This is a genomic window from Streptomyces sp. NPDC001351, from assembly GCF_042896045.1.
Taxonomy (GTDB): Bacteria; Actinomycetota; Actinomycetes; order Streptomycetales; family Streptomycetaceae; genus Streptomyces.
Window position 1 is genome coordinate 112,587 of record NZ_JBIAWS010000014.1, and the last position, 54,831, is coordinate 167,417.

Here is a 54,831-nt window from a genome sequence, read left to right on the forward strand (position 1 = left end):
CAGTCCACCCCGCTGATCGACCCGGCGGGCCGGATCATCGGCATGATCTCCACCCACGCGTCACAGCCCGGCCGGCCGTCCGTTCGGGACCTGAAATTCATGGAACTCTACGGCCGGCTCGCGGGCGAGGTCATCGCAGGGCATCTCGACGAGTCACCCACGTCATCCACGAGCGGCGACGGCCTGGCCATCCGCCTGCCCGACGCCACCACCCTTCCCCGGCCCGACGATGCGTCGATCGAACTCCTCATGCGGCAAGTGCTGTCCGACACCATCAACCGGATCTTCTCGGCAGGACTGAACCTCGCGGGCACCCTGCAACTCGTGACCGACGACCTCGCAGCGCGGCGCGTGCAGGCCGGTCTGGACGAACTCGACGAAGCGATCCGCCAGATCAAGCGGGCCGCGCTGGAAATCAGCACCCGTCATTCCGGCCGGACCGGAACGGAAGACACCGATCGCCGTCCTTCCGGGGCGCCACGCGTACGGGGCAGCTGACCGGGCGTGTGAAAAGGATCGGGAGCGAACAACCTGCGCCATGCCAGCTCCCCAGGGCCCGCTGACGCCAGTCGTCCCAGGAAGGCGGGAGGAGGTCGCGCAGCGCGCGGCCTCAGGCCCCGAGCGCCGTCCCGTCGTCGACGGGAACGCCCAGTCGGCCTGCCACCGTGGTGAGGGCCGCTCCGAGCGGTAGGTCGACCCGGGCGACCGCGTGCCGGTCGCCCCGGGTCACGTCCCGGTTGATGATGAGCACCGGTTTCCCTGCCTGCGCCGCCTGGCGGACGAACCGCAGTCCGGACATCACCGTCAGCGAGGATCCGAGGACGAGTAGTGAGTCCGCCGCCTGGACGAGGTCGCGGCACTGTTCGACCCGGTGGCGCGACACCGGCTCGCCGAAGAACACCACGTCCGGCTTGAGGATCCCGCCACAGAGCGTGCAGGGCACGACCTGGAAGTCTCCGACCTGGTCGTCGGTGAGGTCGGCGTCACCATCGGGGTTCATACCGGCGGCGACCGGCGCGAAAGCGGGATTGGCCTCCCCAAGCCGTCGGGCGAGTTCCCTGCGCGTGATGAGGACGCCGCACCCGAGGCAGACGACCCGGTCGAGGCCGCCGTGGAGTTCGACGACGCCCTCACTGCCGGCGGCCTGGTGCAGCCCGTCCACGTTCTGGGTGATCACGCCGGAGAGCAGCCCCTGCCGCCCGAACGCGGCCACCGCCCGGTGCCCGGCGTTCGGGCGCGCCCGGCCGAAGGCCCGCCAGCCGAGGTGACTGCGCGCCCAGTAACGCCGCCGCGCGTGCGCGCTGTGGGTGAAGTCCTGGTAGAGCATCGGAGTGTGCCGGCTCAGGCTGCCGCCCTCACCTCGGTAGTCGGGGATGCCCGACTCGGTGGAGATGCCCGCACCGCTGAGCACCAGTACCCGGCCGGCCGCCAGCGCGTCGACGACCGACCGCAGGTCCGTCGTGCTCGGCGGCAGGTCCTCGGTGGGGGTCCAGCTCAGAGTGGGGCGCATGCGCATAGCGCCAGGGTACGAAACCCGTGAACGGGCTACGTCTGGATCGGCCGTGATGTCACGCGGTCACCGCCATGGGCAACAGGCGATGACGCGGCCCGGGGGCTTCTGGTCGGGAGCGGGAGAGCGGGCGGCAATCACCACTTGCTCTGCTTGATCTGCTTGATCTGCTTGATCTGCGCCGAGAAGGACGCTCCGTTCAAGGTCGGAAGTCCGGCACACCGCATCCCGCGAAGCCGGTGCGGCCCTTCGGGCACGCGCATGCGGCGGTCCTTGGCGCCGTCACTCGCAAGGTGGTCGCCGACGGCGTGCCGGCCTCTCGACGGGGCCTCGAACCGGCATTGCCACGTTTTTTCACTTGCGCGAAGCGCAGTTGACCGAAGTGGGGCTGACCTGCACGCTCAGTGCGTCCGGTGCCAGAACAGCCGGTCCGGAAAACGAACGGGACCGCTGACTACCGGCCAGCCGGGCGGGCGCGTCGAGTGGGTGGATGCCGGGCGAGATGGTCATCGCCCGGTGTCGCGTCCCTGGTCATGGGGCCTGATCCGCCCTGATTCCCCGGGAGTTGCACTACCCGCGCCCCTCAACCGCGCGGCCGGAAAGGCTCCTTGTGGGGCGGTCGGTGCATGGCCATACTCATCGACGCTTCAGCTGGCATGGTCACGCCAGCAAATCAAGCCGGCTCCATGCCCTCCCCGATCCCTCCGGTCCTGCCTGCCCAGCGGGCGGGACGCCCCCCTCAGGAGGCTCACTCGTGACGAACCGTCCGACATCCACCGCCCGCCTCACCCTGGCGGGCACCGCCGCGGCGGCCCTCGCCGCCACCGCCGTACTGCTGCCGGGCGCCGGCGCGGCCACCGCCGCACCCGCCGCTCCGGCCCACCAGGCGAGGGCCGCAGCCGCCCTCGCCGCCCGGCTCGGCGACCGCGCCGCCGGCTCCTACTACGACGCCGCGTCCCGGCGGATCGTCGTCGACATCACCGACCGGTCGGCCATCCGGCAGGTCCTGGCCGCCGGAGCCGTCCCCAGAGTCGTGCCCTACTCCACGGCCCAACTGCACTCCGCCCTCGCCACATTGGCCAAGCAGGCCCGGATCGCCGGCACCGCCTGGTCGATCGACCCCCGGCAGGACAAGGTCGTGGTCACCGCCGACCCCACCGTCACCGGAGCGAAGCGCACCCGGCTGAACGCGGCGCTCAACGCGCTCGGCGGCAAGGCCGTCCTGCGTCACGCGGCCACCCCCTTCAGGCCGCTCGTGGCCGGCGGGGACGCCATCTGGGGCAGCTCGGTGCGCTGCTCCCTCGGCTTCAACGTCAGCGTGAACGGCGCCCCCTACTTCCTCACCGCCGGACACTGCGGCAACGCCTCCTCGAGCTGGTCCGACTCCCAGGGCGGCAGCGAGATCGGCCAGACCGTCGACTCCCAGTTCCCCGGCACCGACTACGCCCTCGTGCAGTACGACGACGCCGGCTCATCGCCCGCCAGCGAGGTCGACCTGTACGACGGGAGCACCCAGCAGATCACCGGCGCCGCCGACGCCTACGTCGGTGAGTCGGTCGAGCGCAGCGGCAGCACCAGCGGCCTGCACAGCGGCTCGGTCACCGGCCTCGACGCCACCGTGAACTACTCGGAGGGCTCCGTCTCCGGCCTGATCGACACGGACGTCTGCGCCGAGCCCGGCGACAGCGGCGGCGCCCTCTTCGACGGCTCCTTGGCGATCGGCCTCACCTCGGGCGGCAGCGGCGACTGCAGCTCGGGCGGCGAGACGTTCTTCCAGCCGGTGACGGCGGCGCTCAGCGCGGAGGGGGCCTCGATTCCGTAGTCGCCTCGACTTCCCCGGGTGGCCGCTCACTTCGGCGAGCGGCCACCTCGCCGGCCGTCCTGGCCGATCGCATGGGACCTTGCCGCCGCCCGGGCGGACGCGGCAGGAACGACCGGTGGTGCCGGCATGCCCACCGCCCAACTGCCGTTTCCTCACAGGGATTCAGGCTAGCGACGGCAATTTGTTACCGAGGCGTAGCGGATGTCCATCCCGTACCTCTAGGCTCCGCCCGTCCCCCGAGCACCACGAAAGGGCCTGGCATGCTCATGATTCGCCGAAGATTCCGCGCCGCGCTCCTGACGGCCGTGACTCTGCTGCTGGGTGCCGTGGCGTCACCCACCGCGCACGGTGCCGACCTGGGCGGGCAGACGCTGGCCGGTGTGTCCGGGACCGGCATCCACAACACGTACGACGACAAGTCCACGTACACCTACCTGGCGAACGCGCTGGACACCGGCACCTCGCTGGTCGAACTCGACACCTGGCACAACGTGTTCACCGGCAAATGGAACGTCAGCCACAGCAACCCGCTGGGCAGCAACAACAACTGCGTCCAGGCGTCCACGGCCGCCGACCTCTACACCGGCGACCGCAACCAGAACCTCGACAGCTGCCTCGACGACATCCGGATCTGGCTGCAGGCCCACCCCACGAGCCACCCGCTCATGGTCAAGATCGAGATGAAGAACGGGTTCTACGACACCCTCGGCATGAACCCGACCGAGTTCGACGGCTACGTCAAGGCGCACCTCGGCAGCGTGCTCTACACCCCCGCCGACCTGCTCGCCAAGAGCGACGGCACGAAGTACGCGGACCTCGACACCGCCGCCCGCGCCGACAACTGGGCCACCTACGGCTCACTCGCGGGCCGCGCGATCGTGGAGATCATCCCCGGCACCTTCGAGCAGGCCGTCAGCCCCGCCTCCTCGTGGTCGGACGCGGTCTACGCCCGGCACCTCAAGGACCTCGCCGCCGCGGGGAACATCAGCCAGGCCGCGGTCTTCCCGAGCGTCCTCGGCGCCCAGGCCGTCGACCCGCGCACCCGCTACAGCGACACCACGCTGCGCCCCTGGTTCGTGGTGTTCGACGCGGACGCCGCCGCCTGGGTCGGCGACGGCAACACCGAGTGGTACAACACCAACCACTACCTGACGGTCGTCACCGACGCCTACGACGTCTCGCCCGCCCTCAGTTCCTCCGATCCGTCGCTGGCCGACGCCCAGGCCCGGGTCGCCGAACTCGCCGCCGACGGGGCCTCGTACATCTCCACCGACTGGATCACCGCCCCGGCCGACGGCGTCCTCGGCGACGTGCTGGCCCGTGGCTGAGGCCCGGCGCCCCCGCACGCTCCTGCGGACCCTGACCACGGGCGCCGCGGCCCTCGCCCTCGCCGTGTCCGGCCAACTGGCCGGCGCGGCAGGGGCGGTGGCAGCCACGGCCGACCCCGCGTCGCTCGTCAACCCGTACATCGGCACCGGCGGCAACGGCGACTTCAGCGCCGGCAACACCTTCCCCGGCGCCGATGTGCCGCACGGCATGCTCCAGTGGTCCCCCGACACGACGTCACGCCCCAAGGGCGGCGGCTACGACTACGCCGACTCGGCGGTCTCCGGCTTCAGCCTCACCCATGTCTCCGGCGTCGGCTGCGACGCGGCCGGGGACCTGCCGATCCTGCCCGTGGTCGGCTCGATCGGCTCGGACCCCGCCTCCACGACGGAGTCCTTCTCACACTCCGACGAGCGGGTCTCGCCGGGCAGTTACGCCGTCGGCCTGGGCAACGGCACGAGCGCGGCGCTGACGACCACCACGCACGCCGGGATCGGCCAGTTCACCTTCCCGTCCTCCAGCCAGGCGAACCTGCTCCTCAAGGTGCAGGACACACAGACGCCGTACGCCTCCTCGACGCTCGCCCTGAGTGGCGGTGACACGGTCACCGGGTCGATCACCAGCACCGGCTTCTGCGAGGACAACACCCCGATCACCCTCTACTACGCGATCACCTTCGACCACCCCTTCACCGCCACCGGCACCTTCAGCGGCGGCGAGTACCTGACCTTCGACACCACGAACAGCAGGACGGTCGAGGCCCGCGTCGGCATCTCGTACACCTCGGTCACCGAGGCCGCGGCCAACCGGGACGCCGAGGTGAGCGGGAAGACCTTCGCGGCCGTCAAGTCCGCCGCGTCGTCCGCGTGGAGCACCGAGCTGTCGAGGATCGCCGTCACCGGCGGCACCCCGGACCAGCAGCACGACTTCTACACCGCGCTCTACCACGCCTCGCTGTTCCCGTCCGTCATCAGTGACGCCGACGGCTCCTACCGGGGCTTCGACAACGCCGTGCACACGGTCGGAAGCGGTCACTCGGCGAAGTACGCCGACTTCTCCACCTGGGACACCTACCGCTCCCAGGCCCAGCTCACCGCGCTGCTCGACCCGTCGGCCGCCTCCGACATGGCGCAGTCCGTCATCGACGACTACCAGCAGGGCGGCACCCTCACCAAGTGGGGCATGGCCACGGCCGAGACGCACATCATGGTCGGCGACTCCGCCGTACCGCTGCTCGCCGCCTACTACGCCTTCGGCGCCCGGAACTTCGACACGGCGACCGCCCTGTCCGCGATGGTCAAGGAACAGACCACGAACACCGACGTCACCCCCGGTGTGACGTACCTCGACTCCTTCGGCTACCTGCCCACCAACTCGCCCTACGGCTGCTGCCACGAATACGCCACCACCTCCACCCAACTGGAGTACGACACCGACGACTTCGCACTGTCGGCGTTCGCGGGTGCGCTCGGCGACAGCGCCACGCAGAAGAGGTTCCAGGACCGGGCGCAGGACTGGGAGAACATCTACAACTCGTCCTCCGGCTACCTCCAGCCCCGGCACTCCAACGGCCGCTGGATGGACGGCTTCAACGCCAAGCTGATCACCGGCACCTCCTCGAACGACTTCGCCGAGGGCGACGCCTTCACCTACACCCCGATGATCCCCTTCAACCTCGCCAAGCTGACCTCCCTCGAGGGCGGGAACGCGTCCATGGCCTCGTATCTCGACAGCGTGCTCGGCGGGTTCCAGGGCCTGGGCAGTGTCATCGGCACCCAGTCCAACATGGGCAACGAACCGAGTATCGGCCTGCCCTGGGAGTACGACTGGGTGGGGAAGCCGTACAAGACGCAGTCCACCGTGCGCGCGGTCCAGGACCAACTGTGGACCAACACCGCCGGCGGGCTGCCCGGCAACGACGACCTCGGCGAGATGAGCGCCTGGTACGTGTGGTCCGCCCTCGGCCTCTACCCGGAGATCCCGGGCACCGCCGACCTGGCCATCGGCAGCCCGATGTTCACCTCGGCCATCGTCACCGCGGGCGGCGGACACACGCTCACCGTCAACGCCCCCGCGGCGGCGGACGGTTCACCCTACGTCCAGTCACTCACCCTCAACGGCGGCTCCTGGAACAAGGCGTACGTCCCGGCGACGTACCTCACGGCCTCCACGGAACTGGACTTCGCCCTCTCCTCCTCCGCGAACACCTCCTGGGCCGCGAGCAACCCGCCTCCGTCCTACGACGGCACGCCGGGCACCGGGGCCGCCCAGCCCAGCGGCCCGATCACCGAGACCGCCACCGGCAAGTGCGTGGACGACGCCGGCGCGGGCACCTCGAACGGCACCGCCGTCCAGATCTACACCTGCAACGGCACCGACGCACAGACCTGGAAGGTCGTCCCCGACGGCACCCTCCAGGTGCTGAACGACTGCATGGACGTGACGAACGGCGCGACCACCTCCGGCACGAAGGTCCAGCTGCACACCTGCAACGGCACCCAGGCCGAGCAGTGGCAGAAGGACGCCTCGGGCGAGATCGTCAACCCGGCCTCCGGCCTCTGCCTCACCGATTCCAGTAACGGCGCCACCAACAGGACACAGTTGACGATCGCGACCTGCGCGGGCAGCGCCGGCCAACGATGGACGGTTCCGTCGGCCGCGTGACCCTGCCCCTCCGGGCCGGCAGGTCCCTCATCGCCTCCGCCCAGCCCGTTCCGACGAGCGTCACGCGTCGGAACGGGCACCCGCCGGGGCCGACCGGGACCCATGAGGGACCGGGTCGGGCCTGTCATCCGCTCATCTTCTTCCGCCACTGGGGGCCGACACGCTCCCACTCGGCCTCCCAGGCGCGTATCCGCCACCGGTCCAGCCTGAGCCGTGTCACCCGGCCGCAGCCCAGGGCCAAGCCGCCGGCACCCATCGCGACCAGCAGACCCGTCAGCGCCGACTGCACACGTGCCTCCCCCTCGGTGGGAGGCCGGCCGGCCAATTCGCCCCGGCTGTCGATCCACACGGTGACCGAAGTTCCCGCGGTGCTGCTCGGGGCGACCCGGGTCAGGCCCGTGTGGGTGGATCCGTCGGCGGTCGTCCAGCGCACCTTGCCCCACACCGTGTCCCCGCCGCCACCGTCCGTCGACACGGTCTCGGTCCTGTCCGCGTTCTCGGTGAGCTCGGCCGGTACGGAGTGCACGGTAGCGCGTCGTGCGGCAAAGCTGTCCTGCATGGCGCCATCCGCCGCCTGGCCCGCGAACAGGCCGCCCACCAGAGCGACGATCCAGGTGGCAAGGACGATCCAGGCCTCCACGGAGTCGCTGTGCCGATGCAGTGGATTGTGCCTCCACCGCCAGAACCGCACCTTCTTCACCCGCGTAGGACGCGTCCGTGCCATGGCTGGACACCCCTTTGTCTGCCGATGCGAAGATCTCGCGTGCGGTGGAGCATCTGCAGGGGCCGCGCGGGTGTGACTACGGGCCGAACGGCCGCCCGGCAGGCCCGCTCGGCCCCCGCCGCGTCATCCCCGGGCTCCGCTGCCGTAGGGCGCGTACAGGTCGAGCAGCCGGGTGCGCGCCGCGTTCAGCCTGCGGACCACGGTTTCGCCGACCCACAGCGCGATCGACCGCCCCATCTCGGGATCGGTCTCGCACATGCTCCGCACGGCGTCCGCGTCGAACTCGTAGGCGCGCATCGAGCCCACCGTCCGGGCGCCGAACCGCCACATGTGGGGTTCGTACAGCCAGGACCAGCCGAGGAGTTCCCCCGCCCCCAGGGTCTCGATCACAGCCGCACGGCGTCCGGGCACCCGCATGTCGAGGGCGACGGTGCCCGACGCGATGATCCAGAAGTGGTCGGCCCGTCCGCCCTCGTTGAACAGCCGAGTGCCCGACGGGTAGCGCACGTCGTGCGCCATGCTCATGAGTCTGCCCCGGTATTCCACGGGGAGCTTCCTGGTCGAGCGGGGGGTGGTCACGGTGGTCATGGCTGCGCCTCCTCGTACGCCGGGCCGACGCGGCGGACGTCACGAAGGGCGTCGCCTGCCTTCAGGCTCGGTCATGGAAGCCGCGCACGCATGGGCCGATCGGTCCCTGTCAGGGAGCCCACCCGGCACGTCCGACGGGCCGGCGTTCACCTCGTGCCCTCGGTCGCGGTCCCGGGCCACCACGGCCCCGCCACAGCACCGAGCACGCGGTCGCCCCATCGTCCGGCACTGCTCAGCCGCTCCAGGTCCAGCCCGCGACCTCCGGCAGGTCGGTGCCGTGGATGCGGATCCAGTCGTGGTGGCGCAGACGAGCGTCCTCCATGCGCTGGCGTACGGCCGCGGCGCGCACCGCCAGCCCGGGGACACGGTCGATGACGTCCATGACCAGCCGGTAGCGGTCCAGGTCGTTGCGGACGACCATGTCGAACGGTGTGGTCGTGGTGCCGGACTCCTTGTAGCCGCGCACGTGCAGGTTCTTGTGGCCGGTGCGCCGGTAGGCGAGCCGGTGGATCAGCCACGGATAGCCGTGGTAGGCGAAGATCACCGGCTTGTCCTGCGTGAACAGGCCGTCGTACTCGAAGTCGCTCAGGCCGTGCGGGTGCTCCTCGCGAGGCATCAGACGGGCCATGTCGACGACGTTGACCACGCGGACCGCGAGATCGGGCAGGTGCCGGCGCAGCAGCTGAGCGGCGGCGAGCACCTCCTGGGTGGGGACGTCCCCCGCGCAGGCGAGGACGACGTCCGGCTCGCCTCCGTTCTCGGTGCCCGCCCACTCCCAGATGCCGGCTCCGCGGGCGCAGTGGGCCCGGGCCTGGTCCATGGACAGCCAGTCGAAGCAGGGCTGCTTGCCGGCCACGATGACATTGACGTAGTCGCGGCTGTGCAGTGCGTGGTCGGCGACGGACAGCAGCGTGTTGGCGTCCGGCGGCAGGTACACGCGTACGACCTCGGGGCTCTTGTTGAGGACGTGGTCCACGAAGCCGGGATCCTGGTGGGAGAAGCCGTTGTGGTCCTGGCGCCACACGTGCGAGGTCAGCAGGTAGTTGAGGGAGGCGATCGGTGCGCGCCACGGCAGCTGCCTGGAGGTCTTCAGCCACTTGATGTGCTGGTTGACCATCGAGTCGACGATGTGCACGAAGGCCTCGTAGCAGGAGAACAGACCGTGCCTGCCGGTGAGCAGATAGCCCTCCAGCCAGCCCTGGCAGGTGTGCTCGGAGAGGATCTCCATCACGCGGCCGTGCCGGTCGAGGTGTTCGTCGACCGGGAGCTGCTGGGCCTGCCAGGCCTTTCCGCTGGCGTCGAAGACGGCCTGGAGCCGGTTGGAGGCGGTCTCGTCGGGACCCACGATCCGGAAGTCGCGGCGGGCCGAGGTGCCCTCCATGACCTTTTCCAGGAGGTCGCCGAGGACGCGGGTGGGCTCGTGGAGGGTCGTGCCCGGCTTGTCGACGGGCACCGCGAACCGGTCGAGGGACGGGACGGGCAGGTCGCGCAGGAGCAGGCCGCCGTTGGCATACGGGGTGGCGCCCAGACGCCCGGCGCCCTCGGGGACGCAGGCGAGGGCGTCGGCGACCGGCCGGCCGTCGGCGTCGAACAGCTCCTCCGGGCGGTACGAGCGCAGCCACGCCTCCAGCTGCCGCAGGTGCTCCGGGTTCTCGCGCACGCCGGCCAGCGGGACCTGGTGGGCACGCCAGGTGCCCTCGACCGGCACTCCGTCGACCTCGGCGGGGCCGGTCCAGCCCTTGGGGGTACGCAGCACGATGACCGGCCAGTGCGAGCGCTCCGCCACGCCGTTCTCGCGGGCCGACTGCTGCAGCGCCGCGATGCGGTCCAGCGCGTCGTCCATCGCCTGCGCCATCGCGCGGTGCACGGTGGCCGGGTCGTCCCCACTGACGTGGATCGGCGCATGGCCGTAGCCGCGCAGCAGCTCGTCGAGCTCGTGCTCGGGCAGCCGGGACAGCACCGTCGGGTTGGCGATCTTGTAGCCGTTGAGGTGGAGGATCGGCAGCACGGCCCCGTCGTGGACCGGGTCGAGGAACTTGTTGGAGTGCCAGGAGGCGGCCAGCGGCCCGGTCTCCGCCTCGCCGTCGCCGATCACACAGGCGACCAGCAGGTCCGGGTTGTCCAGGGCCGCGCCGTAGGCGTGCGAGAGCGAGTAGCCCAGTTCACCGCCCTCGTGGATCGAGCCGGGGGTCTCCGGCGCCACATGGCTCGGCACGCCGCCGGGGAAGGAGAACTGGCGGAACAGACGCTCCATGCCGGCCCCGTCCCTGCCGACGTCCGGATACGTCTCGCTGTAGCTGCCCTCCAGCCAGGAGTTGGCCAGCACGGAGGGTCCGCCGTGGCCCGGGCCCCAGATGCACAGGGCGTCGATGCCGCGGGCCTTGATGACACGGTTGAGGTGGGTGTAGACGAGATTCAGACCGGGCGAGGTGCCCCAGTGGCCGAGTAGCCGCGGCTTGATGTGCTCCGGCAGCAGCGGTTCACGCAGCAGCGGGTTGGCCATGAGGTAGATCTGTCCGGCGGACAGATAGTTGGCGGCACGCCAGTGCGCGTCCAGGGTGCGCAGTTCGTCGTCGGTCAGTACGGTGCTGCTGTTCTGGTGTTCGACCTTGGTCATCGGGCACTCCGGAAGTCATCGACGTGGTCAGCGGGACGGTGGAGGCGGCATGGCCGGCAAGAAGGCGGCGAAGGTGCCGCGCAAGACGTACGAGAAGGAACTGCTGCGCCTGCAGACGGAGTTGGCGAAGCTGCAGGAGTGGGTACGTGCGGAGGGCGCCCGCCTCGTCATCGTCTTCGAGGGACGGGACGCGGCCGGCAAGGGCGGCACCATCAAGCGGGTCACCGAGCACCTCAACCCCCGTTTCGCCCGGATCGCGGCCCTCCCGAAGCCGACGGAGCGCGAACGCACCCAGTGGTACTTCCAGCGGTACGTCGAGCATCTGCCGGCCGCCGGGGAGATCGTGCTGTTCGACCGGTCCTGGTACAACCGGGCCGGGGTCGAGCATGTGATGGGCTTCTGCAGCAAGGAGGAGTACCAGCTCTTCCTGCGGCAATGCCCGATCTTCGAGCGGATGCTGGTGGAGGCCGGGGTCGTGCTGCGCAAGTACTGGTTCTCGGTGAGCGACACCGAGCAGCAGGCGCGCTTCCGCAGCCGTATGGAGGACCCGCTGCGGCGCTGGAAGCTTTCGCCGATGGACCTGGAGTCGATCACCCGCTGGGAGGCGTACTCCCGGGCCAAGGACGAGATGATGGTGCACACCGACATCACCGAGGCACCGTGGTTCGTCGTGGAGAGCGACGACAAGCGCCGGGCACGGCTGAACATGATCGCCCATCTGCTGGATTCCCTGCCGTATCACGACGTGCTGCCGCCGGTGCTGGAGCTGCCGGACCGGCCGGAGCCGACCGGCTACCAGCGTTCGCCGCGTGACCTGCAGACGTACGTCCCCGATCACGCGGCGAACCTGTAAACCGGACACGGCGCTCACCCGCGCTGCGGTACGACGGCGACCGGGCAGGCGGAATGGTGCAGTACCGCGTGGGCGACGCGGCCGAGCTGGAGCCCGAAGCGTCCCTCGCGTCGCTTGGCACCCACGACCAGCAGGTCGGCGTCGCGCGAGAGGTCCGCCAGGACCCGGCGGGCATGGCCCTCGACGGTGCGGCGGTGCACGTCGGCGTCCGCCGGCACGTCCCGCAGTGCCCCTTCCAGCGCCGCCACGGCCCGCTCCTCGTGCAGCCGGGCGGGTTCCCCGGCCATGAGCGGGTGGTCGGTGCTCTCGTGCGCGGGGCACCGCCAGGCTCGTACGGCCTCCAGACGCGCCCCGCGACGGCGCGCCTCGTCGATCGCGAAGCGCACGGCCGACGACTCGGCGCCGTCCTCGCCGACGCCCAGGACGACACGTCCGTGAGCGCCCGGCACCGCCTGCTTGTCGTGGTTCCCGCGCAGCACGATCACCGGGCAGTCGGCGTGCGCGGCCACGGACAGACTGACCGAACCGAGCAGGAACTCCGCGATGCCACTGCGGCCACGGCTGCCCACCGCCAGCGCGGAGGCCTGACGCCCCTCGTGCACCAGGGCGTACTCGGGTTCCTCGGCCAGCGCCACCGGCGTCACCTTCAGGTCCGGATGGCGCTCGTGCGCCCGCCGGGCCGCGAGGTCGACCACGTCCTGGGCGAGCACCGCCTCGGAGGGCTTGCCGAGGTCCGTGGCGAGGGAGGTGCCCTCGTAGCGCTCCCACAGGGAGGCGTACACGACCCGCAGCTCCACCCCGCGCAGCACAGCCTCGTCGGCGGCCCAGTCGACGGCACGCAGGCTCGGCTCGGAGCCGTCCACGCCCACGACCAGAGGGAGTTCCATCGTTTTCACCTTTCCGTGCCGAGGTCGAACACGATGCGGGCCTTGACCTGGCCGCGCAGCACCTCGTCGATGGCTTCGTTGACCGCGGCGAGCGGTCGGGTCTCGTGGATGACCCTGGTGCGGCCCGCCGCATGCAGCCGGAAGACCTCGGCGAGGTCCTGACGGGTGCCCACGATCGAGCCGATCACCGAGGTGCCGTTCAGGACGGTGTCGAAAATCGGGACCTGGATGGTGCCGTGCGCCGGCAGTGCCACCATCACCAGCTTCCCGCCGCGCCGCAACCCGGAGTTCACGGCGGTGAACGCGGCCTCGTTCACGGCCAGGGCGATCGCCGCGTGGGCGCCGCCGTGCTGCCTCAGCACCTCGCCGACGTCCTGCTCGCGGGCGTCGATGACGAGGTCGGCGCCGAGTTCCGCGGCCAGTTCGAGCTTCTCGTCGGTGACGTCCACGGCCGCGACGGTGGCTCCGGCGATCTTCGCGTACTGGACGGCGAGGTGGCCGAGGCCACCGATGCCGGAGATCGCGACGAGCTGGGCCGGCTGAACGCCTGCGACCTTGAGCGCCTTGTACGTGGTGACGCCGGCGCAGGTCAGCGGGGCGGCCTCGAAGGCGCTGACGCCCTCCGTCACCGGCTGCGCGAAGTCGGCCCAGGCCAGCATCTTCTCGGCGTGTCCGCCGTCGCAGCCGTACCCGGTGTTGATCTGCTGCTCGCACAGCGTCTCCCAGCCGGACAGGCAGTGCTCGCACCGTCCGCAGGCCTTGCCGAGCCACGGCACGGCGACCCGCTCCCCCACCCTCAGATGGGTGACGCCGTCGCCGAGCTTCTCGACGAGGCCGACGCCTTCGTGGCCGGGCACGAACGGCGGTTCGGGCCTCACGGGCCAGTCGCCGTGAGCGGCGTGGATGTCGGTGTGGCACAGCCCGGAGGCCTCGACGCGGACGCGGACCTGGCCGGGGCCCGGCTCGGGATCGGGCCGGTCCTCGATGACCAGAGGGGCGCCGAGGGCTTGTACGACGGCTGCCTTCATGGTTGTTGAGCTCCTGTCGGAGGGGGTGCGTCAGTCGTGGGCCACGACGACCACGGGGGCGGTGGCGTGATGCAGGACCGCGTGCGTGACGGGGCCGATGTGGGGACGCAGGGGGCCGTGCCGGTGGCGCCGGCCGACGACGACCAGGGAGGCACTGCCGGAGGCGTCGACCAGGAAGCTCGCGGGGCTGCCGTAGCGGGACTCCTCGGTGATGGAGAGGTCCGGGAACTTCTGCCGCCAGGGGCGCATGACGTCCGTCAGGGCGTCGGCGTGCTGCCGGGCCAGCGACCGGTGGAGTTCGTAGTCCGCGGGGACGCCGTAGGAGATGTACGGGGACGGGTTCCAGCCGTGGACGACCCGCAGGGAGGTGGACCTGCGGACGGCCTCGTCGACAGCGAACCCGATCAGTGCCTCGTCGGCGGAATCGGCGTCCAGGCCGAGCAGCACGGGCAGATAGGGGCCCGCGGCGGACGGGACGCCCACCGGGTCCGGCTCGTGCTCGTCCGCGGCCTGCTCTCCCGCACGGACCAGGACAACCGGGCGGTCGGCGTGCGCGACGACCTCGTAGCCGACCGAACCGACCAGGAAGCCGCCGATCCCGCTCAGGCCCCGGGAACCCATGACGAGCAGTTCGGCCTCCTTCGCCTGGGCGGCCAGGACCTCGGCGGGCCGTCCGGTGAAGTGCTCGGTGATCACCTCGACGCCGGGGTGACGCAGCCGCAGCCCTTCGGCGGCCTCACGAGGAACGCGCTCGGTCCAGTGCTGGAGCGTCTCGGCTCCGAGCAGCGGTGCCTGCGCGAGCGGGTCGGGTGCGGCCTCCCAGACGTGCACCAGCTTCAGTGGCAGGCCGCGCAGATCCGCCTCGCGGGCGGCCCATTCGGCGGCGGCGTGACTCTCGGGTGACCCGTCCAGGCCCACGGTGACGGTACGGGGCATCATGATCTCCACCTCCCGGTTTCATCCGCTCCCAGCGTCGGCTCCGGCAGGGGGCCCGGTGCAGGGGCCGCTGGTCCTGAGCAGGGGCCGACCGGCCCCATCGCGGGGAGGGAGCTGCGGCGGGCGCGCGGCCGTTGGATGCTGAGGCCGGACGGCGAAAGGCGGGCCATGGTGCGAAGATCCGCAGGGCGGCGGGCGGTGCCTGTCGTCGGGACCCTCGTCGATCGTCGAGGGGCCTGGCGAACAGTGCTGCCGGGGCTCGCCATGCTCCTCGGTTACCGGCGAAGGTGGCTGCGCGGCGACCTGCTGGCCGGGGTGACGGTGGCCGCCTATCTCGTGCCGCAGGTGATGGCGTACGCGAGCGTGGCCGGACTGCCGCCGGTCACGGGACTGTGGGCGATCCTGCCCTCGCTCGCGCTCTACGCCCTGCTGGGCACCTCGCGGCTGCTGTCGGTGGGCCCCGAGACGACGGCCGCGCTGATGACGGCCACCGTGGTGGCTCCCCTGGCCGGTGCCGACCCGGGCCGCTACGCCACGCTGGCCGTCGCGCTGGCGGCCACGGTCGGTCTGCTGTGCCTGGCCGCGCGGGTGCTGCGCCTGGGCTTCGTCGCGGACCTGCTCTCCCGCCCGGTCCTGATCGGCTATCTGGCGGGCGTGGCCCTGATCATGGTCGTGGACCAGCTGACCAGGCTGACCAAGGTGCCGACGACGGGTTCGAGGTTCTTCCCGCAGCTGTGGTCCTTCATCCGGCACCTCGGCCAAGCCCACCCGGCCACGGTGTTGTTCTCCACCGTCACGATCGTGCTCCTGTTCGCGGTCCGGCGATGGCTCCCCCTGGCGCCCGGACCGCTGCTGGTCCTGGTGCTGGGCACCACGTCCGTGGCCGTCTTCGACCTGGACGGCCGGCACGGCATCAAGGTGATCGGCGCGGTCCCGGCGGGCCTGCCCGACTTCGCCCTTCCGGACCTGACGGAAGTTCCACACCTGGTGCTGCCCGCCCTCGGCGTCCTCCTGGTCGCCTACACCGACTTCATTCTCACCGCCCGCGGCTTCACCATCGCCGACGACGACGGCTCGGAGCTGGATGCCAACCAGGAGTTCCTCGCCCTCGGCGCGGCCAACCTCGGGGCCGCCTGTCTGCACGGCTTTCCGGTGAGCAGCAGCGCCAGCCGCACCGCGCTAGCCTCCTCGACGGGGGCACGGAGCCAGGCGTACTCGCTGGTGGCCGGTCTGGTGGTGATCGCCGTGCTGCTGTTCCTCAGCCCGCTGCTGACCCACACGCCCTCGGCCGTGCTGGGCGCGATCGTGGTGTACGCCGCCGTCCGCATGATCGACGTCACCGGCTTTCGCCGACTGGCCTCCTTCCGGCGGCGCGAACTGCTGCTGGCGCTCGGCTGCCTGGCCGGGGTGCTGACTCTGGACATCCTCTACGGCGTGATCGTCGCCGTCGGGCTGTCCGTGGCGGAGCTGCTGAGCCGGGTGGCGCGCCCGCACGACGCCGTCGAGGGGCTGGTGCCGGGCGTGGCCGGCATGCACGACGTGGACGACTACCCGCAGGCCCGCACCATCCCGGGCCTGCTCGTCTACCGCTACGACTCCCCGCTCTTCTTCGCGAACGCGCAGGACTTCCGCCGCCGGGCACTGGCCTCGGTGGACGAACAGACCACCGCGGTCCGCTGGTTCGTCCTCAACACCGAGGCGAACGTGGAGGTGGACATCACCGCCCTGGACGCGGTCGACGAGGTGCGCCGCGAACTCACCCGTCGCGGCATCGTGTTCGCACTCGCCCGGGTCAAGCAGGACCTCCTCGACGACCTGGAGGCGTACGGGCTTGCCGAAACAGTGGGCAGGGACCTGATCTTTCCCACCCTGCCGACCGCCGTGGCGGCGTACCGGACGTGGTGCCGCGAGGCTTAGACCGGTCAGTTCTTCACTGGCGTGCGCACGACGGGCCGGCGCGTCGTCGTCCCGGTCGTCCGGGTTGTTGCGGACGTCCCTGGGTCCGACGGCCGCCGTGCGGCACGGCGCTGCTGCGCCCGCAGGACCAGCGCGTCGAGTGCCGTGCTGAGCACGAAGGTGACTGCCATGGCGATCACCAGGAGAACGGCGAACTGCCGCCAGAATTCCGGAGTCAGGCTCGTACCCATGGTGTTCCCCCTTTCCGCTCCGTCGTTCCGCAATTTGGTTCTCTCACCACCATCGAACTGCGGCCGGACAGGCGGCACAGCGTGCCACAGGGGTGGGGCGCACCGCCGGTCGGCCCGATCGTGGGGCCGGGTGGCCCCTGGTCCGGTCCGGGCCCCGCGCCCACGCTGGGAGTGGTAGTCCGTACGCCTGAGTGGAGGCACGCCATGAACGCTCCCGCAACCACGAGCATGCCGCGGGCGCTGCCTGCCGAGCACCGGCAGCGGCTGATGCGGATCGCCCGGGAGGTGTCGTTCCCCGAGGGCACCCGGCTCTTCGAGGAAGGCGGTCGCGCCGACCGGTTCTGGATCATCCGCACCGGCACGGTCGATCTCGACATGCGTGTGCCCGGCCGGCGGTCGGCCGTCATCGAGTCCGTGGGGCACAACGAACTGCTCGGCTGGTCCTGGCTGTTCGCCCCCTACACCTGGCACCTCGGAGCCGAGGCCGCTTCACCGCTGCGGGTGTACGAGTTCGACGCCACGACCGTGCGGACGATCTGCCAGGAGGATCCCGCGTTCGGACGGAGCATCGCCCGCTGGGTGGGTGAGGTCGTGGCCCACCGGCTGCAGGCGGCCCGGGTGCGGCTGCTGGACCTCTATGCCCCGTACGGCAGCGGGACGCTGCGCTGAACCCGAGCGATCAAGGAGGCGTCGTGCACGCATTCCCGCACATCGTGAGTGACGTGATGACCCGTACCGTCGCCGCAGTCGGCCGCGAGGCCGCCTTCAAGGACATCGTGCGGGCCATGCAGGACCGGAAGGTCAGTGCGGTACCCGTGGTGGACGGCGGAAACCGGGTCGTGGGGGTCGTCTCCGAGGCCGATCTGCTGCCCAAGGAGGAGTTCCGCGACAGCGATCCCGACCGGTACACGCAGCTGCGACGGCTGTCGGACCTCGCGAAGGCGGGCTCGGTCACCGCCGGCGAGCTGATGACCTCACCCGCCCTCACCATCCGGGCGGACGCCACGCTCGCGCAGGCCGCGCGGGAGATGGCCCCGGCCCGGGTCAAGCGTCTGCCGGTGGTCGACGACGGCGGGCGCCTCGAGGGCATCGTCAGCCGGGCGGACCTGCTCAAGGTGTTCCTGCGGGACGACGAGGAGATCGCCGAGGAGGTGCGGCGGGAGATCGTCTCGTATCTGTTCACCACACCGCTCTCGGAGGTACGGGTCGAGGTCCGCGACGGGGTCGTGACGCTCGGCGGCCGGGTGCGCGACACGTCCCTGGTGCCGGTGGCCGCGCGCCTGGTCCGGGCGGTCGAGGGGGTCGTGGACGTGGAGTTCGCGCTCGACGGACAGGACCTGCCGGCCATCTGATCGACGCCACCGTCCCGGTGTCCCGGTGGTCGGCCGGTCGTCTCGGTCTCAGCCCGTCCTGTGCCCCCACTCCCGTCCGACCCGCTCCCATTCGGCTCCCCACCGCTCGGTGGCCCGCCGCTGCACGCGCAGCCGCACCAGCCGGCCGCCGCCGAGAACCGTCAGCCCCGTCGCCAGCCCGACTCCGGTGCCGGCCAGCACGACACGTGTCGCCGCCTCCTCGGCACTCACGGGTGCCGACACCAGGTGGCCGCGCCCGTCCGTCCAGGCCTGGACCCCGCTGCCCGCCTTCGCCCCGGACTTCACGTCCACCATGCCCGTACGGACCGTTCCCTTCCCGTCGCTCCAGCGCACCGTCGCCAGCACCCGGTCGTACCGCACACCGGTGACGACGTCCCGCCCGCTTCCGGCCACGGTCTTCAGGACCACCGCCGACACCGGCCGACGGCCCGCCCGGTCCTCGTTCACCACACGCTGCGCGGCCTGCGCCCCGACCGTCCCTGCGGCCACCGCTCCGGCCGTAGCGGCCGTCCAGGCGGCCAGCACGATCCACGCCTCCACCACATCGCTGCGCCTGCGCAGCGGGTTGCTCCGCCAGCGCCACCCCAGGACCTTCGCGCGTCTGACCTTTCGCATCGGTCACACCCCCTTACGGGTGCAATGAGGACGCACACACCTAAAAGGTCTCACCAGATCGCCTTCCATGGGAGAGGCAGCCGCTTCTCGTCGGGCAGCGGGGCCGGTCGGCGTACGGTGGCGGCGAGTGGGGCCGGTCGGCCCTAGTGCGTCCGGTCCCCACGCGTGATGATCGTCGTGCCGTGCGGCCTGCCGCCCGCACGGCATACATCCGGGGAACGAGGGGTCGACATGAGCGAGGCACGCACCTTCACGGCGCAGGACCCGATCCGCGTCTTCCTGCTCGACGACCACGAGGTCGTCCGGCGCGGGCTGGCCGACCTGCTGGACGCCGAACCCGACATCAGCGTCGTCGGCGACGCCGAGAACGTCGAGCACGCCCTCGTCCGCGCACCCGCCGTGCGCCCCCACGTCGCCGTCCTGGACGTCCGCCTGCCCGACGGCGACGGCATCTCCGTCTGCCGGGACCTGCGCAGCCGTATGCCCGAACTCGCCGTGCTGATGCTCACCTCGTTCGACGACGAGGACGCCCTCCTCGACGCCATCATGGCCGGCGCATCCGGCTATGTACTCAAGCAGATCAAGGGCTCCGACCTGATCTCGGCGGTCCGCACCGTCGCCTCCGGCCAGTCCATGCTGGACCCGGCCACCACCGCCCGGCTCATGCGCTCCCTGCGCACCGAACCCGCCGAGACGCCCTCGGTGGCACCCGAGTTGGCGGGTCTGTCGCCGCGCGAGCGGGAGATCCTCGCGCTGATCGGGGACGGACTCACCAACCGTGAGATCGGCAAGCAGCTCTATCTCTCGGAGAAGACCGTCAAGAACCACATCTCCCGGCTGCTGGCCAAGCTCGGTGTGCAACGCCGTGTGCAGGCCGCCGTCCTCGCCACACACCTGGACCAGCCGGAGACGGGCGACCGACCCACGCACTGATCACACCTTTCCGGACGGGACCAGGGCGACGGGGCAGTGTGCGTGCCGCAGGATCGCCCGGCCGCCGGGACCGGACAGCGCGGCCGCACTGCCGTTGCGCCGCCGTACGCCGACCACGACGAGCTGCGCGCCGACGCTCGCCTCGACCAGGGAGCGGTGCCAACGGCTCCGGACCGGGCGGGTACGCACGGCGACGTCCGGATACTGCTCGCGCAGCCCGGACAGGGCTCGTACGGCCGCTGTCCGGTGCAGGACCACCAGGTCCGCACCGCGCTCCGAGGCCTCCGCGAAGGCGAACTCGGCGACTTCCCGGGCCCCTGGTGACTCGTCCTGCGCCAGGACGACGGGACCGGTCCGGCTCTGCCTGCCGCACACCACCAGCACCGGGCAGCCCGCACGGGCCGTCAGACGACCGGCGACCGAGCCGTGCAGGCGGCCCCGCACACCGTGCGCGGGGCGGCTCCCCACCACGGTGAGCGAGGCGGCGCGCGACGCGGACCCGAGCACCGTCACCGGCTCGCCGACAAGGACTTCACGCCTGATCGCCAAGTCGGGCGCCACCCGGCGGGCCCGCCACTCGGCGTCGGCCAGTGCCTCGTTCACCCGGTCCCGCAGCCCGCCGACATCCGGATCCCAGGGCGCCACACCGGCAGGCACCAGCTCCTCGGACCAGGTCAGGGCGTGCGCCAGCTCAAGACCCACTCCGCGCCGGTCGGCCTCCCGCGCCGCGACCTCCACAGCCACCAGACCCGCCGGCGAACCGTCCACTCCCACCACGACCGGACCGTTCATGGTGCCCCTCCCTCGTCTGCGGTTTTCGCGGTTTTCAGCCTTCGCCTGCCTTGCCTTGGCCGCACTGGGCCGACGGGCCCCGGGGGCGCACCGACCGGCCCTGCCGGGGCCCCGACCGGGCCCTCAGCCGATCTCCAGTACCTCGTGCACGGGGCGTCGCGGTGTCCCCGTCCCCGCCGGCCCGTAACCGAGGCGCAGCACCATGTGTACGAAGCCCATGGCCGAGCGTGGATCGCGGGCCAGCTCCCGCAGGTCCGCCTGCTCCAGTGCGTGGGAGGTGAGGGAGGTGGCCAGGCCGTCGAGCGTGGCCAGCAGGAGGACTCGTTCAAGCGCCTGTCCCGCGCGCAGCCAGTCGTCGGGGTGGTCATGGTGCGTGCCCAGCAGCGCGAGGTGCGGCGTGGTCTCGAAGACGGCCGCCGGACGGCCGGGCACGGCGCGACGGCCGGCGAAGTCACGGACCGGAGCGCGGCCGCCCCGCTTGCGCGGCCCGAAGGCCCCCTCGGGAATGCCGTCCACGGCCGTGCCGGCACTCTCCGCCCCGATACGGGTCCACCGCTGCACGTCCTCGAGACGCTCGGGGTGCAGGCTGTCGCGTCCCTCGACGTCACGGACTTGTTCCAGCAGTGACTCCACGTGCCAGGCGTCGGGGAAGGCCAGCTGGGCGCCCTCCCTGAGGGCGGCGTCGCGCAGGGCGTCCCGGACGGCGGCCGGGATCGGCTCGTCCTGGAACGGATCGCGGCTGGTGTGCCGGCGGGCGATCGCCGGGAACAGCGTCGCCAGGTCACGGTCGGGCCGCTCGCTGTCGTTGAGATGCACGACGGCGAGCAGCTCCCGGTCGGCGGGATCGGGCAGCAGATGCACATCGACGTGCAGGCCGCTGTCGGCCGCCGCGACACGAAGGTTGAACAGAGCCGCGCCACAGCCGATGTGCAAGCCGCGGTTTCCGGGATCGGTGTCCGGCATGGCGCGTTCGAAGTCGGCACGCAGTTCGACCGTGCCGACCCTGGTGTGATGGCGGAATCGCCACGGCTGCGCGTTGTGCAGAGACGGCGCGGCCGTGGCCGCGGCCACCAGGCTCGTGATGTTCGTCGTGTCGAGTGGTTGCGCCGGCATGGCGCGCCTCCCCTCGGACGGGCGGGGCGGTTCTGTCAGTGTTTGGCGAGGGTGGGGCCGTCCCCGCGCAGCACGGCCAGGCTGCGGCGGTACTGCTCCTCGTCGATCTCACCCCGGGCGAAGCTCCCCCACTGCCTTAAGGGCGTGGGAGGTGCCCCCACGGCGAGCAGCTGCTCGGGCGAGGCGGTGGGAGGGGTGCGCGGGGGCTCCGGCGCCCGGTTCAGGGTGCGGAAGAGCAGCACGGCCACGGTGATGAGCAGGGCCCACAGCAGGACCGTGCTGATCGACATCGTGAACCAGCCCCACCCGTTCATGTCGTGACCGTCCCAGTACATCGCGGACCGCTTCCTCTGTCTCGGACTGCTTCTCACGGCCACCCTCACACCCCGCGCGACCAGCGGGTATGGGCCGCCCGGTGTCGACCCGGGACCATCCGGCCCAAGCCCGGGCCCCGTTCGCCCTCAGTCCCCGAGCAGCAGCCGGCCCGTCTCCCCCGGCTGCAGGCAGACCGCCCGGTCCGGCAGCCGTACGTCGATGGGCGAGCCGTCGGACGACGGCACCGCGATCTCCAGCAGCCCGCGCTCCAGCCTCAGCCGTACGCCCCAGTGCTCGTGGTAGCGCAACGCGAACCCGTACGAGGACAGCTCGGGCAGCGGCACCGGATCGAGCCACAGCGCGCCTCCCCGCGTCTCCAGGCCGGTCAGTCCGCGCTGGACCAGGTCGAGGGTGCCGGCCATGGCGCCCAGGTGGATCCCCTCACCGGTGGTGCCGCCCTGGACGTCCGCGACGTCGCCCCGGAGGGCTTCCAGGCAGAACTTCCACGCCTCCGCCCGCCGGGCCCGGGCCAGGACCCAGCCGTGGACCAGCCCGCTGAGCGTGGAGCCGTGGCTGGTGCGCTGCAGGTAGTGGTCGACGGTGCGCCGCCACATGTCCTCGTCGAGCCGCAGGCCCAGCCGGCGGAACAGGCCCTGCAGTTCGGCCGGTGCGAAGAGATAGCCGAGCATCAGGACGTCGGCCTGCTTGGAGGCCCGGTAGCGGTTGACGGTGTCGCCCTCCGCCTCCAGGATCCGGTCGAGGCGCCGGATGTCGCCGTATCGCTCGCGGTAGCCGTCCCAGTCGAGTTCCGCGAGGTCGCCGTAACCCTCGAACTGGCTGATGACAGCGTCGTGGAAGGGCACGTGGAGGGTGCGGGAGACGTCCTCCCACTGTTCGAGTTCGCCGCCGTCGAGGCCGGTGCGTTCGACGAGTTCACGCCGCCGCGGCTCGGGCAGCGACTGCATCAGTTCGAGCGTGCGCGAGAGCACCCAGGCGGCCGTGACGTTCGTGTAGGCGTTGTCGTCGAGGCCGGGCTCCGCGGCGCCGGGGTAGGCGTCGTGGTACTCGTCGGGGCCGACCACCCCCTTGATGCGGTGGCGTCCGAGCCTTTCGTCGTAGATGGCCGAGTCGGCCCAGAAGCGGGCGATCTGCAGCAGCATCTCGGCGCCTTTGGTGTTGCGGAACTCGGCGTCCCCGCTGGCCTCGCAGTACTGCCACACGTTGTACGCGATGGCCGAGCCGACGTGGTGCTGGAGCCGGGAGTGGTCGGGCAGCCAGCGTCCCGAGCGGGGGTTGAGGTGCAGCTGCTGGGTCTCCTCGCGTCCGTCGCTCCCGCTCTGCCAGGGGTACAGCGCACCCCGGCGGCCCGCCGACCGGGCGGCGGTGCAGGCCTGTTCGAGGCGGCGGTGGCGGTAGCGGAGCAGGGCACGGGAGACCTCGGGGAAGTGCAGGTTGAGGTAGGGCAGGACGAACAGTTCGTCCCAGAAGACGTGTCCGCGGTAGGCCTCGCCGTGCAGTCCGCGGGCGGGTACACCGACGTCGAGGTCGGCGGTGTGCGGGGAGAGCGTCTGCAGGACGTGGAACAGGTGCAGCCGCAGGATCCGGCCCGCCTCCCCGTCGACCTCGAGGTCGGCGCGGCGCCAGAGCTGGTCCCAGGCCGTGAGATGGGATTCGAGGAGTTCGTCGAAGCCGGGCGCCCGGGTCACCCGGTCGACGGCGGCGAACAGCGGGTCGCTGATCGCCGGGTCGCGCGAGGTGTGCAGGGCGACCGTCTTGTCGACGACGGCCGTGTCCCCGGCGGCCAGGTCCAGGCTCAACCGCTGGACGGCACGCGGCACTTCGTGGCTGATCGTGACGGGTGTGCCGGCGGTCAGACGGGCCGCCATGCCGATACGGATGTCCGACGTGCGGGTACGGCAGCGCAGCCACACGGTGTCCGGGGCCGCGGTTCCGGTGTGCACATGGGTGAGGTGGCGGCCGTCGAGGTCCCGGTAGCGGGGCACGCCGCTGTTGGTGACACCGCCGTCGAGGGCAGCCTCGACGTCGAGCCGGCCGGCATGACCTTCGGCGGTGAACTCGGTGCGCAGCGCGGCCAGATGAGGGTCGGCCATGTGCACCAGCCGCTGCTGACGTACCGTCAGCGCTCGCTCCCCGCCGAGGTCGTATGTCGTACGGCGCTCCAGTAGCCCCGAGGACAGGTGCAGGGTCTCGCGGTGACCGAGCACGGTCGCGGTGTCGGGGGTGAGCCACCGCTCGCCGGGCAGGCGAAAGCGCATGGGCAGCCAGTTCGGCAGGTTGACCATGTCCTCGTTCTCGACCTGGCGGCCCGCCACGTCGGAGGTGAGCCGGTTGTAGCAGCCCGCCACATAGGTGCCCGGGTAGTGCACTTCGTCCGCGGCGCACTCGGGCAGCGCTCCCCGGGTGGCGAAGTAGCCGTTGCCCAGCGTGCACAGCGCCTCCCTCAGCCGCTCGTCGGCCGGTTCGTAGCCCTCGTACTCCCAGGTCCAGCCCGTCACTTCGGCCCTCCTCGTACGACCAGTTCGGCGAGGTCGGACACCACGATGTCGGCGCCGTGCTCCAACAGCCGCCGCCCGGTGTCCGGGAGGCCCGTACGGTCGACGCCGATCACCAGGGCGAATCCGCCCCGGCGGCCCGCCTCCACGCCCGCCAGGGCGTCCTCCACGACGGCGGTGCGTACCGCGGGGACGCCGAGCCGGCGGGCCGCTTCGAGGAAGAGGTCCGGCCGTGGTTTGCCCCGCAGCCCCAGCCGGGCCGCCTCGCCGCCGTCCACGAGCACGTCGAAGAGGTCGAGCACCCCGGCCCGGTCGAGCAGCTCACCGGCGTGGCGGGACGCGGAGGCCGCGGCCCGGGGTATCCCGGCGTCGCGGAGGACATGCACCAGCCGTACCGTTCCCGGGTACGCGTCGACGCCGTGGGCGCGCAGCCGCTCGGTGAACAGGCGCTCCTTGTCCGCTGCGACGGCGCGCACGGTCTCCTCCGAGGGGTCGAGGCCGCGTGCTCGGAGGAAGGCCGCGGCGCCGTCGAGCCGGGACTTGCCGTCCACGTGGCGCAGGTAGTCCTCGCGCACGTCGAAGGGGCGGCGCAGCCCCGGATCCCGGGGCGGGTGGGCGCGCAGGTAGGCGTCGAAGGCCGTCTTCCAGGCGGCGGCGTGCACCCGGGCCGAGTCGGTGATGACGCCGTCGGTGTCGAAGACGACGGCTCGCACGTCCCGCAGCACCGGTGCGGGGCGCTCCGCGGGGTGTGCCGATGTGCGGCTCCGCCGCGGGGCGCTGTGCCGTCGATCGTCCGCGGCGTCGTCGTGGCTGGTCGCGCCGTTCCCCGCGCCCCTGTGGGGCGCTGTCGAGCCGGTGCGGACTTCGTCGAGGCCGCTGAGGGACCGGTGCACGGTCATACCTGCTGGGGCACGACTGCCACTGGGCAGTCGGCGTGGTGCAGCAAGGTGTGGGCCACCCGGCCGAGTTGGAGGCCGCCGTGGCCGGTGCGGCGCTGCGCCCCGACGATCACGAGGTCCGCGGCGGCCGAGCGGTGCAGCAGCACCTTGCGGGCCGGTCCCTCGACCGTGACGCGGCGCACCAGGACCCCCGGGTGGTCGGTGATCGCGTCTGCGAGCAGGGTGTCGAGCAGCGCGGCCGCCTGTTCCTCGTGGCGGTGCGCGGGGTCCTCCGCCCGCCGGGGGTCGTCGGCGCTCTCGTGTGCGGGACAGCGCCAGGTGCGCACGACGTCGAGGGTGCACCCGCGCGCCTCGGCCTCGCGGAAGGCGAACCGCACGGCCGCGCCGCCGGTCGCCGGCTCCCCCGCGCCGAGCAGGATCCGCTCATGGGTGCCCGCGAGGCCGGCCTTGTCGCCGCGGACGACGACCACCGGACCGTGGGCGCGGGCGGCCACGGCCAGTCCGACCGAGCCGAGCAGCAGACCCGCCAGCTCGCCGCGCCCGCGCGAGCCCGTCACGAGTACGGAGGCGTTGTTGCCCTCGTGCAGGAGCGCTGCGGCCGCTTCCTCGGGGAGCACATCGGTGGTGACCTTCACATCGGGGTTGCGCCGCGCGGCGCGCTCCGCGGCGGAGGCGACGACGTGTTCCGCCATCACCTGCTCGGACGGACGTTCAAGACTGTTGGACGGCACCGTGCCCTCGTAGCGTTCCCACAGCGAGGCGTACACCAGGCGCAGGGGCAGGCCGTGCCGGGCCGCTTCGTCCACGGCCCAGTCGACCGCGGCGAGGCTTCCGCCGGATCCGTCGACGCCCACGACCAGGGGCAGCTCCATCTTCCCCACCGCCTTTCGTCGGTCTGTGCGGGAGCTCAGCGCGGAACTCCACTCCCACCGTGACACCGGCAGCCCGGGCTCAGCAGGGGTGGTTCGGCCCCCGCGCGGGGCCGCTCGGCCCATGCCCGTTCCATGAACGGCACGGCCCAGGCCGGGGCGGCTGCTCCGGCCGGGCTCCCGTCATGCCGTCGGTACGGGGACGACCTCGCGCCGCGGGCCGCCGAGCACCACCTTGAGCGCGCCGGTCTCGCCTGCGCGGGCGAAGACCTCGTACGCCTCCTCCATGCGGTCGAGCGGGAAGCCGTGCGTGACCAGCTGTGACGTAGGCAGTCGTCCGGCCGCCGCCATCCGCAGCAGTGTGGGGGTGGAGCGTGTGTCGACCAGCCCCGTGGTGATGGTCACGTTCTTGATCCACAGGTCTTCCAGGTGCAGGGTGGCGGGCTTGCCGTGCACACCGACGTTGGCCACGTGCCCGCCGGGGCGCACCATGCGCGTGCACAGCTCGAAGCTCTCCGGTACGCCGACCGCCTCGATGACCACGTCGGCACCGAGCCCGTCGGTGAGGTCGGCGATCAGCTGCTCCGGCGCCTCGCTCGCGTCGGCCACTGCTTCCGCGCCGAGCTTCCTGGCCGCATCGAGGCGGGACGCGGCGAGGTCCACGGCGAGGATCAGCTCGGGGGCGAACAGCCGGGCCGTGGCGATCGCGGCCAGGCCGATGGGCCCCGCCCCGACCACGGCGACGGTGTCACCGGGACGTACCTGGCCGTTGAGCACGCCCACCTCGTAGGCCGTCGGGAAGATGTCGGCCAGCAGCACGGCGTCCTCGTTGTCCACGCTGCTGGGCAACGGATGCACGGAAAGGTCGGCGTATGGGACCCGTACGTACTCGGCCTGGGTTCCGTTGATCAGGTGACCCAGGATCCAGCCTCCGCCGCCCCGGCACTGGCCGTACATGGCCTCGCGGCAGTAGCGGCAGCGTCCGCAGGCGCTGATGCAGGAGACCAGGACCCGGTCCCCGGGCCGTACGGTCCGCACGTCGCTGCCGGCCTCGACGATCTCACCGACCGCCTCGTGCCCCAGCACCGTGCCCGGGCGCACCTCGGGCACATCGCCCTTGAGGATGTGCAGATCCGTCCCGCAGATGGTGACGGCGTCGACCCGCACGATCGCGTCGGTGGCCTCCTCCAGGCCCGGGTCTGCGACCTCTTCCCAGGCCGCCTGTCCTGGGCCGTGGAACACGTAGCCTTTCATCTCCGACCTCACCTTCCTGCCGGGCCGCTCCGGGTCCGTGATTCAAGGCCGAGTGGCCCTGGCGTGTCCGGTGTCCTCGTGTTGTGCTGGAGATGACGGGAAGGACCCGGCAGAGGCGCGGGGAAGCGGCCGGTGGCCGCGCACCGCGCGATCAGGATCCGCGAGAAGTGGATGAGGCCCTTCCCGTCCTTCATGGCCGGGCCCGGTCGGCCAAGCCCTGTGAGACCGCGGCCCGATGGCGGACGATCTCGGCCTCGACGCAGGTGACGAGCTGCCCGACCGTCGCGGCGACGGGTTCGGAAAGCCCCTGGCCGAGCGAGGTGTCCGCAGCGTCCACGGCGTACGCCACCAGGTGGCCCGGCAGTCGTCCGAGCGCCCTGCCCACGGTGACGGATTCGCCCAGGCCCCGCGGGCGCATCGTGCCGGCCCGCCACAGCGCCGCGGTGTCCAGTTCGAGCCGGTAGATGCGGCCGGGGTGGCTCGGGCGGGCGCGGGCGGACTCCAGCACGACGGCCAGCTCCGCGTTCTCCCACAGCCGGATCAGCCGCGCCGGGTCGGGGTCGCAGGCGGCGAGCAGGGTGCCCGGGGGCAGCGGCCTTTCGGTGGCACGCTCCCGCAGCCGGGAGAGCACCGCTCGGGGCACACCGTCGTCGTGCCGGTCCGGATCGCCGATGGCGATGATCGCGATACGAGTGGAGACAGTCATGGCTCTTCTCCCTGCACTGCGTCTGTTCCACCCTTGCCGGAGCCCGGTGTTCCGGTCGCTGGGCCGAAGGACCTCGGAGACGGTCCGCCCGGCCCGGCCGTCCGGCCCGGGCAGACGTGTGCGCGGCCGGCGTACCGGCCGCGCACCGCGGGTGCGGGCGGGCGCCCGCCCGCACTCAGCCTTGCCGCACCGGGATGGTCGTCGTGCCCGTCTTGGTCTCGGGCACCGGGATGGTGACGGTCAGGACGCCGTCCTTGTACTCGGCCGTGGCCTCGTCGCCCTTGGCCCCGGCCGGCAGCCGGACGGAGCGGGCGAAGGTGCCGTAGCGGAACTCCGTGCGGTGCTTCTGTGTCGTCTCCTCACTGCGCTCGGCCCGCAGGGTCAGAACGCCTTCCGCGACGGTGATTTCGACATCCTTGGCGGGGTCGATGCCCGGGAGCTCCGCCCGCAGCACGTACTTGTCGTCCGCCAGGTGTTCCTCGATGCGGATGCCGTGCAGTCCGGGGACCGGGTGCGCCCCGGGGAAACCGGTCTCGACCCAGCCGAACAGGTCGGGCAGGGTCGGCCAGCCCGGCAGCCGTTCGATCATGCCAGTCATGTCCCCTCCTCCTCTTCTTCGCCACTTCCAGCGTCCCGCGCCGGGGCGGGACGCGCGTGGGCCGACCGGACCCGCACCGGGCCCGGTCGGCCCTGGCGCCCCAACGTCCCCCCGGCACCTGCCGGTTGGGGCGCCGCCTCAGGACGCGCCGCCGACTCCCGATGGCGGCGCGGTCGTCTCGGTGTCCGGCAGGTCCGGGTCGAGGTCCGGGCGCCGGCGCGGCCCCAGCAGGGCGCAGTCCACGTCCACGACACCCTCGACGGCCCGCACCAGACGTGCGGCGATGGGCACCAGGGCGGTGTCGCCGGTCCTGCCGGTGAGCTTCACGACGCCTTCGCGCACCTCGACCCGGATCGACTCGGCCTCCGCGGGGAACAGGTGGGCGACGACGTCGCGCCGCACCTCCCCGGCGATGTCCTGGTCGCTCCGCAGGAAGACCTTCAGCAGGTCGGCCCGGCTGACGATGCCCCGCAGCATGTCTTCGGCGTCGACCACCGGCAGTCGTTTCACCTTGTGGAGCGCCATGATCCGGGCGGCCTGTGCGAGCGAGGCGTGTGCCTGGACGGTGACGGCCGGTGCGCTCATCAGTTCCTCGGCGGTCACGGCGCCGGCCTTGACCAGGTCGGCCAGCCGGCGCAGTTGGGTGTACCGGTCCGGGTCGCCGTCGCGGAACTCCTCCTTGGGCAGCAGATCGGCCTCGGAGACGACACCGACCACCCGGCCCTCGCCCTCCACCACGGGCATGGCGCTGACCTTCCACTGCTGCATGGTCTTCACGATCTCCTTGAACGTCGCTCCGCGGCCGAGGGCGACGACGGTGCGGGTCATCACATCGCTGACGATGTGCGGAGTGCCGTGCATGGCGTCCTCCCTTGTGCTCGCGCCGCGCGACGTGCTCGTGCCGCACGACACCTCCAGCGTCGGGTACCGGCCCACCGTCGGCATGGGCCGAGTGGCCCAGTACCTGGTTCCGGTGGGCTCTCTTTGCGCTGCTCAGCCGGAACAGCGCACCCAGGGGCCGTTCGGCCCGTTCCGCAGGCCACGCAGCCCCTGCCGGGGCGGGCGGCTCACCGGAGACGCTGGTGGTGCAGAGGGCCGCCCGGAGCAGGGCGGCCGACGAGCCGGGGAGGTGGTGGCCGTGCTTCGCCCCGTTGTCGTAGGCCTGGACGGTTCACGTGAGAGCCTCGCCGCCGCCGAGTGGGCGGCCGGGGAGGCATTGCGGCGCGGCCTTCCGCTGCGCCTGGTGCACGCGTGGGAGGGACTGGAGTCCGACACGTCGCAGTTGCCCGAGCTGGACGCGCCGCGTTATTGGGCGCGGCGGATCCTCCGCGGAGCCATGGACCAGCTCAATGAGCGTCACCCGCAGGTGTATCTCAGTGCCGAGCAGATCCCCCGTCCCGCGGCGGACGCGCTCGTCGAGGCGGCCGCCGAGGCCGAGCTGCTGGTCCTGGGCAGCCGGGCGTTCAGCGGGTTCGGCGGCTTCATGGCCGGCTCGGTGGCGCTCGCGACGGTGGCCCGCGTGGCACGGCCCGTGGTGCTCGTGCGGGCCGACCGGACCGCAGAGGACGAGCACCTGCCGGACGCGGAGGGCCGGCCGTCGCTGCGCACGCCGTATCGCGACGTCGTGGTCGGTGTGGACGTCGCGCATCCGTGCGAGGAACTGCTCGCGTTCGCCTTCGAGAGCGCGGCCCTGCGTTCCGCACGGCTGCAGGTGCTGCACACCTGGCACGTGACGTACGCCCCGCCCGCCGCGGCGGCCACGATGAGTGCCGCCGCACAGCGGGCCGCCGAAACCGCACTGGACGGCGCGCTCCAGCCGTGGCGGGAGAAGTACCCGACGGTGAAGGTCCGGACGCTGGTGGAGAACGGCCGCCCGGCCCAGCAGCTGCTGCACGCCGCACAGGACGCCGGGCTGCTGGTCGTCGGCCGCAGGAACCGTCCGGCCAGGCTGGGCGCACACACCGGGCCCGTCGCGCACGCGGTGATGCACCACGTGCGCTGCCCGGTCGTGATCGTCCCGCACGACTGACTCGCCCGAAGACACCAGGGCCCGGGTGGAAGGGAAGGTGCCGTGTTCCAGGTTCGCATCCACGGCCGTGGCGGCCAGGGAGCCGTCACGGCCGCCGAGTTGCTGTCGGTGGCGGCGTTCATGGAGGACCGTCACGCGCAGGCGTTCCCGAGCTTCGGTTCGGAGCGGACGGGGGCGCCGGTCGTGGCGTTCTGCCGGATCGACGACCGGCCGATCCGGGTGCGCGAGCCCGTCATGCGGCCCGATGCGCTGGTGGTCCAGGATCCCACGCTGCTGCACCAGGTGAACGTCTTCGAAGGGCTGCGGCCCGGTGGCGCCGTGCTGGTCAACTCGCCGCGGTCTGTGGACGATTTGGGCCTCGGCGAGCTTGCCGGCCCTGCCCTCACCGTCCCGGCCACGGCACTCGCCGTACGCCACTTCGGCCGGCCGGTGCCGAACGCGGTCCTGCTCGGCGGGCTCGCCGCGCTCACCGGCTGCGTGAGGATCGAGTCGCTCGGCGCCGCCGTCCGCGAGCGTTTCCCCGGGGAGCTGGGCGAGGCCAACGCGGCCGCGGCCCGGGAGGCATACGAACACGTCCAGCAGGCCCAGCGGGAGGAGCGGGCGCATGCTCAAGCAGACTGAGGGGTCGCGTGCGGTCGCCGAAACCGTCGCCTGCTGCCGGCCCGAGGTGATCGCCGCGTATCCGATCTCACCGCAGACGCACATCGTCGAGGAGCTCAGCCGCCTGGTGAAGTCCGGTGCGCTGAAGCCGTGCGAGTACGTCAACGTCGAGTCGGAGTTCGCCGCGATGTCGATGTGCATCGGGGCCTCGGCCGCGGGCGCCCGTACGTACACGGCGACCGCGAGCCAGGGCCTGCTGTACATGGTGGAGGCCCTCTACAACGCCTCCGGGCTGGGTCTGCCGATCGTGATGACGGTCGCCAACCGGGCCATCGGCGCACCCATCAACATCTGGAACGACCACAGCGACACCATGTCGCAGCGCGACTCCGGCTGGATCCAGCTGTACGCGCGCGACAACCAGGAGGCCGCCGACCTGCATCCGCAGGCGTTCCGGCTGGCGGAGGAGCTGTCGCTGCCGGTGATGGTGTGCATGGACGGCTTCGTGCTCACCCACGCCTGGGAGCGGATCGAGGTGCCGGAGCAGGCGCAGGTCGACGCGTTCCTGCCGGCGTACCAGCCACGCCAGGTCCTGGACCCGGACGAGCCGGTGTCGATCGGTGCGATGGTCGGCCCGGACGCCTTCACCGAGGTGCGCTATCTGGCGCACGCCAAGCAGATGCAGGCGCTGGACACGATCCCCCGGGTGGCCGACGAGTTCCGGCAGGTCTTCGGGCGTGCCAGCGGCGGCCTGGTCCACCCGTACGCCTGCGAGGACGCCGACACGATCGTCGTGGCCCTGGGCTCGGTGTTCGGAACGGTGTGCGATGTCGTCGACGAGATGCGTGAGCGCGGGGTGCGCATCGGGGCGCTGGCCATCACGTCGTTCCGGCCCTTCCCGCTGAACGCGGTGCGGACGGTGCTCGGCCGCGCCCGTCAAGTGGTCGTACTGGAACGGGCGTTGGCGGTCGGTGTCGGCGGGATCGTCTCCGCGAACGTGCGCACCGCACTGTCCGGGATCCAGTTGGACGGCCACACCGTGGTCGCCGGGCTCGGTGGGCGCGCGATCACCAAGAAGTCCCTGCACCGGCTGTTCGACGAGGCGATCGCCGGACGGCTGGGGCAGTTGACCTTCCTCGACCTCAACACGGAGCTGGTGGAGCGGGAGTTGGCGCGGATGGCGGAGACCAGGCGGTCCGGTCCGTCCGCGGAGAACATCCTGCGTGATGTGGGGAGCAACCGATGAGTGCCGCGGCGCAGGTCAAGTTCTACCAGGTGGGCAGCTTCGCGGCCGGTAACCGGCTGCTGGGGCCCGAGCTGCAGTCCGACCAGGCCAATGCGGACCGCGCCAACGCGCTGACCTGCGGCCACCGCGCCTGCCAGGGCTGCGGCGAGGCGCTCGGCACCCGTTACGTCCTGGACTCGGCCCAGCGGGCCGCCGACGGCAAGGTGATCGCGGTGAACGCGACGGGCTGCCTGGAGGTGTTCTCGACGCCGTACCCGGAGACGTCGTGGCAACTGCCCTGGCTGCACTCGCTCTTCGGCAACGCGCCGGCGGTCGCCGCGGGCGTCGCCGCCGCGCTGCGCGCCAAGGGCCGCACCGACATCCGCGTGGTCGGGCAGGGAGGCGACGGCGGCACCGTCGACATCGGCCTCGGCTGCCTGTCCGGCATGTTCGAACGCAACGACGACGTCCTCTACATCTGTTACGACAACGAGGCGTACATGAACACCGGTGTGCAGCGCTCCGGGGCCACTCCCCCGACCGCGCGCACCGCCACCACCCAGGCGGTGGGTGAGGAGCCCGGCGCCCCCTTCGGGCAGGGCAAGAACCTGCCGCTGATCGCGATGGCCCACGAGATCCCGTACGTCGCCACGGCCACCGTCGCAGGTCTGCGCGACCTGGAGGCCAAGGTGCACCGGGCCATGGGCATGCGCGGCGCCCGCTATCTGCATGTGCTGGTGCCCTGCCCACTGGGCTGGGGCACGGCGTCCCACGACACGGTGCGCATCGCGCGGCTGGCCGAACAGACCGGGCTGTTCCCGGTGTTCGAGGCCCTCGACGGCGAGGTCACCGACGTCACACCGATCCGGCGGCGCCTGCCGGTGGAGGAGTACCTGCGCCCGCAGAAACGCTACGCGCACCTCTTTGGGCCGACGCTGCGCACGGACGTCATCGCCCGCCTGCAGCGCACGGCCGACCGCAACATCGCCCGCTTCGGCTTGCTGGCCCATGAGGAGGCGGCGTCGTGAGGGACAAACCGTTCGCGATCACTCTGAACGTCGGCTCCAGCCTGGCCAACCACACCGGTGCCTGGCGCACCGAACGTCCCGTGTACGTCGACCGGATGCCGCCGTGCAACCAGGCCTGCCCCGCCGGGGAGAACATCCAGCAGTGGCTGTTCCACGCGGAGAGCGGCGACTACGAGTCCGCGTGGCGGCAGCTGATGAGGGACAACCCGCTGCCCGCTGTGATGGGGCGCGTCTGCTATCACCCGTGCGAGACCGCCTGCAACCGGGTCCAGGTCGACAACGCGGTCGGCATCAACTCGATCGAGCGGTTCCTCGGCGACGAGGCGATCAAGCGGGGCTGGACGGTCTCCGTGCCGGACACGACCTCGGGCAAGCGCGTCCTGGTCGTCGGCTCGGGTCCGGCCGGGCTGTCGGCGGCGTACCATCTGCGGCTGCTCGGCCACGAGGTGACGATCCGCGAGGCACAGGAGCAGCCCGGCGGGATGATGCGCTACGGCATCCCGCGCTACCGCCTGCCGCGCGAGGTACTGGACGCCGAGATCGACCGGATCACGGCGCTGGGCGTCGGGCTCGAGCTCGGCACGAAGGTCGACGACGTGCTCACCGCGCAGCGGGACGGCGGCTTCGACGCCGTGTTCCTGGCGGTGGGCGCGGGCATCGGCAAGCGTGCCTACATCCCGGCCGGTGACAGCGCCCGCATCCTCGACGCGGTGACGCTGCTGGGCAGCATGGAGGGCGAGGACCGCCCGCTGCTGGGCCGCAGGGTCGCCGTGTACGGCGGCGGCAACACGGCCATGGACGCGGCCCGCACCGCCCGCAGGCTCGGTGCCACCGACGCCGTGGTGGTCTACCGGCGCACCCGGGACCGTATGCCCGCGCACGACATCGAGGTCGAGGAGGCACTGGAGGAGGGCGTGCGGATGAAGTGGCTCTCCACCATCAAGCACGCCGACGAGGGCCGGCTGACCATCGAGCGGATGGAACTCGACGAGACCGGATTCCCGCAGCCCACCGGCGAGTTCGAGGAGCTGGAGGCGGACAGCGTGGTCCTGGCGCTCGGCCAGGACTCGGACCTGTCGCTGCTGCGGGAGGTACCGGAGCTGACCGTGGACCACGGGATGGTGCAGGTGGCCGACGGGCTGATGACCGGCCACGAGGGCATCTTCGCAGGCGGCGACATGGTGCCCGCTGAGCGCACGGTCACGGTGGCCGTGGGACACGGCAAGAAGGCGGCCCGGCACATCGACGCCTACCTGCGCGGCACGGCGTACGCCCCCGGCGCCAAGCACGGCCTCGCGTCGGCCGACCGGCTCAACACCTGGTACTACTCCGACGCCCCGGCCTCCGTACGGCCGACGCTGGAACTCGCCCGCCGCGTCTCGACGTTCGACGAGGTGGTGCAGGGGCTCGACGAGTCCACCGCACTCTTCGAGGCGCGGCGCTGCATGTCCTGCGGCAACTGCTTCGAGTGCGACAACTGTTACGGCGTCTGCCCGGACAACGCGATCATCAAGCTGGGGCCGGGCAAGGGATTCACCATCGACCTCGACTACTGCAAGGGATGCGGGCTGTGCGCGGCCGAGTGCCCGTGCGGGGCGATCGACATGGTGCCGGAGGAGTGATCCGAAGCGACCTCTGCCCTTCCGGCAAGGAAACGTACGTGACCGAGATCGACCCGCAGGACCTGGCCCACCGCTGCACGGCCTGGCGGACCCCCGCGGCGCCACTGTTCGTCACGGTGCGCGTCGGCCAGGACGCCGAGCAGGGCCGGCGGGCGCTGGATGTCTACGCACGGGCCAACGGCGGCTTGCCGTTCGAGGAGCTGGAGCAGATCCAGTCCGTGGTCACCGGCTGCTGGCGCTCAGGCGCGCGAGGGGTCGGCACGGTACGAGGCCGCGGGTGCGCGGCACCTCGTGTGCTTACAAGCACCCCGACCGGGCATGACGCCGGGGCCGCCCGAAGAGCGGCCCCGGCGCGCTGGCCGTGGGTCAGCCGACGAACTCGCCCACGGCCGCCTTGAGTTCGGCCAGTCCCTTCTTCGCGTCGGTGAAGAACATCCCGGTCTTCGGGTCGGTGTAGAGCTCGTTGTCGATGCCGGCGTAGCCGTGGCCCATCGAGCGTTTGATGACGACTACGCTCTTGGCCCGGTCGACGTCGAGGATCGGCATGCCCGAGATCGCGTTGCCGGGTCGGCGGGCGATCGGGTTGGTGACGTCGTTGGCGCCGATGACGAGAGCGACGTCCGCCTGCGGGAACTCGGGGTTGACCTCGTCCATCTCCTTCAGCTGGGTGTAGGGGACGTTGGCCTCGGCCAGCAGCACGTTCATGTGTCCGGGCATGCGCCCCGCGACCGGGTGGACGGCGTAACTGACGTCGATGCCGTGGTCCGTGAGCATCTTGGCGAGGTCGCCGAGTTCGTGCTGGGCCTGGGCCGCGGCGAGGCCGTAACCGGGGACGAAGATGACCTTGCTCGCGTACGCAAGCTGGATCGCCACATCGTCCGCGGAGACCGACCGCACCTGGGCGGGAGCTGCGCCGACAGCGACCGGGGCGCTGTCGCCGGTGCCGAAGCCGCCGACCACGATGCCCGCGATCGACCGGTTCATGGCGTCGGCCATCAGTTTGGTGAGGATGCCGCCGGAGGAGCTGACCAGCATGCCGGCGACGATCAGCGCGGTCTCGTTCAGGACGAAGCCCGCCATGGCGACCGCGGATCCCGTGAACGCGTTCAGCAGGGCGATGACGACGGGCATGTCCGCGCCGCCGATCGGGAGCACCATCGTCACGCCGAACAGCAGGGCGACAGCAACCAGTCCGTACAAGGCGGTTCGGGAGTCCGGCGACAGGACCAGCCAGACGGTGCCGGCGACGAACGAGACCGGCAGCAACACGTTCAGCAGCCGTGCTCCCGGGAAGACCACCGGCGCCCCGGAGACGACGCCCTGGAGCTTGCCTGCCGCGATCAGCGATCCGGAGAAGGTGACCGCGCCGATGACGACGTCCAGGGCACCCGGCAGGGAGACCCGTGCGCCGAGCGCGGCCGGGTGGTCCGCCTGGAGCAGGTCGTTGACCGCGATGAGGGCGGCCGCCCCGCCGCCGACCGCGTTGAAGAGGCTGACCAGTTGGGGCATGGCGGTCATCTTGACCTCGCGCGCGGCGTACAGGCCGAGCGCGGCGCCGACGAGTCCGCCGGAGGCCAGCACCAGCCAGCCGGTCGTGCTGATGGTGCCTTCGTGGGCCACCAGCCACACCGTGGCGGCGATCGCGACGGCCATCGCCCCGGCGGAGATCGTATTGCCGCGTCGGGCCGTGCGCGGGTGGTTCATCAGGTGCAGGCCGAGGACGAAGCAGGCGGCCGTGGCGAGGAAGACGTAGTGGACGGCGTTGGAGACGGTGTCCATGGCACTCACACCTCCGCCTTCTCACGCGTGTCCGACGTGGTGGGCCTGGCCTTGAACATCTCCAGCATGCGGTCGGTCACGACATATCCGCCGACGACGTTCATGGCGCCGAACACCATGGCCGCGAAGGCGAGAACGTAGCCCAGCCAGGTGTGCGACTCGGCTGCGATCAGCATGGCGCCGATGACGACGATGCCGTGCACCGAGTTGGAGCCGGACATCAGGGGGGTGTGCAGGGTCGCGGGGACCTTGCTGATGACCTCGACGCCGACCAGGACGCTCAGCACGAAGACGGTGACAGCGGTGAGCAGATCGAGGTTGTTCATGAGAGGGCTCCTCCCGTGAGCGCGGCCGTGATCTCGTCGGCCGGGTCGAAGAGCAGTTCGCCGTCGTGCACGAGGTGGCGCAGCAGCGCGACCAGGTTGCGGGCGTAGCCCGTGGACGCGGCGGTCGCCATCGCGGACGGCAGCCGTCCGGCGCCGATGACGGTGACTCCGCCCGCCAGGACCTGCGTCTTGTCGGGTTCGGAGACCTCGACGTTTCCGCCGAGTTCGCTCGCGGCGAGGTCGACGACCACCGAACCGGGCTTCATGGCCTCGACGGCCTCGGCGGTGACCAGCAACGGCGGCTTGCGGCCCGGCACCTGGGCCGTGGTGATCACGATGTCGGTGCGGGCGATGTGCGCGTCCAGCGCCGCTCGCTGGGCCTGCTGTTCCGCCTCGGTCAACTCCCGCGCGTAGCCGCCCTGTCCGGCGCCCGATCCGGTGCCTGACGGGTGCTGGATCTCGAGGAATCGGGCGCCGAGCGACTCCACCTCCTCTCGTGCCGCGGGGCGTACGTCGTAGGCCGTGACGACGGCGCCGAGGCGGCGGGCCGTGGCGATCGCCTGCAGTCCGGCCACTCCGGCGCCGAGGACGAGGACCTGAGCGGGGCGCATGGTGCCCGCCGCGGTGGTCAGCATCGGGAAGAACCGGTCGTAGGAGTCGGCCGCGAGCACGGCAGCCTTGTAGCCGGCGACATTGGCCTGGGAGGTCAGCGCGTCCATGGACTGGGCGCGGCTGAGGGTGCGGGGCAGCAGGTCGAGGCTCACCGTCCGCACTCCGCGCTCGGCCAGTTCCCGGGCCAGGGCGGGGTGGCGCATGGGTTCGAGCAGGCCGATCAGGGTCTGTCCGGCACGCAGCGACTCGGCGGTCTCCGGGTCCGGCGGGCCGACGCACAGGACGGCGTCCGCGCGTGCGTACAGTTCCTCAGGGGGCACGACGGCCGCGCCGGCGGCGGTGTAGTCGGCGTCGGTGAACCAGGCGCCGGAGCCTGCCCCGGTTTCGACCAGGACGTCAAGTCCGGCCCGGACCAGGAGAGTTACCGCCTCGGGGACGAGGGCGACACGGCGTTCGCCGGGCGCCCGCTCCCGTACGGCGCCTACGGTGACGGTGGGCATGATCTGCTGCCTCTCCCTGTGGTCCGCTGGTCGCGGGCCTCAGAATTCGAAGACGAGCCGGGCTTCGGCCCGTCCGCCGAGGACCTCGTCGAAGGAGTCGTTGACCTCGTCCAGGCGCCGCGTTTCGGCGATGACCCGGGTGCGTCCGGCCGCGTGCAGCGCGAACACCTCGGCCAGGTCCTGGCGGGTGCCGACGATGGAGCCGATGACGGAGATGCCGCCGAGGACGGTCTCGAAGATCGGCACGTTGATCGCGGCGTTGTCGGCGGGCAGGGCGACCATGACCAGGCGTCCGCCCCGGTTGAGGGACCTGTAGGCCTGCTCGAACGCCTTGGGCGCGGCGGCGAGTACGACGGCGACGTCCGCTCCGCCGGCCTTCTTGATCTCCTCGACCGGGTCGTGCGTGCGGGCGTTGACGGTCTGGTCGGCGCCGAGCCGGTGGGCCAGGCCCAGCTTGTCGGGTTCCACGTCGACGGCGGTGACCAGGCCGCCGACGAGGCGCGCGTACTGGAGCGCCAGATGCCCGAGGCCGCCGATGCCGAAGACCGCGACCCGTTCGGCCGGGACCACCTTCGCGACCTTGATCGCCTTGTACGTGGTGACGCCCGCGCAGGTCAGCGGTGCCGCGTCGAACGAGCTGACGCCCTCGGGCACCTGGACGACCGCGCCGGCGTTCGCGAGAGCGTACTCGGCGTAGCAACCGTCCACGGAGTAACCGGAGTTGACCTGGCTCTCGCACAGCGTCTCCCAGCCCGAGACGCAGTAGCGGCAGGTGCCGCAGGACGAACCGAGCCACGGTATGGCGACCCGCTTGCCGGCCAGGGCGGCCGGGACACCGGCGCCGACGGCCTGTACGGTGCCGATGCCCTCGTGGCCGGGGATGAACGGCGGCTGCGGCTTGATGGGCCAGTCGCCGTGGGCGGCGTGGATGTCGGTGTGGCAGAGGCCGGAGGCCTCCATCTTGACGAGCACCTGGCCGGGGCCGGGCGCGGGGACGGGCAGGTCCTGGATCTCCAGGGGCTTCCCGAAGTCGGTGACCACTGCTGCCTTCATCGATCTGCTCCTCAACTCGTCTTGTTCCGTGGCGCCTTGACCCGGGTCACGAAGTGCAGCCCGTCCCCGGCTGCGAGGGAGAATCCGCCCGGTGTGCCCTCTTCGACGTCCAGGACATAGAAGGGGCGGCCGAACGCCTCGTACTGTTCGGCGTCCATGTGGAAGGTGCAGCCGTCCACGACGCCGACGAGCATGTCGCCGTCTCCCAGGGCGAATTCGCCGCCGGGGAAGCACATCGGGTCGCTTCCGTCGCAGCAGCCGCCCGACTGGACGAACATCACGGGCCCGCCGTGGTCGGCACACAGGGCCGCGATGGCCCTGCGCGCCGCCCGCGTGGCGGTGACGCGCCCGACGGTGCCGCATGCGACCTTCTCGGACATGTCGCCGCCCACCTCCTAGAACAGCCCCAGCGGCTTGGTGCCGTAGCTGACCAGGAGGTTCTTGGTCTGGCTGTAGTGCTCGAGCATCATCTTGTGCGTCTCGCGGCCGATGCCGGAGACCTTGTAGCCGCCGAACGCCGCGCCTGCCGGGTACTGGTGGTAGCAGTTCGTCCAGACCCGGCCCGCCTTGATGGCGCGGCCCATGCGGTAGGCGAGGGCGCCGTCGCGGCTCCACACGCCGGCCCCGAGGCCGTAGAGCGTGTCGTTGGCGATCTCCAGTGCCTCCGCCTCGTCCTTGAAGGTCGTCACGGCGAGCACGGGTCCGAAGATCTCCTCCTGGAAGACCCGCATCTTGTTGTGGCCCTTGAGGACGGTCGGCTCGTAGAAGTAGCCGTCCGCGAACGCGCCGCCCAGGGCGGGCCGGTGGCCGCCGGCCAGCAGTTCGGCGCCCTCCTTCAGGCCGATCTCGACGTACGAGGCGATCTTCTCGATCTGCTGCTTCGACACCTGGGGGCCGATCATGGTCGCGGTGTCGAGGGGGTCGCCCTGCTTGATGGCGCGGATGCGCTCCAGGCAGCGGGCCATGAACTCCTCGTAGATGTCCTCCTGGATGAGGGCGCGGGAGGGGCAGGTGCAGACCTCGCCCTTGTTGAACGCGTACAGGACGAGTCCCTCGACGGCCTTGTTCAGGAAGTCGTCGTCCTTCGCGGCCACGTCGCCAAAGAAGATGTTCGGCGACTTGCCGCCCAGCTCCAGGGTGACCGGGATGATGTTCTGGGACGCGTACTGCATGATCAGCCGGCCCGTGGTGGTCTCGCCGGTGAAGGCGACCTTGGCGATGCGCTTGTTGGTGGCGAGCGCCTTGCCGATCTCAGCGCCGGGTCCGTTCACGACGTTGACCGCGCCGGGCGGCAGGATGTCGCCGACGACCTCCATCAGCTTCAGGATCGACCACGGGGTCGGCGAGGCGGGCTTGAGCACGGAGGTGTTGCCCGCGGCGAGCGCCGGGGCCAGCTTCCACGCGGCCATGAGCAGCGGGAAGTTGAAGGGGATGATCTGCCCGACCACGCCCAGCGGCTCGTGGAAGTGGTAGGCGATCAGGTCCTTGTCGATCTCGGTGATCTCGCTCTCCTCGGCCCGGACCGCGGACGCGAAGTAGCGGAAGTGGTCGGCGGCCAGGGGGATGTCGGCGGCCAGGGTCTCGCGGACCGGCTTGCCGTTGTCCCAGCTCTCGGCGACGGCGAGTTCCTCACGGTGGGCGTCGATGGCGTCGGCCACCTTGTTCAGGACGGCCGCGCGCTGGGCCGTGGAGGCCTCCCCCCAGGCGTCCTTGGCTGCGTGGGCGGCGTCCAGGGCGAGTTCGATGTCCTCGGCGCCGGACTTCGGGACCTCGCAGACCGGCTTCGCGGTCGCGGGGCACAGGTTGACGGAGTACTGGCCGGTGCTGGGCGCCTGCCACTTGCCGCCGATGAAGTTCTCGTACCGGGGCGCGACGTCCACGGGGCTGCCGGGCCTGCCGGGAGGCTCGTACTTCATGATCGTCCCCTTTCCGGACACGACGATCGGGTCATGCTGGAACGCTAGGAGCGGGAACGCTGCAACCACGCTGCATGCGGCGCGACCTGCTGCGGGACGGCCGGCCGGGGGCCCAGTGCGCGGGCGCGGGCCGCGGCGGCCGCCCGCTGCGCCGAGCCGCCCGGCAACCGGTGGGCGAGGGTCAGCCATGCGGAGGCGTCGGCGGCTCCCCACTCGGCGCCCACCCAGCGGCGCAGCAGCGCCGTGTCGCCGGCGGCCAGCACGGCGCCGCGCAACTGCTGTTCCAGGCACCGCCGTTGCTCCACCACGACGGGTGCGTCGGAACGCGGCAGGAGCGGACCGGTGTAGCGGGTCAGGGCCTCGGCCGTCCGTCCCGCCGCGAGCAGGTCGGCGACGTCGCCGAAGTCGGTGTGAGCGGTGCACAGGAGCGCGTACGGGCGCGAGCCGAGCAGGCCGGGGCCGAGGACCGCGCGCAGCCGGGTCATCTCGGCGCGCAGCGTGGAGGCGGGCACCTCGTGCTCGGACAGGTCGACGGCGAGCCGCTCCCCGCTCACGCCGTGACCCGCCAGGGCGAGCGCGACGACGATCTCGCTGTGCCGTCGGCTGAGCTGGAGCACGCGCCCGTCGGTCTCGAGTACGGCGCTGTCCCGGCCGAGCGCTCTCAGGCGTGCCCCGGGCGCCCAGGTGTCGGTGCCGAGCGGCGCCGACGGCCGCTGCGCGAGCTCCGCCTGTGCCGCCAGCGCGGCCGCACGCACCGCGGCGAGCGCGGGCGGGGTGGCGATGCTGGCGCCGCCGGTGAGGTCGATGACGCCGAGGACGCGGCCGGTGGCGGGGTCCCGTACAGGAGCTGCGGCGCAGGACCAGGCGTGCGCGGCGGCGCTGTAGTGCTCGCCGGTGACGATCTGGACGGGGCGCGCCAACTCCAGTGCGGTGCCTGGGGCGTTCGTCCCCGCCTGCGCCTCGGACCACAGGGCTCCCTCGGCGAAGTGCATGGCCTCGGCGCGTCCGACGGTCGCGCGGTCGCCCTCGACCCACAGCAGGGTCCCGTCCGCGTCCCCGACCGCGAAGAGGTGCCCGTCGTCGGCGGCCCCGGTCCCCAGCAGCTCCCGGAACAGGGGCAGCACGCCGGCCAGCGGGTGGGTGCGGCGGTAGGCGGCCAGTTCCTCGGATGTGGTGCGCAGGGACGGCAGCCGGCCGCCGTCGGCCCGTACGTCGGTGGCGGCGCAGCGCCGCCATGAGTCGGCCACCAGACCGCGCACGCCCGGCGGTGCCTGGGGCGCGGTCACGAATCGCTCGTGCGCGGCGCGCAGCGCGGGGGCCGAGGCCGCGGTGGAAGCGTCCATGCCACCTCCTGATATGCCGTCCTCCCGGTCCGGCCCCACCAGCCTCACCCGCGCGGCGGGCAGGGGTGCAGAGGCCGAAGGGCCCCTGCCGCAGGGCCTGGTGGGCTCACGTCAGGAGGCAAGCGTCACAAGGAGATGCGGGCCGCTATTCCCGGGGCAGCGGTACGTGCCAGGCAAGCACCGTGCCGCTCGCGGTCCCGGTGTCGACGTCCAGCGCTCCGCCCAGCTGCTCGGCCCGTTCGGCCATGTTCCGCAGACCGCTGCGGCGGCCCCCGGGCGGGATGCCCACACCGTTGTCGGTGACCGTCAGCCGGACCTCGCGGCCGTCGGTCTCCAGGACGACGTCGGTACGGTCGGCGCCGGCGTGCCGGGCGATGTTGGTCAGGGCCTCGGAGAGGACTGCCTCGACATGGGCGGCGATCTCCTGCGGCACGTCGGTGTCCAGCAGGCCTTCCATCCGCACGCTGGGTGCGAAGCCCAGCACCGGGGCCGCCTCGCCGACCACACGCACCACCCGCGCCCGCAGCCCGGTGCCGGCACCGCCCTCACGGGCTCGCAGACCGAAGATCGTCGACCTGATGATCTTGATCGTCTCGTCCAGGTCGTCGACCGCACGCACCACGCGTTCGGCGGCCTCCTGGTGCTCGATGAAACGGCCGGCGCTCTGCAGCGTCATTCCGGTGGCGAACAGCCGCTGGATCGCCAGGTCGTGCAGGTCGCGGGCGATCCGGTCCCGGTCCTTGAGCACCGCGATCTGCTCGGCGTCCTGGCGGCGTTCGGCCAGTTCCATCGCGATGGCGGCTTGCGCGGCGAAGGCATGCAGGGGCTCGGTCTCCATGTCCGTGAACATCGGCTGGCCGGTTTTGCGCGCCAGCAGGACCACACCGCGCGGGCCGGGCTCGCCCGTGCCGATGGGCACGGCCACGGCGGGGCCCAGCCCCTCGAAGCGCACGGGCTCCCGTGAGATCCGTTCGTCGTGAGCGGCATCCTCGCTGGTCACCGGAGTGGCCTCGGAGAACGCCAGCCCCATGAGGCTCCGGTCCATGGGCAGCACGAGGCCGCGATGTGCCTCGGCATCCATCCCGACGGCGATCTCCACGGCGAGCGAGGCGGTGTCCTCCATGGGCAGGGCGACCGCCGCCAGGGCCGACCCCGTGATCTCCCCGGCCCGCTCCGCGATGAGGCGCAGGACGTCGGAGCGCGCACGGCCGGACATCAGGTCGTGGGTGATCTCCGCGTTCGCCTGCAGCCACCGCTCGCGCAGCCGGGACTCCTCGTACAGGCGGGCGTTGTCGATGGCGACACCGGCCGCCACGGCCAGCGTCGCCAGGACCGACTCGTCCTCCTCGTCGAACTGCACGCCCCCGCGCTTCTCGGTCAGGTACAGGTTGCCGAAGACCTGCTCGCGCACCCGGATGGGAACCCCGACGAAGGTGTTCATCGGCGGGTGGTGGGCCGGGAAGCCGTATGACGCGGCATGCTGGGAGATCTTGGCCAGCCTCAGGGGCTCGGGGTGGCGGATGAGCTCCCCGAGGATGCCGTGGCCCTCGGGGAACGGGCCGATCCTGGTGATCTGCTCCTCCGTGACCCCGATCGTGTGGAAGGCCGACAGGCGCTTGCCGTCCGGGCCGATCACGCCGAGGGCGGCGTACTCCGCGTCGACCAGCGTCGCCGCGGCCTCCACGATGCTGCGCAGTGCCTGCTCCAGGTCGAGCTCCCGGCCCACCGAGAGGACGGCCTCCAGGAGGCTGTGCACCCGGTCACGGGTTCCGCGCGCCGCGTCCAGACGGGCCTGCAGCTCCCCCAGGAGCTCGTCCAGCCTCAGCTGCGGCAACCGTACGCGCGGCGCCTGGGACTCCTCAGGGCTTCCCACGGCAGATCCTCCAGCTCCGGTTACCACAGCGGCGGCCGACCGCCCGGTCATGTGCCACGGTAACGGTCCAGGGCAGGAGGCGGTACGGAACGGCCGGGTTCGCGGGGCTCCGACGCCGGTCAGGGGCGCGGCAGGCGGGCGGCGACGTACTCGGTCAGGTCGAGGAGGCGGTTGGTGTAGCCCCACTCGTTGTCGTACCAGCCGAAGACCTTCACCAGCTCACCGTTCGCCTGGGTCAGCGGGGCGTCCAGGACGCACGAGGCGGGGTCGCCGACGACGTCGCGGGAGACGATCGGGGCGTCGCAGACCCGCAGGACGCCCTTCAGCGGACCGTCCGCGGCCTCCCGGTATGCGGCGTTGATCTCGTCCGCGGTCACCGGCCGTTGGAGGACCACGCTCAGGTCGGTCAGCGAGCCGTCCTCCACGGGCACGCGTACGGCGATGCCGTCGAGGGTGCCGGCCAGCTCCGGCAGGACGAGGCCGACGGCCCGTGCGGCCCCGGTGCTGGTGGGGATGATGTTGACGGCGGCGCTGCGGCCGCGGCGCGGGTCCTTGTGCGGCCCGTCCAGGACCACCTGGTCGTTGGTGTAGCCGTGGATGGTGGTCATCAGACCCTTGACGATGCCGAAGTGCTCGTCGAGCACCTTCACCATGGGGGCCACGCAGTTGGTGGTGCAGGAGGCGTTGGAGACGACGTGGTCGCTGTCGGGGTCGTAGGTGCCCTCGTTGACGCCCATCACGAGGGTGGCGTCGACGCCCTTGCCCGGCACGGACAGCAGCACCTTGCGGGCGCCCGCCCTCAGATGCGCCCCGGCCTGCTCGCGGGTGCGGAAGCGGCCGGTGGACTCGATGACGACGTCCACTGCGTGCTCGCCCCAGGCGAGGGCGGCCGGGTCGCGTTCGGCGGTCACGGCGATGCGGTGGCCGTCGACCGTCAGGGAGCTGTCGTCGTGCTCGACGGTGCGATGCAGCCGGCCGTACGTGGAGTCGTACTCCAGGAGATGGGCCAGCGCCGCCGACGAGGTGATGTCGTTGACCGCCACGACCTCGACCGGTGTGCCGGTGCCGCTCTCGGCCCGCTCCAGCACCAGCCGAAGATAGTTGCGTCCGATGCGGCCGAAGCCGTTGATGCCGACGCGTACGCTCATGTCCGTCGCCCTCCCGATCGTCGCCCGGCTGTGTCCGGGGTCTGCCGCCAGCCTGCTGACGGCGGGCCGGGCGGGGCTTGGGCCGGACGGGGGCGAGCGGGGGACGTTCGGCCCTGGGCGTCAGTGGCCTTGCTGCCGGAGCCGGTCCTCGGCCTGGGTGGCGATGACGGCGGCCTGGATGCGCCGTTCCACGCCGAGCTTGGCCAGCAGGCGGGAGATGTGGTTCTTCACCGTCTTCTCCGCGAGGAACAGCCGCTGGCCGATCTGCCGGTTGGTGAGGCCCTCACCGATGAGGGAAAGGATCTCCCGTTCCCGGTCGGTCAGGCCCGGCAGCGGGTCGGGTTCCTCCTGCTGCTGCCCGCCACGCAGACGGGCCATCAGCCTGGTGGTGGCGCTCGGATCCAGCAGCGACTGGCCCGCGGCGACCGTACGCACGGCGGACACCAGGTCGGATCCCTGGATCTGTTTGAGGACGTACCCGGACGCGCCCGCCATGATCGAGTCGAGCAGGGCCTCCTCGTCGTCGAACGAGGTCAGCATGAGGCAGGCCAGTTCGGGCAGGCGTGAGCGCAGCTCCCGGCAGACCGTCACGCCGTCACCGTCGGGCAGCCGCACGTCGAGCACCGCCACCTGTGGTCGCAGCGCCGGAACACGGACCAGGGCCTGCTCGACGGTGGAGCCCTCACCGACCACGGTGATGTCCGCCTCGTCGTCGAGGAGGTCGCGCACCCCGCGACGTACCACTTCGTGGTCGTCCAGCAGGAAGACCCGGATCGGGCCCTCGGGACCGGGCCGTTCGCCGTCCGCCATCGAATGCTCCTTGTCCTGCGCTCCGCGCCGGATCACCTGCGCCGGTTTCCGAGATATTCGCCCCTGCCCGCCGGGAGGACCAGGGCCGGTCGGCCCCGATCCCTGTGTCTGTCTCCGCCCTCCGGTACCCGTTCGGCCCACCGTCGGACCCGCTCGCGAGGTCCCGGGGCCGACCGGACGCGGAAGAGGGCCGAACGGGCCCTTACCTCTGGTGCGACAGGGCGGTTCGATTGATGGTCAGCAGTGAGCCGCCGACCCGTACGGAAACCCGCCATGCGCCTCGACAACACCCAGCCGGTCCCCGTCGGGCCGCGCCTGAGCATCGAGCTGGACAGCGATGAAGCGCTGCGGCTGCTGGGCAGCGTGTCCGTGGGAAGGATCGTCTTCACGCGGCACGCGCTGCCGACCATCCGCCCGGTCAACCACATCCTGGACCACGGTGACATCGTCATCCGCACCCATGAGGCGGCGGCCCTGACCTCCCGAGCGCGCGAGTCCGCGCCGTCGGGCGTGGTCGTGGCCTACGAGGCCGACACCATCGACCCGGCCACGCACCTCGGCTGGAGCGTGGTCGCCACCGGCTACGCCCAGCTGGTGACCGACCCGGAGGAGCTGGCCCGCTATCGGCGGCTGCTGCATCCGTGGGTGCAGCAGACCATGGACTACGCGGTCCGCATCCGGCCCGACCTGGTCACCGGCATCCGTCTCACGGACACCCGGGCACCACGTCAGGACGTCGGCTGAGGCGGGCCCCGTGACGGGGACCGACGGCCCCCGGATCGGCCCCAACGGCCCTCGCCCCGGCCGGGCTTCGGCGCCCACGCTGGACCTGGGCCCAGGTCGCCGCGGCGGCGCCACGGGCCGAAGGAGCTGATCGCCATGACGACCCTGGCGGGAACACCTGACCGTCCTGTGCGGGTGAACGCGGTGCTCGACGCGCCGCTGTCCCGGTGGCTGTGGCTGGTGAAGTGGATCCTGGTGATTCCGCACTACGTGGTGCTGTTCTTCCTCTGGATCGCCTTCACCCTGGTGAGCGTGGTCGCGTTCTTCAGCATCCTGTTCACCGAGCGCTATCCACGGTCCCTGTTCGACTTCAACCTGGGCGTGCTGCGCTGGAGTTGGCGGGTGGCGTACTACTCGTACGGGGCTCTGGGCACCGACCGGTACCCCCCGTTCAGCCTGGGTGAGGAGCCCGAATACCCCGCACGCCTGGACATCGCCTACCCCGAGCGGCTCTCCCGTGGACTGGTGCTGGTGAAGTGGTGGCTGCTGGCCATCCCGCACTACATCGTCATCGGGTTCTTCCTCGGCGGCTGGCACCTCGGCTGGTGGGACGGCGGACTGGTGGCCGTGCTGGCGGTGATCGCCGCCGTGACCCTGGCCTTCACCGAGAAGTACCCGCGGGCCCTGTTCGACCTGATCCTCGGGCTCAACCGGTGGGTGCTGCGGGTGGCCGCCTATGCCGCCCTGATGACGGACACCTATCCGCCCTTCCGGCTCGACATGGGCGGCACCGAGCCCCACGAACCCTTCGCGCCCGGGGACCCGTCGTGACCACCCTGCTGGTGGGGGCGTTCCTGATCGTGCACGGGCTGTTGCACCCCGGCGTGTGGACGGCGCCGCAACAGCCCGGCACGGCGGCCCCGTTCGCTCCCGGGCACTCGTGGGTGCTGGCGGCCGTGGGGGTCCGCCCGGCCCCGGCCTGGGCGGCGGCGCTCGTGCTGGCCTGGTACACGGCGGTGGTGTACGCCGTCGCCGGCACCGGAGTGCTGGCGGGCGCCGACTGGTGGCCCACGGCCGCCCTTGTCGCCGCGTCGAGCGGGCTGGTGCTCAAGGCGGTCTGGTTCGACCCGTGGCTGAGCGTCGGTGTGCTGCTGGACGTGGGCGTGATCACCGCTGTGGCCTGTTCATGGCCCGCCTCCGTCTACTGACGTCCTTACTGACGTCCCCCGAAGCCCTCGGGCGGGAGATCAGTCGTGAGGCACCACCGCGACCGGTGCGGCGGCATGCTGCAGCACCGCGTGGGCCACGGGACCGATGTGACCGCCGATCGAAGTGTGCCGTTCACTGCGGCCCACGACGACCAGGCCCGCATCGCGTGAGGCGTGCACGAGATGACGGCCGGCGCTGCCGATCACGGCCTGTGCGTGGACCTCGACGCCGGGGAACTTGTCCCGCCACGGCCGCAGTATGTCGCTCAGCGCGTGCCGCACCTGCTCGGCCAGTTCCTCGTTCAGCCCGACGTCCATGGCGCTGCCGTAGCCGTAGGAGGTCGGCAGGCTCCAGCCGTGGATGATCTGCAGGCCGCTTGCGCGGCGCAGGGCCGCGTCGAACGCGAAGCCGATCAGCGCGTCGCCGGGGTCGTCCAGGTCCAGCCCGAGCAGTACATCCCGATACGGGGTGGCGGTGGACGTGCCGCCCGAGGCGTCCGGCAGATGCTCGTCCTGGGCGCGCTCGCCGGCCCGGACGAGAACGACGGGCCGCGCGGCACGGGCCACGACGGGGAGGGAGACGGAGCCGACCAGGAACCCGGCGACCGTGCCGAGCCCCCGGGATCCGAGGACCAGCAGGTCGGCCTCCTCCGCGGCGGCCAGGAGGGCCGCGACCGGCCGGCCTCCGGCCTGCTGTGTCCCGATGTCCAGACCGGGGTGGCGGTCTGCGAGCCGGGACTGCGCGTCGTGCAGCAGGGTCTTGGCCCACGCGTGCTGCGTGTCGATCGCGCCCGGGGCGGGAACTCCGGCGAGGGCGGGGACCAGGTGGGACTGCTGTTCCCGGGCGTGCAGCAGGCACAGCGCTGCCCCGCGTTGCTCTGCTTCGCGGGCGGCCCAGTCGGCGGCGGCGAGGCTCTGCGGTGAGCCGTCGAGGCCGACGGTGATGGTGGGCATGCGGACCTCCTTCGGGGTTGCTCTGCCAGTTTCCGGACGGCGCGGGTGACGCAGGAGGGGCCTCAAGTCCCTGCCGGGGACCGGTCGGCCCACGCACAGCAGGTGCGCAACGCTTCTCAGGCTGCAGGCAGGGCCGGCCGCACCAGCGTGCCGGAGCGGCCGTGCACGATCTCGTAGGCCGCGTCCAGGGCGCCGATCGCGGCCAGGCCCCCCGTGCGTTCGACGAACCGGGCGGCCGCCTCGGCCTTGGGTCCCATCGAGCCGGCGGGGAAGCCGGCCCGGCGCAGTTCGGCGGGGGTGGCGTCGAGCACGGGCCGCTGCTTCGGGGTGCCGAAGTCGGCGTAGACATTGGGCACGTCGGTGAGGATGAGCAGGAAGTCGGCCTTGAGGTCCTCGGCGAGCAGGGCGGCCGTCAGGTCCTTGTCGACGACGGCCTCGACGCCGCTGAGGGCGCCGGTGTCCCGGTCGGCGGTGACGGGGACGCCTCCGCCGCCGGCGCAGATCACCAGCGTGCCGCCGCTGAGGAGGTGGTGGATGGTGTCGGTCTCCACGATGCGCTCGGGTGCCGGGGAGGCGACGACGCGCCGCCACCCGGTGGTGTCCTGGGCCATGCGCCAGCCGCGTTCACGCGCGAGCGACCGGGCCGCGTCCGGGGGGTGGGCCTGCCCGACGTATGTCGTCGGGTGCCGGAACGCGGGATCGTCGGCCCGTACGAGTGTGTGGGTGACGAGCGCGGCGATCGGGTGCCCGGGCAGTGTGTCGTGCAGGGAACGCACCAGCAGGGAGCCGATCATGCCCTGGGTCCGGGCGCCGAGCAGGTCGAGCGGGTAGGGGGCGCTCAGGGCGGGGTCGGTGGCGCTCTCCAGGGCGAGCAGCCCGATCTGCGGGCCGTTGCCGTGGGTGAGGACCACCTCGTGGTCGTAGGCGAGCGCGGCGATCACGGTGGCGACCCGGTCGATGTTCGCCAACTGGACGTCCGCGTCCGGGCGTTCGCCGCGGCGCAGCAGGGCGTTGCCGCCGAGGGCGATGACGATGCGCATGGTTCAGTCCTCCAGGGTGGCCACGAGGACGGCCTTGATGGTGTGCAGCCGGTTCTCGGCCTGCTCGAAGACGAGGGAGGCGGGCGAGGAGAAGACGTCGTCGGTGACTTCGAGCGCGCTCAGGCCGTAGAGGTCCAGCAGGGCGTGGCCGAGCGCGGTCCGGTCGTCGTGCAGGGACGGCAGGCAGTGCATGAACTTGACGTCCGGGTTGCCGGTCGCGGCCAGGGTCTTCTCGGTGACCTGGTAGGGCAGCAGCAGTTCGATACGTTCACGCCAGGCCGCGGCGGGCTCGCCCATGGAGACCCAGACGTCGGTGTGCAGGAAGTCGGCGCCGCGTACGGCGGTCTCGATGTCCTCGGTGAGCGTGATGCGCGCTCCGCTGCCCTCGGCGAGCCTGCGGCATCGGGTGACCAGCTCCGCCTCCGGCCACAGGGCGCGGGGGGCGGCGATCCGTACGTCCATGCCGAGCAGAGCGCCCATCGACAGCAGGGAGTTGCCCATGTTGTTGCGGGCGTCGCCGAGATAGCAGTAGCTGATGTCGGGCAGGGGCTTGGGGCTGTGCTCGCGCATGGTGAAGACGTCGCACAGGCTCTGGGTGGGGTGCGCGCTGTAGGTCAGGCCGTTGTAGACGGGCACGCCGGAGTGGGCGGCGAGTTCGGTGACGAGTGCCTGCGCGCAGCCGCGGTACTCGATGCCGTCGAACATCCGGCCGAGGACACGGGCGGTGTCGGCGATGGACTCCTTGGTGCCGACGTGGGTGTCGCCGGGGCCCAGGTAGGTGGTGGCGGCGCCCTGGTCGGCCGCGGCGACCTCGAAGGCGCAGCGGGTGCGGGTGGAGGTCTTCTCGAAGATCAGCGCGAGGTGCTTTCCGGTCAGCCGGGGCCTTTCGGTGCCGGCCCGGCGGGCCGTCTTCAGGTCGGCGGCGAGGTCGAGGAGCTGCTGGATCTCGCGTGCGGTGAAGTCGAGTTCGCTGAGGTAGGAGCGGCCTCGCAGGTCGATGGTCATGTCGGTCCTTGTGGGTGCGCTCAGGCGGCCGGGTCGCGTTCGATCGGTCAGCTCATGCAGCGGGATCCGCCCCGGCCGCGGCCGAGTTCGGCGCCACGTCGAAACCGGCCTCCTGGGCGCTGCTGGGACGCAGGGTCCAGGAGCGCAGGCCGGGCACAGAACCGGGACTTCGGTGCACCCGGGCCTCGCCCACGCGGTGATCCAGTACGTCTGGTGGTGGACATGGGCGGGCTCCTTGTGCGGGTGGCCGCGGTTCGGTCTCTCCCTGACCGATCCTTCTGCGCGCCCGGGAGCGTGGTCAGCGGCCACTGGTCCCCGCACGGACCCGTTGGTCCCCTGGCCGGATCCCCACTCGGCCCCTGTCGGGGCATACGCAGCGGGCACCTGATGGGAAGCCTGCCGATCCTCGCGCAAGGCCTTGACCGCTCGCCCGATCCGTCCGAGGAGGTCAGGTCGTCGTGGCCTTCCTTGGAGCCTGAGTCCCTTTCGGCTACACGGAGGGCTGGTTCGAGGTGGCGTGGATGGAGCCGAGCAGTCTGAGGGCCTGGGCGCTGGAGCTGCCCGGTTCGGCTTGGTAGATGACGAGTTGCTGGCCTGGAGCGTCCCGTACGTCGAAGGCCTGGTAGACGAGGGTCAGGGCCCCAACCTCGGGATGGAGGAAGTGCTTGGCGTCCTGGGTCTTGCCCCGCACGGCGTGGGTGGTCCACAGACGGGTGAAGTCCATGCTGTGCTCGGTGAGGGCGCGGACGAGTTCCCGCAGTCGCGGGTTGTCCGGGTCGAGGCCGGCCGCCTGGCGCAGATGGCCCACCGTGGCCTGCGCCGTGCGGCTCCACCGGGTGTAGAACTGCCGCCCCACCGGGTCGAGGAAGGTCATGCGGGCCAGGTTGTCCGCCTGGTCGAAAGGTGAGTACAGAGCGTCGGCCAGAGCGTTGGTCGCCAGGATGTCCAGCGTCCGGTTGACGACGAAGGCCGGGGCGCCCGGGTAGCCGTCCATCAGCTGGCGAAGGGCGGGAGTGACCCGGTCCGTGGTGTGGGTGAACTGGTGGCTCGGCGCTGTCCCGGCCAGCTGGTGCAGGTGCGCGTACGCGTCGGGGTCCAGTTGAAGGGCGCGGCCCAGCGCGTCGAGGACCTGGGCCGAGGGGTGGCGTTCGCGTCCCTGTTCCAGCCGACTGTAGTAATCCACGTTCATCCCGGCCAGGACGGCGACCTCTTCCCGGCGCAGTCCGGTGACCCTGCGCACGCCGTGGCCGGCCATGCCGACGTCCTGCGGCCGCAGTGCCGCTCTGCGTGCGCGCAGGAACTCTCCCAGGTGGTTGTCGGTCATGGCCTCAGGCTAGGCCGCAAGGCGCTGTGTTGCCTGGGTGCGGTGCACCCAGGCAACACACGTCCTGGTCGACGGCCTCCGGGCTGCCCAGACTCGGTCGGGCAGACAGATCCGCACCCATGGACGAAGGGAGTCCGTCATGACAGGCAATCCGGAGGAGGGCCATGCCGACGTGGTCGGCATGTGGGTGACCGCCGACGGTCACATCCGCCAGGAGTTGCTGCCGGACGGCCGGTACGACGAGGCCCGCGGTGACCGGCGCAGCGCCTACCGGGGCCGCTACATGGTGACCGGCAGCCACATCGACTACGTCGACGACTCCGGGTTCACCGCGACGGGCGACATCCGTGACGGTGTGCTCCACCACGAGCACCTCGTGCTCTACCGAGAGGAAAAGCAGGCATGACGCACACAGCCAAGGTCGTGGCCGTCACCGGAGCAAGCAGCGGGATCGGAGAGGCGACCGCCCGCAGGCTTGCCGCCGACGGCCACCGGCTGTTCCTCGGAGCGCGGCGCACCGATCGTCTCGAGGCGCTGACCAAGGAGATCACCGCCGCAGGCGGCACCGCGGCGTTCCAGCGGCTGGATGTCACGGATGCCGCCGATGTCGGTGACTTCATGTCCACCGCCCGCGAGCGCTACGGCCGAGTGGACGTGGTGGTCAACAACGCCGGAGTGATGCCGCTCTCGCCGCTGGAAGCGCTGAAGGTCGACGAGTGGGACCGGATGATCGACGTGAACGTGCGGGGAGTCCTGCACGGTATCGCCGCCGCTCTGCCCGCGATGCGCGCTCAGGGCGGCGGGCACTTCGTGAACATCGCCTCCGTCGGCGCTTACGAGGTCTCACCGACCGCCGCCGTCTACTGCGCGACCAAATTCGCCGTCCGCGCGATCTCCGAGGGACTGCGCCAGGAGTCCACCGGGAACATCAGGGTCACCCTCGTCTCCCCCGGCGTCACCGAGTCCGAACTCGCCGACGGCATCTCCGACTCCGCTGCCAGGGAGGCCATGAAGACCTACCGCGCCGTGGCGCTGCCGGCCTCCGCCATCGCGGAGGCCATTGCCTACGCCATTGCTCAGCCTTCGCAGGTCGACGTCAACGAAATCATCGTCCGTCCCACCGCAAGCGCCCAATGACCACCTGCGGTACGGGCGCACGTGGTGCGCGGCAGTCTCACCGATACCGGCGCTGGGCCGCACCAAGTGATCTCTGCTCGCCTTGCGCCACGGTGTTCCGGCTGGGGCAGATCGTGGCCGCGGGTGGCACACCTGGCCGTGGCCGCAGCGCGAGTTGTGCCTCCACATGCCCGACCGCACAGCTGCTCCCCGCCGCGGCCGTGCGACCTTTCCGACGGCCCGCGGCCGTCGCAGCCATGTGGTCCGCACCGCCGAGTGTGTCGAGTCGCCCGTCCTGGGCGAGGTCCGTTCGGGTCCGGGGCACCGTGGAGGGGCGCACGGCTCTGACATCGCGGGTTCACCGCAAGGGGGTACGGTCCGCGGAACGTCTGGCACATCCCCTCCCCGGCCGGCAGGGCCGCACGGGTCCCACGGTGCCCCGGGCGGCCCCTCTCCCCGCCCGACTGCTCGCGGGACGCTGACGGTGACCGCCCGCCCGGGCGGGAACCGTCCAC

Annotated in this window: 53 protein-coding genes (1 of these 53 cut by a window edge); 19 read left to right on the forward strand and 34 right to left on the reverse strand. The window is 71.6% G+C overall.

Going from position 1 to position 54,831, the window contains the following annotated elements:
- Positions 1-498: the 3' portion of a GAF domain-containing protein gene (locus tag ACFY1U_RS39135; RefSeq protein ID WP_390698794.1), read on the forward strand. It extends 396 nt beyond the left edge of the window; 498 of the gene's 894 nt are visible here — the last part of the coding sequence; its start codon lies off the left edge, out of view; its stop codon occupies positions 496-498.
- A gap of 112 nt (positions 499-610) precedes the next feature.
- Here ACFY1U_RS39135 and ACFY1U_RS39140 read toward each other — a convergent pair whose 3' ends face one another.
- Together ACFY1U_RS39140 and ACFY1U_RS39145 are read right to left on the reverse strand one after the other, a co-directional pair.
- Positions 611-1,516 (reverse strand): NAD-dependent protein deacetylase, encoded by a 906-nt coding sequence (locus ACFY1U_RS39140; protein ID WP_390698795.1) that lies wholly within the window; start codon positions 1,514-1,516, stop codon positions 611-613.
- A 131-nt stretch (positions 1,517-1,647) separates the two neighbouring features.
- Entirely contained in the window at positions 1,648-1,773 is a 126-nt protein-coding gene (locus ACFY1U_RS39145; protein WP_390698796.1) for a hypothetical protein, read from the reverse strand.
- A 491-nt stretch (positions 1,774-2,264) separates the two neighbouring features.
- Between ACFY1U_RS39145 and ACFY1U_RS39150 the strand changes: the two genes are divergently transcribed.
- The 3 genes from ACFY1U_RS39150 (at position 2,265) to ACFY1U_RS39160 (ending at position 7,322) form a co-directional block, all read left to right on the forward strand.
- On the forward strand, positions 2,265-3,332 hold the full coding sequence (locus ACFY1U_RS39150) for a S1 family peptidase (RefSeq protein WP_390698797.1): 1,068 nt from the start codon (positions 2,265-2,267) through the stop codon (positions 3,330-3,332).
- Between the two features lie 266 nt (positions 3,333-3,598).
- A complete protein-coding gene (locus ACFY1U_RS39155) occupies positions 3,599-4,660 on the forward strand; it encodes a hypothetical protein (RefSeq protein ID WP_390698798.1) in 1,062 nt (353 codons plus the stop codon).
- Entirely contained in the window at positions 4,653-7,322 is a 2,670-nt protein-coding gene (locus ACFY1U_RS39160; protein ID WP_390698799.1) for a lectin, read from the forward strand. The genes ACFY1U_RS39155 and ACFY1U_RS39160 overlap by 8 nt, the downstream gene beginning before the upstream one ends.
- A 124-nt stretch (positions 7,323-7,446) precedes the next feature.
- On the opposite strand, the gene ACFY1U_RS39165 is transcribed toward ACFY1U_RS39160, so the two are convergent.
- The 3 genes from ACFY1U_RS39165 to ACFY1U_RS39175 all read right to left on the reverse strand — a co-directional run bounded on the left by ACFY1U_RS39165 (position 7,447) and on the right by ACFY1U_RS39175 (position 11,251).
- Positions 7,447-8,046, reverse strand: a complete 600-nt coding sequence (locus ACFY1U_RS39165; protein WP_390698800.1) for a hypothetical protein — start codon at positions 8,044-8,046, stop codon at positions 7,447-7,449.
- Between the two features lie 123 nt (positions 8,047-8,169).
- The gene (locus ACFY1U_RS39170; protein ID WP_390698801.1) at positions 8,170-8,634 is read right to left on the reverse strand and encodes a cyclic nucleotide-binding domain-containing protein; all 465 of its coding nucleotides are present in this window, start codon (positions 8,632-8,634) and stop codon (positions 8,170-8,172) included.
- A gap of 232 nt (positions 8,635-8,866) precedes the next feature.
- The gene (locus ACFY1U_RS39175) at positions 8,867-11,251 is read right to left on the reverse strand and encodes a phosphoketolase (protein WP_390698802.1); all 2,385 of its coding nucleotides are present in this window, start codon (positions 11,249-11,251) and stop codon (positions 8,867-8,869) included.
- A gap of 49 nt (positions 11,252-11,300) precedes the next feature.
- On the opposite strand from ACFY1U_RS39175, the gene ppk2 reads away from it, so the two are divergent.
- Positions 11,301-12,104, forward strand: a complete 804-nt coding sequence (ppk2, locus tag ACFY1U_RS39180) for a polyphosphate kinase 2 (protein WP_390698803.1) — start codon at positions 11,301-11,303, stop codon at positions 12,102-12,104.
- 14 nt (positions 12,105-12,118) lie between these two features.
- Here ppk2 and ACFY1U_RS39185 read toward each other — a convergent pair whose 3' ends face one another.
- Genes ACFY1U_RS39185 through ACFY1U_RS39195 form a run of 3 tightly spaced genes read right to left on the reverse strand, consistent with a single transcriptional unit; the run spans position 12,119 to position 14,955 of the window.
- Entirely contained in the window at positions 12,119-12,991 is an 873-nt protein-coding gene (locus tag ACFY1U_RS39185) for a universal stress protein (RefSeq protein WP_390698804.1), read from the reverse strand.
- Between the two features lie 5 nt (positions 12,992-12,996).
- Positions 12,997-14,019, reverse strand: coding sequence for a zinc-dependent alcohol dehydrogenase (locus tag ACFY1U_RS39190; protein ID WP_390698805.1), 1,023 nt, complete (start codon positions 14,017-14,019; stop codon positions 12,997-12,999).
- A gap of 30 nt (positions 14,020-14,049) precedes the next feature.
- Entirely contained in the window at positions 14,050-14,955 is a 906-nt protein-coding gene (locus ACFY1U_RS39195) for a universal stress protein (protein WP_390698928.1), read from the reverse strand.
- Between the two features lie 264 nt (positions 14,956-15,219).
- Here ACFY1U_RS39195 and ACFY1U_RS39200 point away from each other — a divergent pair, with 264 nt between their 5' ends.
- On the forward strand, positions 15,220-16,872 hold the full coding sequence (locus ACFY1U_RS39200; protein WP_390698929.1) for a SulP family inorganic anion transporter: 1,653 nt from the start codon (positions 15,220-15,222) through the stop codon (positions 16,870-16,872).
- Positions 16,873-16,877: 5 nt separating this feature from the next.
- On the opposite strand, the gene ACFY1U_RS39205 is transcribed toward ACFY1U_RS39200, so the two are convergent.
- Positions 16,878-17,102, reverse strand: coding sequence for a hypothetical protein (locus ACFY1U_RS39205; RefSeq protein ID WP_390698806.1), 225 nt, complete (start codon positions 17,100-17,102; stop codon positions 16,878-16,880).
- 204 nt (positions 17,103-17,306) lie between these two features.
- On the opposite strand from ACFY1U_RS39205, the gene ACFY1U_RS39210 reads away from it, so the two are divergent.
- Together ACFY1U_RS39210 and ACFY1U_RS39215 are read left to right on the forward strand one after the other, a co-directional pair.
- Positions 17,307-17,771: a cyclic nucleotide-binding domain-containing protein gene (locus ACFY1U_RS39210; protein WP_390698807.1), complete on the forward strand. Its 465-nt coding sequence runs from the start codon at positions 17,307-17,309 to the stop codon at positions 17,769-17,771.
- A 23-nt stretch (positions 17,772-17,794) separates the two neighbouring features.
- Positions 17,795-18,454, forward strand: a complete 660-nt coding sequence (locus tag ACFY1U_RS39215) for a CBS domain-containing protein (RefSeq protein ID WP_390698808.1) — start codon at positions 17,795-17,797, stop codon at positions 18,452-18,454.
- Between the two features lie 48 nt (positions 18,455-18,502).
- Here the strand turns inward: ACFY1U_RS39215 and ACFY1U_RS39220 are convergent, their stop codons facing one another.
- A complete protein-coding gene (locus tag ACFY1U_RS39220; protein WP_390698809.1) occupies positions 18,503-19,090 on the reverse strand; it encodes a hypothetical protein in 588 nt (195 codons plus the stop codon).
- 231 nt (positions 19,091-19,321) lie between these two features.
- Here ACFY1U_RS39220 and ACFY1U_RS39225 point away from each other — a divergent pair, with 231 nt between their 5' ends.
- Positions 19,322-20,023, forward strand: a complete 702-nt coding sequence (locus ACFY1U_RS39225; protein ID WP_390698810.1) for a response regulator — start codon at positions 19,322-19,324, stop codon at positions 20,021-20,023.
- Here the strand turns inward: ACFY1U_RS39225 and ACFY1U_RS39230 are convergent, their stop codons facing one another.
- The 10 genes from ACFY1U_RS39230 to ACFY1U_RS39275 form a co-directional block, all read right to left on the reverse strand.
- A complete protein-coding gene (locus ACFY1U_RS39230; RefSeq protein ID WP_390698811.1) occupies positions 20,024-20,815 on the reverse strand; it encodes a universal stress protein in 792 nt (263 codons plus the stop codon).
- A 123-nt stretch (positions 20,816-20,938) separates the two neighbouring features.
- Positions 20,939-21,928, reverse strand: coding sequence for an Acg family FMN-binding oxidoreductase (locus ACFY1U_RS39235; RefSeq protein WP_390698812.1), 990 nt, complete (start codon positions 21,926-21,928; stop codon positions 20,939-20,941).
- A gap of 35 nt (positions 21,929-21,963) precedes the next feature.
- A complete protein-coding gene (locus tag ACFY1U_RS39240) occupies positions 21,964-22,263 on the reverse strand; it encodes an SHOCT domain-containing protein (protein ID WP_390698813.1) in 300 nt (99 codons plus the stop codon).
- A gap of 126 nt (positions 22,264-22,389) precedes the next feature.
- On the reverse strand, positions 22,390-24,759 hold the full coding sequence (locus tag ACFY1U_RS39245; RefSeq protein WP_390698814.1) for a glycoside hydrolase family 65 protein: 2,370 nt from the start codon (positions 24,757-24,759) through the stop codon (positions 22,390-22,392).
- Positions 24,756-25,655, reverse strand: a complete 900-nt coding sequence (locus ACFY1U_RS39250) for an HAD family hydrolase (RefSeq protein ID WP_390698815.1) — start codon at positions 25,653-25,655, stop codon at positions 24,756-24,758. Before ACFY1U_RS39250 ends, ACFY1U_RS39245 begins: the two co-directional genes overlap by 4 nt.
- Positions 25,652-26,527, reverse strand: coding sequence for a universal stress protein (locus tag ACFY1U_RS39255; RefSeq protein WP_390698816.1), 876 nt, complete (start codon positions 26,525-26,527; stop codon positions 25,652-25,654). Before ACFY1U_RS39255 ends, ACFY1U_RS39250 begins: the two co-directional genes overlap by 4 nt.
- Positions 26,528-26,707: 180 nt before the next feature.
- Positions 26,708-27,778 carry a zinc-dependent alcohol dehydrogenase family protein gene (locus ACFY1U_RS39260; protein ID WP_390698817.1) on the reverse strand — a complete coding sequence of 357 codons (1,071 nt, stop codon included), beginning with the start codon at positions 27,776-27,778 and terminating at the stop codon, positions 26,708-26,710.
- Positions 27,779-27,968: 190 nt separating this feature from the next.
- Positions 27,969-28,484, reverse strand: a complete 516-nt coding sequence (locus ACFY1U_RS39265; protein ID WP_390698818.1) for a hydrogenase maturation protease — start codon at positions 28,482-28,484, stop codon at positions 27,969-27,971.
- A gap of 175 nt (positions 28,485-28,659) precedes the next feature.
- Complete coding sequence (locus ACFY1U_RS39270; protein ID WP_390698819.1) at positions 28,660-29,082, reverse strand: Hsp20/alpha crystallin family protein; 423 nt, start codon at positions 29,080-29,082, stop codon at positions 28,660-28,662.
- A 138-nt stretch (positions 29,083-29,220) separates the two neighbouring features.
- Positions 29,221-29,943, reverse strand: coding sequence for a CBS domain-containing protein (locus ACFY1U_RS39275; RefSeq protein WP_390698820.1), 723 nt, complete (start codon positions 29,941-29,943; stop codon positions 29,221-29,223).
- Here ACFY1U_RS39275 and ACFY1U_RS39280 point away from each other — a divergent pair.
- The 5 genes from ACFY1U_RS39280 to ACFY1U_RS39300 are packed head-to-tail and all read left to right on the forward strand — an operon-like array spanning position 29,942 to position 35,586.
- Complete coding sequence (locus tag ACFY1U_RS39280) at positions 29,942-31,111, forward strand: universal stress protein (protein ID WP_390698821.1); 1,170 nt, start codon at positions 29,942-29,944, stop codon at positions 31,109-31,111. The two genes, ACFY1U_RS39275 and ACFY1U_RS39280, sit on opposite strands and share 2 nt — an antisense overlap.
- Positions 31,112-31,153: 42 nt before the next feature.
- A complete protein-coding gene (locus ACFY1U_RS39285) occupies positions 31,154-31,732 on the forward strand; it encodes a 2-oxoacid:acceptor oxidoreductase family protein (protein WP_390698822.1) in 579 nt (192 codons plus the stop codon).
- Positions 31,716-32,957 (forward strand): pyruvate ferredoxin oxidoreductase, encoded by a 1,242-nt coding sequence (gene porA / locus ACFY1U_RS39290; protein ID WP_390698823.1) that lies wholly within the window; start codon positions 31,716-31,718, stop codon positions 32,955-32,957. Before ACFY1U_RS39285 ends, porA begins: the two co-directional genes overlap by 17 nt.
- Positions 32,954-33,964 (forward strand): thiamine pyrophosphate-dependent enzyme, encoded by a 1,011-nt coding sequence (locus tag ACFY1U_RS39295; protein ID WP_390698824.1) that lies wholly within the window; start codon positions 32,954-32,956, stop codon positions 33,962-33,964. The genes porA and ACFY1U_RS39295 overlap by 4 nt, the downstream gene beginning before the upstream one ends.
- The gene (locus tag ACFY1U_RS39300; protein ID WP_390698825.1) at positions 33,961-35,586 is read left to right on the forward strand and encodes an NAD(P)-binding protein; all 1,626 of its coding nucleotides are present in this window, start codon (positions 33,961-33,963) and stop codon (positions 35,584-35,586) included. The genes ACFY1U_RS39295 and ACFY1U_RS39300 overlap by 4 nt, the downstream gene beginning before the upstream one ends.
- Before the next feature lie 366 nt (positions 35,587-35,952).
- Here the strand turns inward: ACFY1U_RS39300 and ACFY1U_RS39305 are convergent, their stop codons facing one another.
- The 10 genes from ACFY1U_RS39305 to ACFY1U_RS39350 form a co-directional block, all read right to left on the reverse strand.
- Positions 35,953-37,365: an NAD(P)(+) transhydrogenase (Re/Si-specific) subunit beta gene (locus ACFY1U_RS39305; protein WP_390698826.1), complete on the reverse strand. Its 1,413-nt coding sequence runs from the start codon at positions 37,363-37,365 to the stop codon at positions 35,953-35,955.
- Positions 37,366-37,370: 5 nt separating this feature from the next.
- Complete coding sequence (locus ACFY1U_RS39310) at positions 37,371-37,691, reverse strand: NAD(P) transhydrogenase subunit alpha (protein WP_390698827.1); 321 nt, start codon at positions 37,689-37,691, stop codon at positions 37,371-37,373.
- Complete coding sequence (locus tag ACFY1U_RS39315; protein ID WP_390698828.1) at positions 37,688-38,803, reverse strand: NAD(P) transhydrogenase subunit alpha; 1,116 nt, start codon at positions 38,801-38,803, stop codon at positions 37,688-37,690. Before ACFY1U_RS39315 ends, ACFY1U_RS39310 begins: the two co-directional genes overlap by 4 nt.
- A 39-nt stretch (positions 38,804-38,842) precedes the next feature.
- Positions 38,843-39,856: a zinc-dependent alcohol dehydrogenase gene (locus tag ACFY1U_RS39320; RefSeq protein ID WP_390698829.1), complete on the reverse strand. Its 1,014-nt coding sequence runs from the start codon at positions 39,854-39,856 to the stop codon at positions 38,843-38,845.
- 11 nt (positions 39,857-39,867) lie between these two features.
- Entirely contained in the window at positions 39,868-40,236 is a 369-nt protein-coding gene (locus ACFY1U_RS39325; protein WP_390698830.1) for a DUF779 domain-containing protein, read from the reverse strand.
- Between the two features lie 15 nt (positions 40,237-40,251).
- A complete protein-coding gene (locus ACFY1U_RS39330) occupies positions 40,252-41,775 on the reverse strand; it encodes an aldehyde dehydrogenase family protein (RefSeq protein WP_390698930.1) in 1,524 nt (507 codons plus the stop codon).
- 41 nt (positions 41,776-41,816) lie between these two features.
- Entirely contained in the window at positions 41,817-43,115 is a 1,299-nt protein-coding gene (locus tag ACFY1U_RS39335; protein WP_390698832.1) for a transcriptional regulator, read from the reverse strand.
- 145 nt (positions 43,116-43,260) lie between these two features.
- Positions 43,261-44,988, reverse strand: a complete 1,728-nt coding sequence (locus ACFY1U_RS39340) for a GAF domain-containing protein (protein WP_390698833.1) — start codon at positions 44,986-44,988, stop codon at positions 43,261-43,263.
- 119 nt (positions 44,989-45,107) lie between these two features.
- Positions 45,108-46,136 carry a type I glyceraldehyde-3-phosphate dehydrogenase gene (gene gap, locus ACFY1U_RS39345; protein ID WP_390698834.1) on the reverse strand — a complete coding sequence of 343 codons (1,029 nt, stop codon included), beginning with the start codon at positions 46,134-46,136 and terminating at the stop codon, positions 45,108-45,110.
- A 120-nt stretch (positions 46,137-46,256) separates the two neighbouring features.
- Positions 46,257-46,946 carry a response regulator gene (locus ACFY1U_RS39350; protein WP_390698835.1) on the reverse strand — a complete coding sequence of 230 codons (690 nt, stop codon included), beginning with the start codon at positions 46,944-46,946 and terminating at the stop codon, positions 46,257-46,259.
- A gap of 273 nt (positions 46,947-47,219) precedes the next feature.
- Between ACFY1U_RS39350 and ACFY1U_RS39355 the strand changes: the two genes are divergently transcribed.
- From ACFY1U_RS39355 to ACFY1U_RS39365, 3 genes are all read left to right on the forward strand, one after another.
- Complete coding sequence (locus ACFY1U_RS39355; RefSeq protein WP_390698836.1) at positions 47,220-47,690, forward strand: pyridoxamine 5'-phosphate oxidase family protein; 471 nt, start codon at positions 47,220-47,222, stop codon at positions 47,688-47,690.
- A gap of 135 nt (positions 47,691-47,825) precedes the next feature.
- Entirely contained in the window at positions 47,826-48,500 is a 675-nt protein-coding gene (locus ACFY1U_RS39360; RefSeq protein WP_390698837.1) for a DUF4389 domain-containing protein, read from the forward strand.
- Complete coding sequence (locus ACFY1U_RS39365; RefSeq protein WP_390698838.1) at positions 48,497-48,877, forward strand: hypothetical protein; 381 nt, start codon at positions 48,497-48,499, stop codon at positions 48,875-48,877. The genes ACFY1U_RS39360 and ACFY1U_RS39365 overlap by 4 nt, the downstream gene beginning before the upstream one ends.
- Positions 48,878-48,916: 39 nt before the next feature.
- On the opposite strand, the gene ACFY1U_RS39370 is transcribed toward ACFY1U_RS39365, so the two are convergent.
- From ACFY1U_RS39370 to ACFY1U_RS39385, 4 genes are all read right to left on the reverse strand, one after another.
- Positions 48,917-49,831 (reverse strand): universal stress protein, encoded by a 915-nt coding sequence (locus tag ACFY1U_RS39370; protein WP_390698839.1) that lies wholly within the window; start codon positions 49,829-49,831, stop codon positions 48,917-48,919.
- 116 nt (positions 49,832-49,947) lie between these two features.
- Entirely contained in the window at positions 49,948-50,871 is a 924-nt protein-coding gene (locus ACFY1U_RS39375; protein ID WP_390698840.1) for a carbamate kinase, read from the reverse strand.
- A gap of 3 nt (positions 50,872-50,874) precedes the next feature.
- Entirely contained in the window at positions 50,875-51,876 is a 1,002-nt protein-coding gene (gene argF / locus ACFY1U_RS39380; RefSeq protein WP_390698841.1) for an ornithine carbamoyltransferase, read from the reverse strand.
- A 490-nt stretch (positions 51,877-52,366) separates the two neighbouring features.
- Positions 52,367-53,200, reverse strand: coding sequence for a helix-turn-helix transcriptional regulator (locus ACFY1U_RS39385; RefSeq protein ID WP_390698842.1), 834 nt, complete (start codon positions 53,198-53,200; stop codon positions 52,367-52,369).
- 139 nt (positions 53,201-53,339) lie between these two features.
- Between ACFY1U_RS39385 and ACFY1U_RS39390 the strand changes: the two genes are divergently transcribed.
- Together ACFY1U_RS39390 and ACFY1U_RS39395 are read left to right on the forward strand one after the other, a co-directional pair.
- Positions 53,340-53,606, forward strand: coding sequence for an Atu4866 domain-containing protein (locus ACFY1U_RS39390; protein WP_390698843.1), 267 nt, complete (start codon positions 53,340-53,342; stop codon positions 53,604-53,606).
- Positions 53,603-54,337 carry an SDR family oxidoreductase gene (locus tag ACFY1U_RS39395; protein WP_390698844.1) on the forward strand — a complete coding sequence of 245 codons (735 nt, stop codon included), beginning with the start codon at positions 53,603-53,605 and terminating at the stop codon, positions 54,335-54,337. The genes ACFY1U_RS39390 and ACFY1U_RS39395 overlap by 4 nt, the downstream gene beginning before the upstream one ends.
- The last annotated feature ends 494 nt before the right edge of the window (positions 54,338-54,831 follow it).

What these genes read in the sequence shown, in the direction of transcription:
- ACFY1U_RS39140 (WP_390698795.1), bottom strand. Translation starts at nt 1,516, where the DNA reads ATGCGCATGCGCCCCACTCTGAGCTGGACCCCCACCGAGGACCTGCCG.
- ACFY1U_RS39145 (WP_390698796.1), bottom strand. Translation starts at nt 1,773, where the DNA reads ATGCGCGTGCCCGAAGGGCCGCACCGGCTTCGCGGGATGCGGTGTGCC.
- ACFY1U_RS39155 (WP_390698798.1), top strand. Translation starts at nt 3,599, where the DNA reads ATGATTCGCCGAAGATTCCGCGCCGCGCTCCTGACGGCCGTGACTCTG.
- ACFY1U_RS39165 (WP_390698800.1), bottom strand. Translation starts at nt 8,046, where the DNA reads ATGGCACGGACGCGTCCTACGCGGGTGAAGAAGGTGCGGTTCTGGCGG.
- ACFY1U_RS39170 (WP_390698801.1), bottom strand. Translation starts at nt 8,634, where the DNA reads ATGACCACCGTGACCACCCCCCGCTCGACCAGGAAGCTCCCCGTGGAA.
- ACFY1U_RS39175 (WP_390698802.1), bottom strand. Translation starts at nt 11,251, where the DNA reads ATGACCAAGGTCGAACACCAGAACAGCAGCACCGTACTGACCGACGAC.
- ppk2 (WP_390698803.1), top strand. Translation starts at nt 11,301, where the DNA reads ATGGCCGGCAAGAAGGCGGCGAAGGTGCCGCGCAAGACGTACGAGAAG.
- ACFY1U_RS39185 (WP_390698804.1), bottom strand. Translation starts at nt 12,991, where the DNA reads ATGGAACTCCCTCTGGTCGTGGGCGTGGACGGCTCCGAGCCGAGCCTG.
- ACFY1U_RS39190 (WP_390698805.1), bottom strand. Translation starts at nt 14,019, where the DNA reads ATGAAGGCAGCCGTCGTACAAGCCCTCGGCGCCCCTCTGGTCATCGAG.
- ACFY1U_RS39195 (WP_390698928.1), bottom strand. Translation starts at nt 14,955, where the DNA reads ATGCCCCGTACCGTCACCGTGGGCCTGGACGGGTCACCCGAGAGTCAC.
- ACFY1U_RS39200 (WP_390698929.1), top strand. Translation starts at nt 15,220, where the DNA reads ATGCTCCTCGGTTACCGGCGAAGGTGGCTGCGCGGCGACCTGCTGGCC.
- ACFY1U_RS39205 (WP_390698806.1), bottom strand. Translation starts at nt 17,102, where the DNA reads ATGGGTACGAGCCTGACTCCGGAATTCTGGCGGCAGTTCGCCGTTCTC.
- ACFY1U_RS39210 (WP_390698807.1), top strand. Translation starts at nt 17,307, where the DNA reads ATGAACGCTCCCGCAACCACGAGCATGCCGCGGGCGCTGCCTGCCGAG.
- ACFY1U_RS39220 (WP_390698809.1), bottom strand. Translation starts at nt 19,090, where the DNA reads ATGCGAAAGGTCAGACGCGCGAAGGTCCTGGGGTGGCGCTGGCGGAGC.
- ACFY1U_RS39225 (WP_390698810.1), top strand. Translation starts at nt 19,322, where the DNA reads ATGAGCGAGGCACGCACCTTCACGGCGCAGGACCCGATCCGCGTCTTC.
- ACFY1U_RS39230 (WP_390698811.1), bottom strand. Translation starts at nt 20,815, where the DNA reads ATGAACGGTCCGGTCGTGGTGGGAGTGGACGGTTCGCCGGCGGGTCTG.
- ACFY1U_RS39235 (WP_390698812.1), bottom strand. Translation starts at nt 21,928, where the DNA reads ATGCCGGCGCAACCACTCGACACGACGAACATCACGAGCCTGGTGGCC.
- ACFY1U_RS39240 (WP_390698813.1), bottom strand. Translation starts at nt 22,263, where the DNA reads ATGTACTGGGACGGTCACGACATGAACGGGTGGGGCTGGTTCACGATG.
- ACFY1U_RS39250 (WP_390698815.1), bottom strand. Translation starts at nt 25,655, where the DNA reads ATGACCGTGCACCGGTCCCTCAGCGGCCTCGACGAAGTCCGCACCGGC.
- ACFY1U_RS39255 (WP_390698816.1), bottom strand. Translation starts at nt 26,527, where the DNA reads ATGGAGCTGCCCCTGGTCGTGGGCGTCGACGGATCCGGCGGAAGCCTC.
- ACFY1U_RS39260 (WP_390698817.1), bottom strand. Translation starts at nt 27,778, where the DNA reads ATGAAAGGCTACGTGTTCCACGGCCCAGGACAGGCGGCCTGGGAAGAG.
- ACFY1U_RS39265 (WP_390698818.1), bottom strand. Translation starts at nt 28,484, where the DNA reads ATGACTGTCTCCACTCGTATCGCGATCATCGCCATCGGCGATCCGGAC.
- ACFY1U_RS39270 (WP_390698819.1), bottom strand. Translation starts at nt 29,082, where the DNA reads ATGACTGGCATGATCGAACGGCTGCCGGGCTGGCCGACCCTGCCCGAC.
- ACFY1U_RS39280 (WP_390698821.1), top strand. Translation starts at nt 29,942, where the DNA reads ATGGCGTCCTCCCTTGTGCTCGCGCCGCGCGACGTGCTCGTGCCGCAC.
- ACFY1U_RS39275 (WP_390698820.1), bottom strand. Translation starts at nt 29,943, where the DNA reads ATGCACGGCACTCCGCACATCGTCAGCGATGTGATGACCCGCACCGTC.
- porA (WP_390698823.1), top strand. Translation starts at nt 31,716, where the DNA reads ATGCTCAAGCAGACTGAGGGGTCGCGTGCGGTCGCCGAAACCGTCGCC.
- ACFY1U_RS39295 (WP_390698824.1), top strand. Translation starts at nt 32,954, where the DNA reads ATGAGTGCCGCGGCGCAGGTCAAGTTCTACCAGGTGGGCAGCTTCGCG.
- ACFY1U_RS39305 (WP_390698826.1), bottom strand. Translation starts at nt 37,365, where the DNA reads ATGGACACCGTCTCCAACGCCGTCCACTACGTCTTCCTCGCCACGGCC.
- ACFY1U_RS39310 (WP_390698827.1), bottom strand. Translation starts at nt 37,691, where the DNA reads ATGAACAACCTCGATCTGCTCACCGCTGTCACCGTCTTCGTGCTGAGC.
- ACFY1U_RS39315 (WP_390698828.1), bottom strand. Translation starts at nt 38,803, where the DNA reads ATGCCCACCGTCACCGTAGGCGCCGTACGGGAGCGGGCGCCCGGCGAA.
- ACFY1U_RS39320 (WP_390698829.1), bottom strand. Translation starts at nt 39,856, where the DNA reads ATGAAGGCAGCAGTGGTCACCGACTTCGGGAAGCCCCTGGAGATCCAG.
- ACFY1U_RS39325 (WP_390698830.1), bottom strand. Translation starts at nt 40,236, where the DNA reads ATGTCCGAGAAGGTCGCATGCGGCACCGTCGGGCGCGTCACCGCCACG.
- ACFY1U_RS39335 (WP_390698832.1), bottom strand. Translation starts at nt 43,115, where the DNA reads ATGGACGCTTCCACCGCGGCCTCGGCCCCCGCGCTGCGCGCCGCGCAC.
- gap (WP_390698834.1), bottom strand. Translation starts at nt 46,136, where the DNA reads ATGAGCGTACGCGTCGGCATCAACGGCTTCGGCCGCATCGGACGCAAC.
- ACFY1U_RS39350 (WP_390698835.1), bottom strand. Translation starts at nt 46,946, where the DNA reads ATGGCGGACGGCGAACGGCCCGGTCCCGAGGGCCCGATCCGGGTCTTC.
- ACFY1U_RS39355 (WP_390698836.1), top strand. Translation starts at nt 47,220, where the DNA reads ATGCGCCTCGACAACACCCAGCCGGTCCCCGTCGGGCCGCGCCTGAGC.
- ACFY1U_RS39360 (WP_390698837.1), top strand. Translation starts at nt 47,826, where the DNA reads ATGACGACCCTGGCGGGAACACCTGACCGTCCTGTGCGGGTGAACGCG.
- ACFY1U_RS39370 (WP_390698839.1), bottom strand. Translation starts at nt 49,831, where the DNA reads ATGCCCACCATCACCGTCGGCCTCGACGGCTCACCGCAGAGCCTCGCC.
- ACFY1U_RS39375 (WP_390698840.1), bottom strand. Translation starts at nt 50,871, where the DNA reads ATGCGCATCGTCATCGCCCTCGGCGGCAACGCCCTGCTGCGCCGCGGC.
- argF (WP_390698841.1), bottom strand. Translation starts at nt 51,876, where the DNA reads ATGACCATCGACCTGCGAGGCCGCTCCTACCTCAGCGAACTCGACTTC.
- ACFY1U_RS39385 (WP_390698842.1), bottom strand. Translation starts at nt 53,200, where the DNA reads ATGACCGACAACCACCTGGGAGAGTTCCTGCGCGCACGCAGAGCGGCA.
- ACFY1U_RS39390 (WP_390698843.1), top strand. Translation starts at nt 53,340, where the DNA reads ATGACAGGCAATCCGGAGGAGGGCCATGCCGACGTGGTCGGCATGTGG.
- ACFY1U_RS39395 (WP_390698844.1), top strand. Translation starts at nt 53,603, where the DNA reads ATGACGCACACAGCCAAGGTCGTGGCCGTCACCGGAGCAAGCAGCGGG.